The sequence below is a fragment of the Thermus brockianus genome, from assembly GCF_001880325.1.
In the GTDB taxonomy this organism is placed as follows: Bacteria; Deinococcota; Deinococci; order Deinococcales; family Thermaceae; genus Thermus; species Thermus brockianus.
Window position 1 is genome coordinate 281886 of record NZ_CP016313.1, and the last position, 57671, is coordinate 339556.

A 57671-nucleotide genomic window follows, 5' to 3' on the forward strand; every position below is an offset into this window, starting at 1 on the left:
CGAGGGAGGTTACTACTACGAGGTACGCCTCCTCCACATCATCATCGCCGTGAATCCCAAAAAGGTCCCCACACCCCCCACCACCTGGGCGGACCTTACCCGGCCGGCCTATAGGGACCTAGTGGTCATGGCGGATCCCCACTGGCCCGCCCCCGTGGCGTTAGGGCATCTCACGGAGCGCTACGGATTTCCCTTCTGGCAAGGGCTCAAGGCGAACGGCTTGGCCATAGAAGCCCCAAATCCCGTGCTTCAACAAAAGCTAGCCCGGGGTGAATACGGACTCGCCATCACAAACGATTACGGGGTCCAAAAGCTCCTGGCGGCGAGGGCTCCCCTAACCCTCGTATATCCCAAGGATGGAGCGGTTTACGCCCCTACCCCCGTGGGCATCCCCACGTGAAGCCCCAGACCAGACTTGGCAGAAAAATTTCTCCGCTTCCTCCTCTCGGAAGGCGGCCAGCGGATCTTTTCCGAAAGGGGTTACTACCCCGTCATCCCCGGTTCTCCCGTTCCAAAAGGAAGCCCCCAACGCCTGGCCAGCATCCGCGGGCCAGAGGCTAGCCGGGAGGTTCTAGAGCGCTTCAATGCCCTTTTTGGCCTGCGGAGATGACCTTCCTCCGGCGTCTCTATCCCCTCATCCCCTTCGCCCTCGCCCTCCTCGGTACCTCGCCCTTACTCGCCCTCCTCCCCCGAGGCCTCCCCCATCTCCTTCCCCCCAAAGACCTAGACGTGGTAGTCCTTAGCCTGGGACTCGCCGCGTCTGGAACCCTCCTAGCCCTTGGTTTGGGTCTCGCGCTGGCCTACCTGGCCTTGATGGGTGGCGTAAGCCGCCTCTGGGAAGGGGTGTTTCTCCTCTCCTATCTGGTCCCCCCGTTCGTCACCGGGATGGGCCTCCTCTTCACCCTTCAGGAGTTGGGACTAAAGGCGTATGGGGTGCCAGGCATCCTGCTCGCCTGGACGCTGCACTACGCGCCCTTGGCCTACCTCCTCCTCAAGCCCCAGGTCCAGGCCGCCCTACCCCTGCTGCAAGCGGCCAGGGTCCACGGGCTGAAGGGCTGGAAGCGCCTTTACGCCTTCCTACCTCCCCTCCTGCCCTCCCTCCTCGTGACGGGGGGCGCGCTCTACCTGGCCCTTCTGGGTAACTTCGGCGTGCCGGCAGTCCTAGGCTTGCCCGAGCGGGTCTACACCCTCCCCACCCTGGCCTATGCCCGGCTGACAAGCCCCTTGGCCCAGGACCCCATTGGGGAAGCCGCCGCCCTTGGGCTCTGGCTCGGGCTTCTGGCCCTCCCCGCCATCCTCCTTGCCCGCCCAGCCCTCCTAGAGGCCCACCCGGCCCTCCCCGAGGGGAGACGGGGGGGCTTCCGCCTCCTCTTCGCCACCTACAGCCTCTTTGCCCTCGGCCTTAGCCTCTTTGGCCTGCTGCGGGAAGCCCTCCTCAACCCCTACACCGGGGCTTGGGACCCCGCCTTTGCCCGCGCCTGGGAACTCCCCCTCGTCCGCCAGGGACTCCTCCACTCCCTGCTCCTCGCCCTGTTGACCACGGGAGTCCTCCTCGCCCTTGCCCTTGTTGTCCGTCCCTTTCCCCACACCATGAGAAGCCTGCGGCAAAGCCTAGACCTCGCCTACCTGCTTCCCGGCACCCTCCTCGGGATCGGGCTCATCCTCCTCCTGGCCCCCACACGCCTCTACGCCACCCCGGCCCTGCTCCTCCTCGCTTACCTTTGGAACTTCGCCAGCCTGGCCCTCCGGGCTGTGGAGGGCGGGGTAAAGGTGGAGGAGATGGTCCTCGCCGGGCGGGTGCACGGGCTCTCCCTACCAAAGGCTTGGGCTCGGGTGGGCTACCCCCTCCTGCTCCCCTCCGCCTTCGCCGGGGCCTTCCTCATCTTTCCCCTGGCCGTCTCCGAAATCACGCTCTCCTCCCTCCTCTATGCCCCGGGGGCGGAAACGGTGGGGGTGGCGGTACTCTCCGCCCTTAACGGCGGGCTCTACCGGGAAGCGGCGAGCCTAGGCCTCCTCCTCCTTGCCCTCGCCGCTTTAGGTCTTCTGGGGAGGCCGAGATGGTGAAGCTTGAGGGGGTGTACAAGCGCTTCCCCACGGGCGGGGGCGTGGAGGGAGTGGACCTCGAGGTGCGGGAAGGGGAGGTGTTCATACTCCTAGGGGCCTCGGGGAGCGGCAAGTCCACCCTCCTGAACTTGGCGGCGGGCCTCATCCCGCCGGACCGGGGACGCGTGTGGATTGGGGGAAGGGATGTGACCCGGCTGCCCCCAGAGGGGCGCCAACTGGCCTACGTGTTCCAGGACCAGGGGCTATGGCCCCACCTCACCGCCCTGGAACACCTCCTCCTGGTGATGCCCAAGCCAGATCCCAAGGAGGCCCTGGCCCTTCTTGAGCGGGTGGGCCTCTTGGAACACGCCCACAAACGGCCCCACCAGCTCTCGGGGGACAGCGGCAACGGGTAGCCCTGGCCCGGGCCCTCGCCCGCAAGCCTCGGGTTATCCTCCTGGACGAGCCCTACAGCGCCCTGGACCCGGTCCTTCGGGAGGGGCTACGCCTCGAGGTCCGCACCCTCCTCAAGGAGACGGGGATCACCGCCATCCACGTCACCCACGACCCGGAAGAGGCCATGCTCCTGGCTGACCGCGTAGGGGTGTTGGCCAGGGGCCGGCTCCTTCAGGTGGGCAGCCCCCAGGAGGTCTACCAGCACCCCAACTCCCTGGAGGCCTTCCTCGCCTTCGGACGGGCTAACCTCCTCACCACGGAAGGGGTGGTCCTCGCCTTCCGCCACGAATGGGTGCGCCCAGGTGGGGATTGGGAGGGTGTGGTGCTGGAACGCCGGGACCTGCGAGGGGAGGTCCTCTGCCGGGTGCGCCTGCCCGCGGGGGAGGCCTGGATCCGTTGGGAGGGAAACCCCGGGGAGCGGGTTAGGATGCGGATAGAACCCCTCCTGCGCTTCTCCCCCACAACCCCTCCCCACCCAGGGGGCTAGGCAAGGGAGGACTGGAGGTGTCCATGGTAGACCAAAACCAGCGGCAAAGGGCCTTCTTGGGCGAGTTGCTGGGCACCTTCCTCCTGGTGCTCCTCACCGTGGGCAGCGCCGCCAACGCCGTGCTGGGGCCCCGGCTGACCCCTGGGGCCTACGGGTACGATACCCTCGCCCTGGGCTCGGGGCTTGCCGTGTTGGTGGGCGTCTTGGTGAGCCGGGCGCTCTCCGGGGCCCACCTGAACCCGGCCGTGACCCTGGGCCTGGCCCTGGGGGGCTTCTTCCCTTGGCGCCTCGTGCCCCTTTACCTATTTGGGCAGTTTATGGGCGGGTTTTTGGGCGCCCTGGGGGCCTACCTGGCTTACCGGGAGGGCCTTTTAGCCCAAGGCCTGCCCAACGTCTTCAGCACGGGGCCAGGCTTCCTGCGCACCGCCCCCGAGGCCCTCTACGGCTTTTGGGGGCCCATGGTAGCGGAGGTGCTCGGCACCTTCGCCCTCATGGCGGTCATCCTCTTCGCCGGGCGGGACGGGAGGTTCCTTCCCCTCTGGCTCGCCCTCACCGTGGCGGCGGTGGGCTATGGGCTCGGGGGTCCCGGGGGCTTCGCCCTAAACCCCGCCCGGGACCTCTCCCCCAGGCTCCTCGCCTGGCTCCTCGGCGTGGAGGGGGCGGCAAGCCCCTACGCCTGGGTACCGGCCCTTGGGCCGGTCCTTGGGGCCGCCCTCGCCGTGGCGCTCCACCGCTTCCACCGGGCGTAAAGGCCCCTTGCGGCCCTAGGCCCTGGTGGGGTTTGGGGAACAGGCCAAGTAGCTGGGCAGGACCTCCTCCAGGGGCGTCAGGGTGGGCAGGAGGTCCTTTAGCGCCTGGGGCAGGGGTGCGGTGTTGCCCTCTTTGAGCATGAGGTACTGGTCGCGGGTGATGGGGGCGAAGGGCAAGGGGGAAAGGAGGGGCACCAGGAGGTCCATGAGGGGCAAGGGGATGGGCAGAAAGGGCTTTTTACGGCCTACCGTGGCCATGACGAGCTCCAAAAGCTCCCGGAAGGTGTACTCCTTGGGCCCCACCAGGTCAAAGGTGCCCAGGACGTTCCCCTCGAGGGCCCGGGCGAAAGCCTCCGCCACGTCCCCCACGTACACGGGGCGGAAGGGAAACCGCCCGTCCCCGATGAGGGGCACGAAGGGCAAGGGGGCGCACACGAGGCCCCGGAGGATCTTCCCGAAGAACTCGTCCCCCGGGCCGAAGATGAGGCTTGGGCGGAAGATGGTCCACTTGAGGCCGCTTCGCCGCACGAGCTCCTCCGCCTCCGCCTTGGTCTCGTAGTAGCGGCTCCCCGTGCCCCGCCGGGCCCCCAGGGCGGACATGTGGAGGAGCCGCTCCACACCGGCCTCGCGCAGGGCGGTAAGGAGGTTTTTCACCCCCTCCACGTGCACCGCCTGGAAGCTTTGGCCCCGCTCCCGGATGATGCCCGCCAGGTAGATGGCGGCCTCCACCCCCTTCAGGTCCGGCACCTCCCGGGTGATGTCCCCCTCCACGAAGGCTGCCCCCTGGGGGAGGTGGTGGCCGCTCCGGGCCAGGACGATGGGGGTGTGGCCACCCTCCAGGAGGCGGCGCACCAGGTACCGCCCCACGAAACCCGTACCGCCGACGACAAAAACCCGCACCTTAGGCCGCTTCCAAGGCGCCTTGGGCCTCGGCCTCGAGGGCCCCCAGGTCCAAGAGGTAAACCTTGCGGTAGGCGGTGGCGATCAGCCCTTCCCGGCGCATGTCGGAAAGGAGCTTGGACACCGATTCCCGGGTGGAGGCGGTGGCATCGGCGATCTCCTCGTGGGAGACGGTCACGTAGAGCCCTTCCTCATCCCGGAAGGAGGCGGGGGTGTCCGCCAGGAAGAGGAGGTAGCGGGCAATCCTGGCCCGAAGCTCCCCAGTCTGCAGGTGGGTCTCGTAGGCCAACACCCGCCGCATCTGCCGCGCCAGGTTGCGGGCCACCTGGTGGAGGGCCTGGTGGTCCATGGCCTTGGGGTCAAACCCCTGCACCACCGCCTCCGTCATGGCCTCGGCGGCGTAGCGGTGGCGCTTGCCCTCCAAGGCCTCCTCCCCGAAGTAGTCCCCGGGGAGCACGTGCCGAAGGGTCAGGGTACGCCCGTCGGGAAGGAGCTCCACGATGCGCACCAAGCCCGACTCCAGCCGGTAGAGGGTGTGGGCGGGGTCCCCCGCCAGGTAGATGACCTGCTTGCGTCCAATCCGCTTCATGCTGCCTCCTCCCAAAACACCTGGGGGAGTTTCCCCAGGTCTTCCACATAGAGCGCCCCAAGCCGCCTGGCCTCTTCCGCCGTGGCCCCGGCGCCGCCCAGGACCACCCGGGGGGCGAGGCCGTGCAGGGCCCCGTCGGGCAGGGCCTTTAGGCTTTCCGCCATGAGGACGGAGAGCACCACCCCTTGGGCCCCAAGCCCCTGGGCCAGGGCCTTGAGGTCGGGTAGAGGGGTATCGGGCCCCAGGTAGAGGGCGGGCAGGCCCTGGCGGCGGAGGTGGTAGGCGGCCAGCATGGCCCCGATCTCGTGCCGCTCCCCAGGGGGCGTGGTGACCAGGATGGGGGCGCCCCTGGGCTGGCCGGTGAGGTCCAAAAGCTCCTGGAGCCGCGCCCGGAGGAAGGTGGAGGCCAGGTGCTCCTGGGCCACGGACACCTCCCCCCGGTGCCAGGCCTCGCCCAACTCCCGTAGGACCGGCAGGACCACCTCCCGGGCCGCCCCTTCTGGCCCAAGGAGGCGCACCGCCCTCCGGAAAAGGCCCTCCGCCTGCGCCAGGTCAGCGGCGAGGAGAGCTCTTTTGGTCTCCTCGGCCAAGCCCTCCGCCTTGGGCGTTACCGAAAGCACCCGCCGGATGGCCGCCTGCGGGGTAGCTCCCTCCTCCAGGAGGCGGCGGACCCGCTTTAGGAGCTCCACCTCCTCTTCCCCGTAGAGGCGGTGCCCTCCGGGGGTGCGCTCGGGCCGGGGAAAGCCGTAGCGGCGCTCCCACTGGCGGAGGACGTGGGCCGAAAGGCCGGTGAGGGCCTCCACCTCGGCGATGGTGTACGCCCCGCTTCGGGTCATGCCCTTAGGGTAGCAGGGCGTCTAGCTTTTGTCAAGCATGTGTATAATGGCGGGGATGCCTTGCGGCGGGCCCTCCCCGGCACCCTTCCCCCAAGGCTCCCTGGGGCGGAAGGGCCTGAAGCCTCAAGGGAAAGGGCCCGCCCTCCCCCAGGAGTGTGGTAGGGACAAAAGTCTCCAATCCGCCTTAAACTAGGATGCAAAAGAGGGCAGTATGGAACCCGATTGGAAACGCCTGGGGAGCCTCGTCCGTATCCATTCCTCCACCTTTTACTTGGGAAGCCTCCTCTTCCCCCCGGTGGAGCGGAAGGGGGCCTGGGCCGTCTACACCGCCTGCCGCCTGGGGGACGAGGCGGTGGATGGCCCCGGGGGCGGGTGGGAGGCCCTTTCCGCCTGGTGGGATGGGGTGGAACGGGCCTACGAGGGGCGGCCCAAGGCGGCGTGGGAGGTGGGCCTCGCCTGGGCCCTGGAGCGGTGGGATATACCCTTTGAGGCTTTCCGCCATATGCGGGACGGCTTCCTCACGGACCTGGGCCCCGTACGCCTGAAAACGGAGGCGGAACTCCTCCGCTACTGCTACCAGGTGGGGGGCACCGTGGGGCGGATGATGGTGGCGGTGGCGGGAGGGGAAAGGACCGAGGAGGAGGCCATCGCCTTGGGGCAGGCCATGCAGCTCACCAACATCCTCCGGGACGTGGGGGAGGACCTCTTGCGGAACCGGATCTACCTGCCCGAGGCGCTTTTGGACCAGTATGGGGTGCGGGTGGAAGACCTCCACGCCGGAAGGGCCACGCCGGGCTACCGGGCCATCATGGCCCACCTCGAGGCCCGGGCCCGCTCCCTTTACCGGGAGGGGCTAAAGGGCATCCCCCGGCTCCGGGTGGGCAAGGCGGCCATCGCCCTCGCCGCCCTCCAGTACCAGGGGATTTTGGACAAGCTCAGGCTCATGGGCTACGAGAACCTGGGCCAGCGCGCCCACCTGAAGCCCTGGGAAAGGCTTTGGCTCATCCCCCGGGCCTACCGCCTGGCCCGGATGGCGGAGTGATGCGCCTCGTCTGGCACCGGGCGGACCTCCGCCTGCACGACCACCCGGCCCTCCTCGAGGCCCTCGGGCAGGGCCCCGTGGTGGGCCTGGTGGTCCTGGACCCCAACAACCTCAAGACCACTCCCCGGCGCCGGGCCTGGTTTTTGGAAAACGTCCGGGCCCTGCGGGAGGCCTACCGGAGGCGGGGCGGGGCCCTTTGGGTCCTGGAAGGCCTCCCCTGGGAGAAGGTGCCCGAGGCGGCGAGGGCGCTCCGGGTGCAGGCGGTCTACGCCCTAAGGAGCTACACCCCCTACGGCCGCTACCGGGACGAGCGGGTGCGGGAGGCCCTAGGCGTTCCCCTCCACCTCCTCCCCGCCCCCCACCTCATCCCCCCCGACCTCCCCCGGGCCTACCGGGTCTACACCCCTTTCCGGCGGAACTTCCAAGGGGTGGACCCTCCCCTGCCCGCCCCCGAGGCCCTGCCCAAGGCCCCGGAGGAGGGGGAAATCCCCAGAGAAACCCCCGACGTGCCCCTTCCCGAACCCGGGGAAGGGGCGGCCCTCGGCCGGCTCCAGGCCTTCTTGGAGGAGAAGCTCGGCCGCTACGCCGAGGCCCGGGACCGGCTGGACGGGGAGGGGGGCTCGAGGCTCTCCCCCTACTTCACCCTGGACGTCCTCTCCCCCCGCCTCGCCGCCTGGGAGGCCCTGAGGCGGGGAGGAAGGGGGGCGGAGAAGTGGGTAGATGAGCTCCTGTGGCGGGACTTCTCCTACCACCTCCTCTACCACTTCCCTGGAATGCGGGAAAGGGCCTTAGACCCCCGTTGGGAAGCCCTCCCCTGGAACGAGGACGAGGGGCTTTTCCGGGCCTGGCTGGAGGGAAAGACGGGCGTCCCCCTGGTGGACGCCGCCATGCGGGAACTCTGGGCCACGGGCTTCCTCTCCAACCGGGCCCGCATGTGCGTGGCCCAGTTCGCCGTCAAGTACCTCCTCCTCCCCTGGCGGAAGGCGGAGGCTGCCTTTAAGGCCCTCCTCCTGGACGGGGACACGCCGCAGAACCTCCAGGGCTGGCAGTGGGCCGGGGGGCTTGGGGTGGACGCCGCCCCCTACTTCCGGGTCTTCAACCTGGTGGAGCAGGGGAGGCGGCACGACCCCGAGGGCACCTGGCTCGCCCGCTTCGCCCCCGAGTACCCCTCCTACGAGCCCAAGGACCCCGTGGTGGACCTAGGGGAGGCGAGGCGCCGCTACCTCTCCTTGGCCCAGGCCCTGGCGAAAGGGTAGCCCAGAGGGGAGAAGGCCTGGCCTTCCCGGGTATCCTCTAACCATGACCGCCACCTTGGACCTGAAGGAGGCCCTCCCCGACCTAAGGCGCCTCCGGGACGATCCCCTGGAAACCCTCCTCGCCTGGGGGAGGCGGCACGCCCGCCTAAGGCTTCCCCTCCCCGGCATGCCCCTCCACCTGGTCTTTGACCCCACGGGGGTGGAGGCGGTCCTCCTGGGCCTGGAGAGCAAGGCCACCTTCCAGTACCGGGAGCTCGCCCGCCTCACGGGGCGGGGCCTCCTCACGGACTTCGGCCCTACCTGGAAGGAGGCCCGGAAGGCCCTCAAGGACCCCTTCCTCCCCAAGGCGGTCTGGGCCTACGCCCCCCTCTTCCAGGAGGAGGCGGAAGGGTTTTTCGCCTCCTGGCGGCCCGGGGAAGCGCGGGACCTGGCCCGGGAGATGCTCGCCCTCTCCTTGCGCTTCCTGGGACGGGCCCTTTGGGGCAAGCCGCTTCCCGAACCCTTGGCGGAGGTGGCCCTGAAGGCCTTGGAGCGGGTAGTGGGAAGGATGCGAAACCCCCTCACCCGGCTGGACCTCCTAGCGGAGGCCCGCTTCGTGAGGCTCCGGCAGGCCCTGGAGCGGGAGGCGGAAGCCCTGGTCCGGGTGCCCCCCCTCGCCCACCTGCCCCGGGAAAGGGCCCTGGCGGAGGCCAAGACCCTCCTCATCGCCGGGCACGAGACCACGGGAAGCGCCCTCACCTGGGCCCTCTACCTCCTCTCGCAAGACCCCTCGGACCAGGCCCGGGTGGCGGAGGACCCCGCCTTCGCCCGCTCCGCCTTCCAGGAGGCCCTAAGGCTCTACCCCCCCGCCTGGGTCCTCACCCGCAAGGCGGAAGCCCCTTTAGACCTCCTGGGGGAGAGGATAGAGGCGGGGACCACGGTGGTCCTCTCCCCCTACGTGACCCACCGCCTCCACTTCCCCGAGGGGGAGGCCTTCCGGCCTGGGCGCTTCCTGGAAACCCCGGGCACCCCAAGCGGCCGCTACTTCCCCTTCGGCTTCGGGCCTAGGCTCTGCCTCGGGCGGGACTTCGCCCTCCTGGAGGGGGAGGTGGCCCTAACGGCCTTCTTCCGCCGCTTCCGCCTGGAGCCCCTGCCTAAGCCCGAGGTCCACGCCGGGGTCACCCTCTGGCCCAAGGGGGGGCTTCCCGCCCGCCTGGAGGCGGCATGACCTACCTGGAGTTTCACCTCGCCTTCATCCTACCGCCCCTCCTTCTCCTCCTCCTCTTGGGCCGGCCCAGGCCGCCCAGGCTTTGGGCCTACCTCCTCCTGCCCCTCATCGCCCTCCTCTACACCACCCCTTGGGACAACTACCTGGTCTGGCGGGGGGTGTGGGGCTACCCCGAGGGGCGGGTCCTCCTCCGCCTGGGGTACGTGCCCCTCGAGGAGTACCTCTTCTTCGTCCTCCAACCCCTCCTCACGGGGGCCTTCCTCCTCCGCATCGCCGGGCCTCCCCCGCCCCCGGGGCCTGGGGTCTTCCGGGTGCTCGGGGGTGGGGGGTTCCTCCTCCTCACCGCCCTGGGCGTCCTCCTCCTCGCCCTTGGGGGGAAGGCCCTTTACCTGGGCCTCATCCTCGCCTACTTCGCCCCCGTCTTCCTCCTCCAGTGGGCCTTCGGGGGGACCTCCTTTGGGGGTGGCGGAGGGCCCTCCTCCTCGGGGTGGGGCTTCCCACCCTGTACCTGTGGCTCGCCGACCTCTACGCCATCCGGACGGGCATCTGGTGGATCGCCCCCGAGTACACCCTGGGGCCCAAGGCCTTGGGGCTACCCCTGGAGGAGATGGTCTTCTTCCTCGCCACCAACCTGGCGGTGGTGCAGGGCCTCCTCCTGGCCTGGCACCCCGAGGCCCTAAGGCGCCTACGGTGATGGACCCCGAGCGCCCCTTCGCCCGGCTCCTCAAGGCCTTCGTGGAAGGCCTCCTCCTCCTGAGCCTCAAGGGGAGCCTCCGGGGGGTGTACCTGAAAGGGCACCTCCCCCAGGGGCCCGTGGTCCTCGCCATGAACCACCATAGCTTCTTTGACGGGCATTTGGTCTGGCTCCTGGGAAGGCTCGCCGGGCGGCCCACAAGCCTCCTGGTGGCGGAGGAGAACCTGAAGGCCTTCCCCGTCCTGGCCCTGGCCGGGGCCCTCCCGGCGGGCCGGGTGCGGGAGGCCCTAAGGCGGCTTGGGCGGGGGGCGTGGGTGGGGGTCTTCCCCGAGGGGGAGATGCGCTACCCCGGGCCCTTGGGCCCCCTGCGGCGGGGGGCGGCCTGGCTTGGCCAAAGGGCCGGGGTGCCCCTCCTCCCTGTGGCCGCCCGGGTGGTCCTGAGGGGCTTTGAGCACCCCGAGGCCTTCCTCCTTGTGGGGAGCCCCTTGCCCCCGGAGGGGGACCTCCCGGGGGCCTTGGGGGAACTCCTGGCGGAGCTGGACGGGCTCCTCGCCGGGACCCACCCCCGGGCGGTGCCGGAGGGCTTCCGGGAGGTCTTGAGGGGGAGAAGGAGCCTGGAGGAACGGGTGCGCCCCTGGGTGGAGGCCCTGAGGCGATGAGGGGGGACTTCTTCTTCGGCGTCCTCCTCTTCCTCCTCCTGAGGTGGCTCGCCCTCCTCTACAACCTCCTCGCCTTCCCCCGCCTCTCCCCCAAGCCCACCCCCCCGAGGCCCCAGGCCTCCCTCCTGGTCCCGGCCCGGAACGAGGCGGAAAACCTGCGGCGCACCCTCCCTGCCCTCCTCCGGCAGGGGGCCCTCGAGGTCCTGGTCCTGGACGACGGCTCCGAGGACGGCACGGCGGAGGTGGCCGCCGCCCTGGGCGGGGGCCACCCGGGCTTCCGCCTCCTTCGGGGGAAGCCCCCTCCCCCGGGTTGGACGGGGAAGAACTGGGCCTGCTGGCAGCTGGCCCAGGCGGCGCGGGGGGAGGTCCTGGTCTTCACCGACGCCGACGTGCTCTGGCACGAGGGGGCCCTGGGGGGGCTCCTCGCCGCCCTGGAGGGGCGGGAGGCGGTCTCGGCCCTGCCCCGCCAGGAGGCCGGGGGAAATCCCCTGGTCCTCGCCACGGTGCCCTTCGTCATGGGGGGGCTCTTCTCCTTCCTGCCCCACCCCTGGCTCCTGGCCCTGCGGGTGGCGAACGGCCAGGTCCTGGCCTTCCGCCGGGAGGCCTACTTCGCCCTTGGGGGGCACGAAGGGGTGCGGGGCGAGGTCCTGGAGGACGTGGCCTTGGCGCTGAAGGCGAGGCACTACGGGCTTTTCCTGGGGGTGGAACTCTTCTCGGCCCGGATGTACCGGGGCTACGGGGAGGTGGTGGCGGGGTTTGGCAAGAACTTCCTGGAGATCCACCTGAAAAACCCCGCCGTCCTCCTGGGGTCGTGGTTCTACCACCTGGCCCTCTACACCCTCCCCTGGGCCTTCGGGCGCCCGGAGCTAGGCCTTTTGGGGCTTCTGGAAAGGGCCCTGGTCCAGGTGGCCACCAAGGGGGAATTCCTAGCCGGCCTCCTCACCCCCCTGGCGCCCCTCCTCCTCCTCCCCGCCTACCTCCGGGCCCTCCTTCCCGGGAAGCGCTGGAAGGGCCGGGCCTTGCCCTAGGGTGTAGCCTCTCCCGCAATCCTTCCCTTCCCCTGGGGTAAGCTCCTCCCATGCGCGCTGTGGTTATTGGAAGCGGGGTGGGGGGGCTCGCCTGCGCCATCCGCCTCGCCGCCATGGGACTAGAGGTGCTCGTTCTGGAAAAGCAGGACGGCCCCGGGGGAAGGGCCCGGGTGCACCGGGCGGAGGGCTTCACCTTTGACATGGGGCCCACGGTGATCACCGTGCCCCCTTTCCTGGAGGACCTCTTCGCCACAGGCCCCGGCAACCCCCGCCTTTACCCCGACTTCCCCGAGGAGGAGGGCCTAAGGGCAACGGAGCGCTACGTGAAGCTCGTCCCCTTGGACCCCTTCTACCGCATCCACTTCCCCGACGGGACCCACTTTGACTACAAGGACGACCGGGAGCACCTCCTTTCGGAGATCCGGCGCCTAGCCCCTGAGGACCTCGAGGGCTACCTCCGCTTTGAACAGGACGCCAAGGCCATCTTCCAGAGGGGCTTCCTGGAGCTCGGCTTCACCCACTTCGGAAGCCTCCTGGACCTCCTCCGGGTGGCCCCGGACCTCCTCCGGCTGGACGCCGTCCGCCCTCTCTTTTCCTTCGTGAAAAAGTATCTCCGGAACCCCAAGATGCGACGGGTCTTCTCCTTTGAGAGCCTCCTCATTGGGGGAAACCCCCTTTCGGTGCCCGCCATCTACGCCATGATCCATTTCGTGGAACGCACCTGGGGGGTCCACTTCGCCATGGGGGGAACGGGGGCCCTGGTGCGGGGGATGGTGCGGAAGCTGGAGGAGCTTGGGGGGAAGGTGCGCTACCAAGCCCCCGTGCGCCGCATCCTCACCCGGAAGGGCAAAGCTGTAGGGGTGGTCCTCGAAAGCGGGGAGCGGATAGACGCCGACCTGGTGGTCTCCAACGCCGACTACGTGCACACCTACGGGGAACTCTTGGCCTCCGAGGACAGGCGCCTCCACGGGGACTGGCGCCTAAAGCGCACCCGGCTTTCCATGAGCCTCTTCGTGGCCTACTTCGGCTTCCGCGCCCGGGGAGACGAGGGGGAAAGGCTCAAGCACCACAACGTCCTCCTAAGCGAGCGGTACGAGGGCCTTTTGCGGGACATCTTCCTCCGCAAGGTCCTCCCCGAGGACTTCGCCCACTACCTTCACCTCCCCACCCTCACCGACCCCTCCCTGGCCCCCCCAGGCCACCACGCCGCCTACACCCTGGTGCCCGTGCCCCACAATGGGAGCGGCCTGGACTGGCGGGAACTGGGCCCCAGCTACTTGGAAAAGGCCCTGCGCTACCTGGACGAGGCGGGCTTCCTCCCCGGGCTCATGGACCGCCTGGTCTACACCCACTACATCACGCCGGACTACTTCCAGTGGACCCTGAATAGCCACCTGGGCAACGCCTTCGGCCCCGAGCCCGTGCTCTGGCAGACGGCGAGCCTCCGGCCCCACAACCGCTCGGAGGATGTGAAGGGGCTTTACCTGGTGGGCCAGAGCTACCAGCCCGGGGCGGGCCTGCCCAGCGTCCTCATGTCCGCCAAGATGACGGCGAGGCTCATCGCCCACGACCTGGGGCTGGAAAGGGCCCCCAAAGGCCTCCTGGAGGCCCGGGTGTGAGCACCCTGGAGAGGAAGCGGAAGCACCTCCAGGCCTGCCTGGAAGGGGACGTGGCCTATCGGAGGACCACCACGGGCTTAGAGCGCTTCCGCCTCCGCTACCAGGCCTTGGCGGGGCTCGCCCTTTCCGAGGTGGACCTCACCACCCCCTTTCTCGGCAAGGTCTTGCAGGCTCCCTTCCTCATCGGGGCCATGACCGGAGGGGAGGAAAACGGGGAAAGGATCAATCTGGCCCTGGCGGAGGCGGCGGAGGCCCTGGGGGTGGGCATGATGCTAGGCTCGGGGCGCATCCTCCTGGAAAGGCCCGAGGCCCTGCCCAGCTTCCGCGTGCGTCGGGTGGCCCCCAAGGCCCTCCTTATCGCCAACCTGGGCCTGGCGCAACTCCGCCGCTACGGGCGGGACGATCTCATCCGCCTCGTGGAGCTGGTGGAGGCGGACGCCCTGGCCCTCCACGTGAACCCCCTCCAGGAGGCGGCGCAGAAGGGGGACACGGACTTTAGGGGCCTCCTGGAACGCCTGGCCGCCCTCCTCCCCCTACCCTTCCCCGTTCTCCTCAAAGAGGTAGGGCACGGGCTTTCCCGGGAGGCGGCCTTGGCCCTAAGGGGCCTCCCCCTGGCGGCGGTGGACGTGGCGGGGGCCGGGGGGACGAGCTGGGCCCGGGTGGAGGAGTGGGTACGCTTCGGCGAGGTGCGCCACCCCGAGCTTTGCGAGATCGGCATCCCCACGGCCCAGGCCATCCAGGAGGTGCGGGCGGTACTGCCGGAAATCCCCCTCATCGCCTCGGGCGGGGTCTACACGGGAACGGACGCCGTGAAGGCCCTGGCCCTGGGAGCGGACCTGGTGGCGGTGGCGAGGCCCCTCTTAAGGCCAGCCCTGGAGGGCGGGGAAAGGGTAGCCGCCTGGATTGCGGATTACCTGAGCGAGATGCGCATCGCCCTCTTCGCCATCGGGGCGAGGCGGCCTGGGGAAGCCAGGGAACGTATAGAACCCCTCTGAGGGCATTCTTGCGAGGGACAGGGAGCTTTCACCTGTCCTTTCACACCCTTTTCACATGGGGCCCTTACCCTTCCCAACGGGGTGGTATATGCGGCGACCCTGGTTCTGGCTCGGTTTCCTGGCCGTCCTAGTGGCCCTCGCCCAGGCGCTTAGCCTGGACCTGAGGCCCTACCTAGTACGGGTATTGGAAGGCAAGGAGGTCTACGAGGAAAACCCCGTGGCGGTGAAGCCCGGGGACGTGCTGGAGTGGCGCCTGGTGGCGGAAAACCGCTCCCAGGGTGCCTTGCGTCAGGTGGCCTTGGTGATCCCCGTCCCCAAGGAGACCCACTACCTGGACGGGAGCGCTAAGCCCCTGACCCTAAGCGGGTCCACCATCCGCCCGGAGTTCAGCTTTGACGGGGGGAGGACCTACGGCTTCCCGCCCCTGAAGAAGCGGGTCCGGGTGGTGGAAAACGGCAAGGAGGTGGAAAAGGAGGCGGAAGTGAAGCCCGAAGAGTACACCCACGTGCGGTGGCTCGTTCCGGAGCTGCCTAAAGGCGCTAAAGTCCAGGTTTCCATGCGCACCGTGGTCAAGTAGAGGAGGTTATGAGGATGAAGAGAGGGATGTATCTTCTAGCCGCCCTATTCATGGTCCTGGGCCTTGCCCTGGCCATGACCCCCGCCGGCACGGCCATCACCAACCAGGCCTCGGCTAGCTACATTGACTCGGCGGGGCAATCCAGGACCACCACGTCCAACCTGGTCACCACCATCGTCCAGCAGGTCTACGCCTTTACCATCACCCCAAACGGCAGTGAGACGAACCCTGGCCAAATCCGCTCCAACCTGCCCGGGGGACAGGTGCTCTTCCAGTACGTGGTCACCAACAACGGCAACGGCACGGACACCATCAACCTAAGCACCGCCCAAGGGACAGGGGACAACTTTGACCTGCAAAACGTCCGCATCTACTTGGACGCCAACTGCAACGGCAACGTGGATGCGGGCGAGGCCCAGGTGACGAACGTCACCCTGGCCATGGGGGCTCAGGCCTGCGTCATCGTGGCGGCCACCATCCCCACCACCGCCCAGAACGGGCAGTACGGCAACCTGAACCTGACCGGCTCGTCCGTAGGTAGTAACAACACCCTCACGGACACGGACAACTGGGCCCGGGCCACCGCCAGTACCGCCGCCGCCCTCACCGCCTTCAAGAGCGCCTCGCCCTCGGGCAACGTGGCCCCCGGCGCCACCGTCACCTACACCATCTCCGGTGCCAATACCGGTGGGAGCGCCGCTTACGGCGTGAGCGTGACGGTGGACAACCAAACCAAGACGGGCATCCTGGTGGAGGACACCATCCCAAGCGGGCTCACCGTGAGCCAGATGCCCACGGGAAGCGCCGGGGCGGGCACCGTGCGCTACGTCTACTACAACGGCACAAGCTGGGTCACGCTCACTTCCTCCCTGCTCCCCATCACCGGAGACGGCACCAAGAAGATCGGCATGCTCATTGAGGGTACCGGGGCCTTCTTCCCGCAAGGGGCGCAGTACAGCCTCAGCTTCACCGCCCAGGTTCCCCAAAACGCTCAAGCCGGCACGGGCTACGCCAACAGCGCCGTTGTCCGCTTCAACGACGGGACGCAGAACCGGGACGTCACCACCAACACCACCAACAACACCGTGGGGGCGAGCTACGACGTGAAGGTGGGTCCCTATGGCTATCCGGAGGGAAGCGCCACGGGCACTTACACGGTGGGTGCCTACACCATTACCCGCTCCGGTGATGCGCAAAGCGTTGCCCAGGTCTATAGCGGCACCAACGTCATCTTCCGCCACACCCTGAAGAATACGGGGAACACCCAGGATAGCTTCACCCTTAGCCTCACGGGTGCTCCCTCTGGCTGGGCGTGCCAGCTCGTGGCCGACGACCTCACCACCCCCATCAACGGCCCTGTGGGTCCGGCTGCGGCGGGCGGCACCTACGACTTCGCCCTCAAGTGCGCCATCCCCGCTAACTACACGGGCGGGCCGGTGAACCTCACGGTCACCGCCACCAGCGTGGGCGATAGCAGCAAGAAAGACACCACCACGGACGAGGTAACCAGCATCCTCTCTGGCTACGCTGTGGACCTGGCTGCTAGGGGTTACAGCGGGGACGGCAACGCCAACAACGACAACCCCGCCTCCCAAAGCGCCAACCCCGGTCAGACCGTGTACTTCCCCTTGGAGGTCTACAACGCCGGGGCTAACCCCGACGTCTACAACCTTACGGCCACGGTGCCCCAGGGGTGGAGCGTGGTCTTCTACCCCGATGCCAACTGCGATGGCGTGCCGGACGGGGCGCCCATCGCCAACACCAACCTGTTGAACCCCGGTCAAAAGCAGTGCGTGGTGGCGGCGGTGACGGTGCCGGCTCAAACTGCGCCTGGCAACAACCCCGTATCCTTCACCGCCACGAGCACCACCGTGTCTGGAGTGTCTGACACCGTCAGCAGCCAGGTGGCGGTGAACCTGGTGGCCCAGGTTACCCTGGACCCCGACCGCTCCGGCACCGTCACGAGCCCGGGCACCATCGTCTACACCCACACCCTCCTCAACAACTCCAACGCCCCCGCCTACTGCGACATCTCCGGCAACGGCGGCGCCCACGGCTGGACCTACCAGTACTCCACGGACGGTACCAGCTGGTACGCCAGCCTGGCGGACGTGTACGTGGCCCCGAATGGCCGCACCGCTACCCTTTACGTCCGGGTCACGGTGCCGGCGGGCGAGCCCGTGGGCCGGGTGGACGTGAACACGGTCAGGGCTAACTGCGACGTGACCACCGGCACGCCCGACAACACCTACGAGGCCACGGACACCGCCACCGAGACCACCACCGTCGTGGGTGGGGAGCTCAGGCTCACCAAGTCCGTGGACAAGACGAGCGCCTTCCCGGGGGATACCCTCACCTACACCATCGTGGCCGAGAACATCGGTACCGGGAACCTCACCAAGGTAATTGTCTCCGACCCCATCCCCGCCTACACCAGCTTCGTGAGCGTGTCGGCCACCGCCACGGGCTTCAGCGGCACCTACACCATCCTCTACTCCACGGACGGCTCCACCTGGAGCCCGACGGCGCCTACCAGCGCGCCCACGGGCGGTAGCGTCTACGTGGCCGTGGACACCAACGGGGACAACTCCATCACCGACCAAGACATCATGCCCCCGGGCGCCAGGATCACCATCACCCTGACGGTCCAGGTGCAGTAGGCCATCCCCCCGCCCCGGGGTTTCCCGGGGCGGGGCCCCCCTCGGGGGGAACGAACAAACGAGAGTTTGTTTTTAGAACCAACTTTGACACGGTTTTGACCAGGAAAGGAAAAAGTGGGAAACGAAGATGGGCGGTGACCGGGCAAGCAAAGGGTTCTGGGCCAGGTGGGGAGTGGGCCTCCTTTGGCTCCTCTCCCTGGCCTTGGCCCTAACCCCGGCCGGCACCGTCATCCGCAACCAGGCGGTGGCCTGGGCGGGGGAGGAGCGCTACCTTTCCAACGTGGTGGAGACGGTGGTGCGCCCCCTCTGCCTGCCCCAGCTCTCTCCGGATGGTACCCCGGCGAACCCTGGGCAGGTGGCGTCCATCAGCCCTGGGGGCTACGCCTACCTCCCCTACCTCCTCACCAACGGGGGGAACGACCGCTTTACCTTCCGCCTGGGCTACACCTTGGGCTCCCGGGACTTTGACCCGGTGGAGGTGGCCTTCTTCCCCGACCTAAACGGGGACGGCCTTCCCGAGGGGAACCCCATGGCGGAGGTTACCTTGGGCATGGGGGAAAGCCTTAGGCTGGTGGTCCGGGTGAAGGCCCCCCTGGCGGCAAGGGGAAGCCTCCTCCTCTCCCCCACCGCCCGCTGCCCCGATGGGGCGGAGGACCGGGAGAACTGGGCCCGCCTCGAGGCCCGCCAAGGCCCCGCCCTCTTCCTGGAGAAGACGATGCCCAGGACGGCCCTCCCCGGGGCGGAGGTCCAGGTGGTGCTCCGGGTGCGCAACCTCGGGGACGGCGAAGCCCTAGGGGTAGCGTTGCAGGACCTCCCCCTTCCCCTCCCCTTCGTCCCCGGTTCCGCCCAGGCCCCCAAGGGCCAGGTGGAGTACTCCGACGGCCAAGGGTGGACGGCCCAGGAGCCCCCTTCCGTCCGAGGGGTGCGCCTCCTCCTCCCCCGCCTCCTTCCCGGGGAGGAGGCTACCATAAGCTTCCGGCTTCGGGTGCCCCTCGGAACCCCCCCGGGCCTGGTGGAAAACAGGGCCTCCGCCACGGGGCCCGGGGGGCCCGCGGAAGGGCGGGCAACCCTAAGGGTCCTTCCCCTCTACGCCCACCACCTGGGCCCCGCTGGGAACCCCAGGGCCCTCCCCGGGGGAGAGGGCTTCCAGGACGACCGGCAGACGGGCAGGGCCCTGACGGGACAACCCCTCTGCTTCCTCCACACCCTGGAAAACGCTGGCACCGTGGAGGATAGCTACGCCCTCCGGGTGGAGGGGGTACCTGTGGGGGTAAGCCTCTGGCTGGAAGACCCCGCGGGCACCCCCCTCCCAAACCCCCTCCCCCTCGCCCCCGGGGAAAGGCGGGACCTCAAGGTTTGCTACCAGGCCCAGGGCCCCGGGGCCTTCACCGCCAAGGTGGTGGCCCGCTCCCTGGCCACGGGGGCGGAAAACGCCACGTGGGACGTCCTCGAGGCGGTGGGGGCGGAGGCCCTCACCCTCCTCAAGGAGGCAGACCCCCCCGCCGGCACCACCCTCCGCCCAGGCCAGGAGGTGGTCTACACCCTGAGGGTGCGCAACGCCTTTGGCCCCCTGGCCCAGGCCGTGGTGGAGGACGCCCTAGGCCCCCACCTGGAGTTTCTGGATGCCTCCCACGGCGGGGCTTACGACCCCCAGGGCCACAGGGTGGTCTGGACCTTGAACCCCTTGCCCCTTGGGGAAACCGTTTTCACCTTGCGGGTGCGCATCAAAGAGGGCACGCCCGACGACACCCTCTTGGAAAACGCCTTCTGGCTTAGGGCCAGGGAGGTGCCTAACCCCGTGGCCTCCAACCCCGTGCGCCACCCGGTCTTTGGGGTGAACCTCCTACTAAAGAAGGAGGTGAGCCCCAAGCAGGCGCGCATCGGGGACCTCCTCACCTACCGCCTCACCTTGGAAAACCCCGCTTCCGCACCCCTCACTGTGCGCCTCACGGACACCCCGCCCCCGGCACCCGGTACGAGCCCGGCACCGCCCGGCTTTGCCAGGGGGGCACGCCCCTTGGAGCCCCAGGTGGCGGAGGGGAAGCTGGTGTGGGAGGGCCTAAGCCTCCCCGCCAAAGGGAGGCTTTGCCTCACCTATGCCCTCCGCCTCCTGCCCGGCGCCTCTAAGGAGCTCATCAATACCGCCGAGGCCCTAGGGCTAAGCGGCCAAGGGGCGGTGGTGGCGAGCGGGCGCGCCCAGGCCCTCGCCCAGGTGGATCCCGGTCCCTTCGCCCTGGGCGGGGTCCTCCTGGGCCGGGTCTTCCTGGACCTGGACGGGGACGGGGTCTATAGCCCCGGGGACATCCCCCTTCCCGGGGCCCGGGTGCTCCTTGCCAACGGGCTCCAGGCCCTCACGGACCAGGAGGGGCGCTACGCTTTCCGCGACCTCTTGGGCCTCCACCAGGTGATGCTGGACCCCGCCTCCGCCCCCTTCCCGCCCAAAGCCCTGCCGGAAAACCTGGGAGAAGGCTACAGGAAGCGGGCCCTGGTGCAGGGGGCCACGGTGGTGGACTTTCCCTTGGTGCCCCCTAAAGGATGGGTGCGGGTGGAGCGGAGCACGGTCCTCCGCATGGGGCCCCTAATGGTGGAAAAAAAGCTTCTCAGCGTGGGGGAAAAGGTGTACGTGGAACTGCGGCTCCGAAGCGGGGAAACCCTTCCGGACTTCACCCTGACCGACCTCCTGCCCGCAGGCGGGGAGAAGACCTTCCACTTCCCCGAGTTCTCCGGGGAGGAAACCTTGGTCTACGAGGTGGGCGAGGCCCGCCTCACGGACCCCGAGGTGCGCTGGAGGTACCCATGAGGCGCTTACTTTCCGTCCTCCTCGCCCTACCCTTGGCCCTGGCCCAGGTGGAGCTCAAGGCCACCCTGGTGGGCACCGGCCTTTCCTGGGAAATGGACCGCCTCGAGGCCTGGCTCCTCCCCCAAAAGGAGGAGGGGCGGATTGTCCTCTTCTCCCCCGGCTTTGACCCTGAGGACTACCGGAGCGCCCTAAGGGGCAAAGAGGAGCTCGGGGACGAGCGCTACGATGGCGGCCAAGGGGAGCTAAAGGCGGTTTACGAACTCTACCGGGGCCAAACCCTCCTGAGGCGGGTGGAGTTTGGCCTGGAGCCCCACCGGGAAGTCCTCCTCTTCTCGGGCAGGCTGGAGAAGAACACCCCTTACCGCCTGGTGGCCCGCTTTGAGGGGTTGGGCAAGAACGCCTTCCTCCTGAAGGCGGAGGGCTTCGCCGTGCGGCTTGACCCCACGACCCTTACGGTGGAAGTACAGGACCAAGGGGCGGGCCTCACCCTTCGCCAACGCCCCGGTGAACGGGGCCGGTTCGTGGAGCTCTTCGCCCTCGAGGCCCCCCCCTCCCTCCTCCCCCTCCCCGTGCGCTTCTACGACGAGGACGGGCCGGAAGAGCTCCTGGCCCGGGTGGTCCTCCCCGATGGCCGCCTGGAGGAACGCCCCGTCTCGGGGGATAGGGCCTGGGCGGAGTACCCCGTGCGCCTTCCCGGCCTCACCCGCTTCCTCTTCGCCCAACCCCCCACCGCCAAGCAGTACTCCAACACCATCGCCATCCAGGTGAAGGCCTGCCTGGAGGTGGCCCAGGACCGCTTCCGGGCGGTTCCCCCTGGCCCTAGGCGGGTGGCCGTGGTGGATAGCGCCGGGAACCCCCTGGACCTGAAGCCCACCCTCACGGAGGACGGCCTGGCCTTCCTGGACCTACCCCAGGGCTACCGCCTCCTGGAGGTTAGGGCCCAGGGGGCGGTGGTGGTGGAGGGCGACAGGGTCCGCTTCGGCTGCCCTGGGGGCGAGGCGGCCTTCGTGGTGGCCCCGCCCGAGGCCAGGCTCAGGGTGCGCCTCCTCCTGGACCTGCCTGGGGGGGAACGCCCGGGAGAGGGGGTGCTCCGCCTCGGGGAGGAGCGCCGGAGGGTGGCGGGCGAGGCCCTCTTCCCCTTGCCGCCTGGCACCTACCCCCTGGCCCTCGAGGCGGAAGTGGCCTTGGCGGAAGGGCCTACTGAGGTGCGCCTCCTCCCGGGCGAGGAGCGGGAGGTGGTCTTCAGGTTGCGGCCAGAGGTGAACCTCACCCTCACCCCCGAAGCCCAGCGCCACCCGGAAGGGGAAACCGCCCGCCTTCTCCTCCGGGCCACCACCCCTTACCCCGGCCTCCTCCCGGCAGAGCTTTCCCTAGAGCTTCCCCCTGAGCTTGAGCCCCTCACCGCCACCCGCCTCACCGCCCCCCTAAGCAAGGACCGCCCCCTGGAGCTCGCCGTGGAGCTTAAGGGCCCGGCGGGGAGCTACCAGGTGAAGGGGCGCCTCCTTCCCTTTGGCCTGGAAAAGGGGGCCGAGGTGGCCTTCTTCCGCCCCGCCACCTTCACCCTCAAGAAGGAGGCCCTGACCCCAAGGGTGGCCCAGGGCGAGGAGGCCCGCTTCCGCCTCACCGTGGTGAACGAGGGGGACGAGGCGGGCCGGATAAGGCTACGGGACCTCGGGGGAGAGGGCCTGGTGGGCCCCGGCCTGGACCAGGAGGTCTACCTGGAACCCCGCCAAGGGAAGAGCTACGAGGTGGCCTTCCGGGTGGTGGGGCAAGGCCTCCTGGTGAACCGGGCGGAGCTTTTGCGGGGGGAGGAGGCCCTCGCCCGGGCGGAGGCAAAGGTGGAGGTCCTCCTCCCCAAGCCCGCCCTTGCCCGGGAAACCCCCCACCGGCGCTACCTGCCGGGCGAGGTAGTGGCCCACCGCCTGGTGGTGAAAAACGGAGGGGATGCCCCCTTGCACTACACCCTGGAGGACACCTGCCCGGACATCCTGGAACCCGCCACCGCCCGCTTTGAGGGGACGGTGCCCCCGGGCGGGGAAAGGGTCCACACCTACGAGGCCCGGGTGCGCTTTGGGGAGGAGCGGGAGGGCCTGTGCCAGGCCACCTTGCGGTACGAGGGAGGCGCCTTGCAAGCGGAAACCCCCGTGGCCCGGGTCCTCCTCGGGCTCAAGAAGGAGGCCCTGGCCCCCCGGGTCCTGGAGGGAACAGAGGCCACCTTCCTCCTCCGGGTGGAAAACCCCGCCGACCACCCCGTGCGCATCCGGCTCCTGGACACCCCGTCCAAGGGGCTTCCCATGGAGGGGCTGGACCTGGAGCTTCCCCTCGCCCCCGGGGAGGTGCGCACCTTTACCCTGAAGGCGGAGGGCGTCCCGCCCGGGGCCCACGTCAACCGGGCAAGCGCCTTCCTCGGGGAAACCCCGGCGGCCTTCCCGGCGGAGGCCACCCTGGTGGCCCTCCCCCTCCTCACCCCAGAAAGGCTTTCCGAGGTGCGCCTGCCCTTCCGGGTGGAGGGGGAGGGTGAGGGCCTTCTCCTCGCCTTCTCCCTGCCGGAAGGGGCCACCTACGTGCCGGGAAGCGCCCGCTTGGCGGAGGGGGAAAGGCTTCTTCCCCTCGAGGACCCCCTCCTCCTGGAGGGCCGCCTCCTCTGGCGCCTCCCCTTCCGGAAGGAGGGCGAGGTCCGCCTTACCCTCCGCCACGAGCGGGCCCTGCCCCCCTTGGCCGAGCCCAGCCTGGCCCTCCTCGCCGGGGGGCGGGAGGTGTACCTGAAGGGGAAGGTGACCCTGGAGGAGTACCGCAAGGCCAGGCCCTTCCAAGGGGAGCGCCAAGGGGTCATCCGGGAGCCCAAGGACGGCGAGGTCTTCCGGGACCGGGACGCCATCCGGGTGGTCCTGGAAGCCCCTTTGGGCCCCCTTACCCTTAAGGTGAACGGCAAGCCCATCGGCCCGGAGCGCCTAGGGAAGGCGGAGCTGGACGAGGGGCGGGGCTGGCAACGCCTGGAGTACTACGGGATACCCCTGGAGGTGGGCCGGAACCTCCTGGAGGTGGAAGGCGTGGCCCAGGACCGCCTCGAGGTCTTCCGCCCCGGGAACCCCACCCGGCTAAGGCTCTCCCTCCTAGAGGCCCAGGCGGATGGGCGCACGCCCCTAAAGGTCTTGGTGGAGGCCCTGGACGAGAACGGCCTGGCCTCTGGCTTTGGCCCCGTCACCGTGGAAACCGACCTGGAGCCCTTAAACCCCGACGCCTTCCCGGAGGTTTCCGGCTACCAAATCCTCCTCAAGGACGGCCGGGCCGAGCTCCTCATAAGGCCCCTCACCGCCCCCAAGGAGTTCCGGGTCAGGGCCCGCTTCAACCAGCTGGAGGCCGAGGCCCGCCTCTTCGCCGGGGAGCGCAAGGAAGCCCTTTGGCTTGCCCAGGGGAGCGTGGGGGTAGCCCTCGGGCCAAGCCTCGCCCGGCTCTCCCTGGAAGGCCTCCGCCTCTTCGGCCTCGCCCGGGCCTACGCCGAGGGCCCCCTTCTAGGGGGACAGGGGCAGCTCGCCCTGGACACGGCGGGCGGCCTTGGGGCGAAGCTCGCCCCGGACCGCTTCCCCATCACCGGGGCCGCCACCGAGGCCAAGCGCCCCCTGACCTCCGACGACCCCGTGGCCTTCCGCTACGACCAGCCGGAGTTCTCCGTAAGCTACGAGCGGGCTCCCCTGGGGGCGGGCCTCCCCGAGGCCACCGCCCTCCGCCTAAGCACCCGGGGTGAGGGGCGCCTCGAGGCCTTCCTCGCCCTCCTCCCCCGGGGCACGGTGGAGGAGGTAATCCGGCCCGACGGCACCTCCTTCTACCGCCTCAGCCGGAGGCCCAAGCCCGGCACCCTCACCCTCACCCTGGTGGAGGGGGCCAGGGAAACCCGCCTGGTGCCCGGCAAGGACTACGTGGTGGACGACCTGGGCAACCTCCAGCTCTCCCGCCCCCTCTTCCCCACCGCCCCGGACCTGAGCCCCGTCTACCTCCTGGCGGCCTACGCCCCCGAGGAGGCCCCCAGGGACCTCCTGGCCTACGGCCTTTCCGGGGTTTACGAGGCGGGGGGCCTGCGGTTTGGCCTCTCCGCCGCCCATCTGGGAGGCTGGCGTTTCGGGGCCGAGGTGGGCTACCAGGAGGGGGCAAACCGCCTGAGCCTGAAGGGGAGCTACCAAGAGGGCCGCTTCGGCCTCTCCTTCGGGGGCGACGCCCGGCTTGGGGCCTTCCGCCTCAGGGGGGACTTAAGGGCGGAGGACCTCTCCCAAGGGCTTTCCGCCCTCCAAGGGCAGGCCCGCCTGGCCTACGAGGAGGGCCCCTTGGGCGTGGCCCTGGAGCACGCCACCCCGGCCCAGACCGCCTTCCTCCTGGAATACCGCCCCAGGCCCTTCACCGTGGGGGCGGGCCTCGGCTACCTCTGGGGCGAAGGGAGCTGGGCCTTCCTGGGCCGGGCGGGGTACGAGGCGGGTGAGGCCCGGGCCCTCCTCACCCACGCCCAGCCCTTCAGCGTGGGCAAGGCCATCACCCGCCTGGACGCCGCCTGGCCCCTGGACCCGAACCTCCGCCTGGAAGGGGGCCTGGCCTACACCTGGGGCGAGGGGGTTTCGGGAACCCTGGGCCTCAGGCAACGCCTGGGGGACGCCAATCTGGCCCTCGCCTACGAGCTTCCCACGGCGAGCGGCGAGGGGAACCGGGCCCGGTTTGGCCTGGAAGCCCCCTTCCCCCTCACGGACCGCCTGAGCCTGAACCTCTCCACCGGCCTGGAGCGCCGCCTCGGGACCGGGGAGACCCTCACCGCCTTCGGCCTCGCCGCCCGCTACAAGGTGGCGGACCTCGTGGCCACCCTGGGGGTGGAAACCTCCCTGGGCCAGGAGACCAAACTGGTCCTCAAGGGCGGGGCCACGGGAAGCCTGGACGCGGAGAACACCCTCTCCGCCGACCTCGCCTACCAGGTCCTCCCCGAGCCCCGGGCCCGCTTCACCGTGGCCTACGCCCTCTTCGCCTCCCAGGTGAACCTCCTCACCTACCACCGCCTCGCCTGGGAAACCGAGCCCGTCCTCGAGGGCGAAACCCTCCTCGCCTACCACCAGCCGGGCTTCCAGCTCCGCCCCGGCTTCGCCTACCGGGTGAAGCCCCAAGACCCCGTGGCCAACACCTACCAAGTGGGCCTTGGCGGCAACCTCTACCCCACGGAGCGGTTCGGCCTAGGGGGTGCCCTCTACTACCTATTCCAGCCCGGAACGGGCGGAAACCGCTTTGCCTTTAGCGTGGAGGGAAGCTTTAGGGTGCTGGAAGGGCTTTGGCTCAACCTGGGCTACGGTTTCGGCGAAACCCTCTTCCAGCCCGAAGGCCTGTACCTACGCCTGGACTTCTTTGGAGGTAGCCGATGAGGACGCCGTGGGCTTTGCTCTTCCTCCTGAGCACCGCCTTTGGTCAAGTGGTGACGCCCTTGCAAGCGCGCTTTGGACCAGTAAACGACCGAGGGGATATCGTCCTAGTGGGAAATACCCTAATGTGCGCGGCGAGCCGTAGCGGATGCGACGTCACTGTCATGAACAACCCAAACGCGAACAACAACCGATCCATGACCTTCATCAACGCAGACCCTTCCGCTCCCAACTGGGGCACTGGCCGAGGGGGCTCCTCCGCCGCCACGCTCAGCCTTCCCACGGACGCCCAGGTGCTTTGGGCGGGTCTCTACTGGGGGGCACGCGCTGATCCTGGTGCCTCCGGAAGAAACCAAATCTACTTAAAACCCCCGGGCAGCACTTCGTACCAAACCGTTACAGGCCAGCTCCTTGGGACAATCACAGACCGGGGTACATCTACCACTAGACCTTACGCCGCCTTCGCCAACATCACCTCCATCGTGCAAGCCCGGGGAAGCGGCACCTACTGGGTCGGGGGCATCCTTGCCCAAACAGGAAACGACGGGCTAGGCTTTTACGCCGGCTGGGCCCTGGTGGTGGTCTACAGCGACCCCAATGCCACCTTTAAAAACCTGGTGGTCTACGACGGCTTAGCGAGCGTGAGCTTGGGGAACCCCGTAACCCTAACACCTAGCGGCTTCCTCACCCCGGCCACCGGGACCGTTACCGCCCGGGTGGGTGCCGTGGCCTTTGAGGGGGATGGGGGAGTACCCGGAGACCAGCTCCTCTTGAACGGCCAGGCCCTTTCCGACAGCCAGAACCCCATCGACAACTTCTTCAATAGCTCTATTTCCAACCTAGGCACACGCTTTACCCAAAAGACCCCGGATTACGTGAACCAAATGGCCGTGGACATAGACCGCCTGGACGCCACCGGCCGCATCCCCAACGGGGCCACCTCGGCTACCCTTACCTTCACCTCCACGGGGGACGTCAACGCCAGCGACACCTACTTCCCCGCCGTGCTCACCTTCGCCGTGGATATCTACTTCCCTGACTTGAAGACCACGTTTACCAAAACCGTAACCGACCTCAACGGGGGCCAGGTCCTCGTGGGGGACATCCTGGAATACGAGGTAAGCTTCCAAAACACCGGTCTGGATGGCGCCACCAACGTGGTCCTCACGGACCTCATCCCCACCGGCACCCAGTATGTTCCCGGAAGCCTGCAAGTCGTCCAAAACGCTGCCGGAGCCCCCACGGGCACCTTTTCCGACACTCCGGGTGACGACATCGCCGAGTACGACACTACCAACAACCGGGTGGTCTTCCGGCTGGGAACCGGGGCCACGGCCACCCAGGGGGGCCTCATCCTCCCAGGGCAAGGGGCGCGGGTGCGGTTTAGGGTCCGGATCCTTCCTAGCGCCGCCAACCAGAACGTGGTCAACACTGCTTCGGTTTCCTATAACGGCCAGACTTTAGGAAACCAGTATAGGGACACCGCCACCGCCGCCGCCTCCGTAACCGTGGTGGGCTTCACCCTCTCGGGCCAGGTCTACCATGACCGGGAACCCAACGGCCTCAAAGGCCCGGCCGAGGACTGGGCGGACGGCGCCACGGTCTACGTCAAGCTCTTCTCGGGGACGGGCCTGGTGGCCTTCGCCCAGGTGGACCCGGGAAGCGGCGCCTTTAGCCTCCAAGGGGTGGCCCCAGGGAGCTACACCCTGGTCCTGGACACCAACAACACCGGAAGCGATACCACCCCCACACCCCCTACGGGCTGGCTCTTCATTAACCCGGCCGCGGGAAGCCTAGCGGTGAACGTGAGCAGCGACATCCAGGGCCTCCTCTTCGGCCTCTTCCGCGGCGGGGTGGTGGAGGGCCGGGTCTTCCTGGACGACGGCCTCGGGAACGGGACCGCCAACGACGCCCTGCAGAACGGGGGCGAAAGGGGCGTGGGGAGCGTGGAGGTGCGGGCCACGGACGGGAGCAACACCCGCACCACCCTAACGGACGGTAACGGCTACTACCGGCTTTATATCCCCGCAAGCTGGGGAACCGTCACCCTCTCCCACCCCCTTCGGCCGGCCACGGGCTGGAACGACGGGAGCACCGCGCAAAGGGTGGCTAGCTGGCAAGACGCCACGGGCGCCCTCTCCTCTGGGGGAAGGGTGGCCCTGGGGAGCGCCCTAGGCCTTGCCGGCTCCGGCCTCACCCGCAACTTCGGGGTGGTGCGGGATAGCCGCTTCTACCCGGACCAGTCGGGCCAGACCAGTTCCCCCGGCACCCACACCTTCGCCCACACCTACGCCCCGGGTACCTTGGGGACGGTGACGCTCAGCACCGGCAGCGCCCCCCGCTACGCCTACCAGGTACGCCTGGATGCCGACTGCGACGGGGTCTATGGCCCCGGGGAGGACTGGCAGCCCTTGCCCTACACCTTTGGCGTGGGCCCCGCCTGGCCCCGGGAGGTTGACGGGAGCCTGAAGGGGTGCACCATCGAGGTGCGGGCCCTCGTCCCCGCCGGGGAGCCAGCGGGGGCGGTGGACATCCTCCTCCTGCGCGCCGGCCTCACCTGGGGCAACAACGCCGCCGTGGTGGAGCCTGATGGGGTCACGGACACCTTGCAGGTGACGGGGGGCGAGGTACGGCTCACCAAACGGGTGCGGAACGTGACGCAAAACGGCTCCTTCGGGGGCGCCGCCCAAGGTAGGCCCGGCGAGCATCTGGAGTACTGCATCGCCTACCAGAACCTGGGCACGGCGCCGGTTTCCGCCTTCACCCTAAGCGACCCCGTGCCCTTCTTCACCGACCCCCTCACCGCGGTGCCGGACTACAACAACCGGGCCATCCGCTGGACCCACGGGACCACCACCCTCCACCTCACGGCCCAAACGGGCGACGACGCCGGGGAGATCCAAGGGGGCCTGGTGCGGGTGGTGGTGGGCACGGTGAATCCGGGAGAGGCGGGGGAGGTCTGTTACCGGGTGCGGATCCGCTAGGAGCTCGCCAGGCTCATGAGGGGCTCGGGGTAAGGGGCAAAGAGGGCCTGGTCCAGGAGGTACCCCTCCTCCCAACGCAAGGCCCAGGACCGGAGAAGGGCGAGGGGGGCCTCGAGGGGCACCCGCTCCTCCCGGAAGCCCGCAAGGAGCTCCAGGAAGTGGGCCTTCTCCTTGGGGGCTAGGCCCTTCTTGAAGTACCCGAAGGCGTGGAGGAGGGTGTCCGCCATGGGCCCAAGGCGGAAGGGAAGCCTCGTGGCCCTTAGGAAGCCCTCCTCGTAGACCCGGCGCACCTCGGGGAAAGGCCTTCCCTTGGCCTCGGCGAGAAGCCGGCCTAGTTGGCGCGCCTCCCCTTGGTGGTAGGCGAGGAGGAGGAGCTTGTAGCGGGCGTGGAAGGCCATAAGGCCCCCCAGGTCCTCCACCCGGCGTAGCCTCGCCAGGGCGAAGATGCGGGTGAAGAAGTGGGCGCGGATGCGGGCGCTGGAAAGCCGGCCCTCGTCCTCCTTGGGCAGGAGGGGGAAGGCCCTTTCCACCGCCTCGGCAAAAAGCCCTGGCCCCCGGCCCACCACCCCGCCCGCATCGGCCCGGGCGTAGACCTTGGCGTCCTTCAGGGCGCAGGTAGGGGAGCGGTTCTTGAGGATAAACCCCTCCACCGGGCCCAAGCCCGCAAGAAAGCCCTCGCTAAAGGAACGCATCCTCTCGGTCAGGTCCTCCCCCGTACTGGGCTGGACCATCCGGGGGCCATCCTCTCCCCGCACCAGGCGCACCGTGGGCCTCGGCACCCCGAGGCCTATTTCCACCTCGGGGCAGACGGGGACGAAGTCCACGTGCTCCCTCAGGGCCGCCACCACCTTGTCCGGGATGAGTTCCCCCGAGTAGCGCACGGCGGCGAAGCCCAAACAGGCGCTTATTGCGAGGCGGGGTCTAGGCCAAAAGGCTTCCACCTCCCGATGCTAGCCGCCCCGCCACCCCCTCCCTGTGGGCGGGCCAACAAAAGCCCCGCCCCCTAGGGGGCGGGGCCCTCCGGGCTCGCCTTAGTCAAACCTATTCTGCTGGAGGAGGCTCGCCGTCGCTTGCACCGAGGGGATGGCCCCTGCCACCTTGCGGAGGGCGGCCCGGGTGCCCTTGTACCAGGGGATGGTGGTCTTGGGGTCGGTGTAGCCGGAAACCAGGGAGTTGGAGGTGCCCCGCCAGTGGTACATGACGAGGAAGAGCATCCCCGGCTTCACCGCGTCGGTGACGTAGACCAAGAAGGTGCCGTTCCCCTCCTCGTTGTAGACCTCCACCAGGTCCCCGGACTGAAGGCCCAGGCGCTTGGCGTCCTCGGGGTTCACCTCCACGTAAGGGAGGGGCAGGGCCATGGCCTTCTCGGGCAGCCGGCGGTCGTGGTAGGCGGTCTGCCAGATGGTCTGGGCCCGGCCGGTGGTGAGCCAGAAGGGGTACTGCCTGGCCTTCTCCCCTTCCAGGTACTTGGCCACCTCCTGCGGGTAGCCCTCCCAGTCGTCCGTGCCGTACCACTTGAACTTGCCGTCGGGCGTACCGAACTTGTGGGTGTAACGGCGCACCGTGCCCACCAGTTGCCCGGTCTTGGGGTCGCGGCGCACGGGGGTTTGGATGCCCTTTTGGCCCAGCTGCTTGAGGAGGGCGTAGGTCACCCCCTTGTAGTTCTCCGCCTCCAGCTTTGCCTCGTCCTCCTCGCTCACGCGGTTGTCGCCGAACTCCTCGGCCCCCGCCAGGAAGACGTCCTCGTCCGTCCGCCAGTTCTTGCCGAACTCAAACTTGAGGGCCTCCTGGACCTTGCCCTCGGCCCGGTACAGTTCGGCGATGCGCAGGCCCACCCATTTGAAGATCTCCCAGTCGGGCTTGGCCTCCCCGGGCGGGTCCATGAACTTCTCGTAGAGGCGGAGGAGGCGGCTATTGCAGTTGATGGAGGTGTCGTTGGCCTCGCCCCAGCCGGCGGCGGGCAGGATGAGGTGGGCGTCCCGGGCGGTTTCCGTCATGTAGATGTCCTGGACGACCATGAAGAGGGCGTCGGGATCCTTGTAAAGAACGTCCAGGATCTTCTGCACCCTTTCCCCGATGGTGCCGGGCTCCCCGCCCTCGCCCAAGGCGCGGGTGAGCTTCTCCGTACGCTCATGGATGCGCTTGCGGAAGACCTGGTTGTTGGGGGTGGAGAGGTAGGGATCGTTGGCGATCACCCAGTAGAACTTGCCCTTCCCATCGGTGAGGAACTTGTCCACGTTAACCGGGGGGCCGCCGCGGTAGATGGAGCCGGGCGTGGGGGCGGGCGGACGGACATAGCCTTCCTGGTGCCCACCCTGACGGCCGCAGCCGGTGCCGGGGCGGCCGATGTTGTGGGTGAGGACGGCGAGCTGCACGATGGCCGCCACCTGGTCGTAGTTCTTCATGTTCCAGATGATGCCCTTCTCGTAGATGGTGAGGGTACGGCGCTTGAACCGGCCCGCCTTAGGCTTGGCGATCCAGTCGGCGGCCTTCTCAATCTGGGCCCGGGGCACACCCGTGATGCGCTCCACCTCCCGCATGAACTCGGCGTAGGGTACCCCGAGCTTGAGGCTCTTTTGCTTGTACTCCTCAAAGAGGGCCATGTCCGTGCGGGCCTGGAGGTAGGCCATATCGTAATAGCCCCGCTCCCAGACCACGCGGGCGATGGCGTTGGCCAGGATGTAGTCCGTGCCCAGGTTGGGCTGGAGGAGCATTACCCGGTCGGGGGCCACCTGGGCCGCCAGGGTGTACGAGCTCGTCTTCCTCGGGTCAATGACGATCATGTACCCGGGCTCGGCGGGCTCCCCCCGTTCAAAGGCCGCCTGCTTCTCCGCCACCGTGGCCCCTTGCAGGTTGGGAAGCATGTGCTCCACATAGAAGACGGTGGCCGTCTCGTAGGAGTTGGCGCCCCAGAGGACGATGGTGTCGGCCAGGCGCGCGTCCTCGTAGGTGTAGTTGAGCTCGTGAACGCCCCGCTCCCGGCTACCCCAGACCTCGGAGTTGTAGGCCGGGCGGTTGTGGATGGCGATGTGCTTCACGGAGAGGGCGGCGAAGAAGAGCTTGCCGGCAGCGTAGTTGTCCTCAAAGCCCTGGCCCGAGCCCCCGTGGTCGTAGCACTTTACGGCGATGTTGTCGTCGTTGCCATCCCGGTCACGGATGCCCTTGATGACCCCGGCCATGAGGGTGAGGGCGTCCTGCCAGGTGATGGCCTGGAACTGGTCCCCCACCCGGAGGAGGGGGTAGGTGAGGCGGTCCTGGGTGCCCCGGTCCAGGCTCCACACCGTGAGGGCGTTGGTGCCGCCCCGGATGGAGTAGTCGCCCCGGTTAATGGGGCTATCCTTGGCCGGGACGATGACCACGTGGTACTGGCGGCCGTCCTTGCCCACCGTGATGGCGTGCATGGTTTCGGTGTAGCTTTGACCAGCGAGCGGCGCCTGCGGGCTCGTGAGATCCAGGCCAAAGGCGTTCTGGTTAGGCTTCGGGCCACCCTGCTCGCCCACGGGCCAGACGTACACCTTGTAGCCGCACCCTACATTGCAGTACTGGCAGACCTGGTTGTAGACCTTTGCGTTCTTGGGGGGAATGGGAAGCTGGTCCCTACGGGGAATGAGCGCCATAGGCTACCTCCTATACGTTCTTCACCCGGCCCCAGATGAGGCCCTGCACCGCCACGGCGTAGATGTCGCCCTTGCCGTCCACCCGCAACGGGATTTGGGGCAACCAGGAGCTGGCCAGGCCTTGGTAGGTCTGGCCGGCCTTGGCGGGGTCAAACATGGAGTAGTGGCACCGGCAGATAAAGCGGCCCTTCTCGTACTGCACGGGGCAACCCATGTGGGTGCAGAGGGCGGAGAAGGCCACGATGTCCCGGTCCTTCCCCACCCCGCCCAAAGCCGGGCGGCCCAGCTTCACGAGGATGGCGGGGGCCGAGGCGTCGGGGTAGTTGAAGGTGATGGGCTGCCCCGTCCGCACCTGGGCAACGTTGGCCACCTTCACCGCCGGGTAGGTGAGGCTTGGGGCGTACCAAAGCTGGGCCTTGCCGCCCGCGGCGAAGAGGGCGCTGGCCGCCGCCGTGAGTTGGACGAAGCGCCTACGGCTTAACGTTCGTGTCATACCGATTCCCTCCTCTCTTGCCTTTTTCGTTTGAACAGTATCAAACGCAAGGGACATTTGTCAATAGGTGGAGCCCATTCCATAAATACCCCGCACGGGTATTCACGGGCACCGCCCATAAGCGATGGGTGCTCTAGATTCCATACCGCTTATGCGTGGGCAAAACCCTGCTACACTATGGGCAGTATGCGTAAGGCGGACCTCTTGGAGAGCCGCTTAACGGCCCTGGCCCACCCGGCGCGGGTGGCCATGGTGCGCCTGCTCGCCGAGCTTCCCGACGAGCACACCGCCCGGGACCCCCGGTGTGGCACCGCCTTCGGCGTCTGCTTCTGCCACCTGAAGGAGAAGACGGGCCTTTCCGGGCCCACGGTGAGCCACCACCTGAAGATCCTGCGGGAAGCGGGTCTGGTGGAGGGGGTACGGGTGGGCCGTTGGACCTACTTCCGCCTGCGGCCGGGGGCCCTCGAGGGCCTCGCCCAGGAACTCCTGGCCCTGGCGCGCCAGGCGCAACGGACGCTGGAGCGGGCGGTGTAGGGGGCGTAACTGCTCCCCCCAGCCCCCCTCGCCAAACAGGACCGGGAAGGCCTAGGGGTTTTCCCCCCGAAGGGGGTTAAAGGCCACCACCCAGCCTGGCCGGCCCCGGCCCACATTGAAGGCGCCAAGGAAGGCCAGCCCTCCCAGGGCGAGGCCCAACACGGCGAGCAGGAGGCCGGCCACCAGGGCGGGGACTGGGAGGGAAGCCTCCCCAGAGTCCCCCGCCGTAGCCCAGGCCTGGCCGAGGGCCCATAGCAAGACCCCAAACCCCGCCGCCGCGACGCCAAACCCGGCCCAGATCCAGGCCCAGGCCCGACGGTAGCGCCGCCGGGCCTCCTCCCAGGCCTCGAGGGCCTCCGCGGGAGGGTAGAGGAGGCCGTTGAGCCAGGCGGGGCCGGTGGCCGTGGTGAGGTAGCGGGAAAGCCCCTGGTGCTCCCGCCAGGAAAGGCCCAGGTGCCCAAGGAGCCGGTCCCACCCCGGAAGGTCCAGGGGCAAGGGCACCTCCCCGGTGCGGAAGCGGAGGCGGAACCGGGGCCCGGCCTGCCAAGGAGGGGCCAGGTGGACCTTAAAGCGCTGGATGGCCTCGGGGCGCTCCTCCAGCCAGGTCCAAGGGCCCTGGGGCCCCTCGAGGCCCAAAAAATCCCCCTTGGGGTAGAACACCCCACCCACCCGCACCCCGTCCGGCAAAAGCTCCACCCGGAGGCCCAGCCGCCTTAGGGGCTCCCACCCGGTGCGGAGGAGGTAGAGGCCCCCAAGCCCCGCGCCAAGGAGGGCGAAGAGGGCGAGGATGCCCCCGCCCCCAAGCCCCGCCCAAAGGAGGAGGGCGAGGCCCAGGGAACCGCCCAGGAGGCGCAGGAGCGCCGCCCGGCGTTGCCAAGGCTGGTGGGCGAGGAGTGGGGGTCTAGCCTCCTGGCCCATGGCCCCTACCGCCCCCAGGTGTTGGGGAGGCCGGAAAGGCTTTGCTCCAACTGCCGCCAGCCTCCCTGGCGCAGGGCTTCCTCCAGCCGGCTTCCCCGCTCCACCGCCCCCACCAGGCCGCCGAAAACGGGGTCCCGCCAGAAAGTCCCCGTGCGGAAGGATTCCTTGTAGACCTTGAACACCTCCCCGGTACTCGGGTCCCGCACGTAGGTCTGGTCCGAGAGGAGGTTGGTCCAGCTGCGCCGCATCCAGGCGTTGAACTCTTCCCCCTGGCGCACCACTTCCAAGACGCGCCGGGTTTCCTCCTCGCTCGCCCGGCGGGCCCTAAGCGCCTCGAGCCAAGGCCACTCCGGATGGGCCCGGATCCCAAGCAGAACGCCGTTGAACACGGGAAGGCTCTGGGCCAGGGCGGAAGGGGTTCCCTCCCGCACGAGGACCTCCAGCCGAACCTGGCACAGCCCGCTCGCCGCCACCCAGTCCGCCTGCTGGCTCGCTAGGACATCGCCCCTGAAGTAGGCCTGGCGGGAAAGCCCCCCTGACCGCGCCTCCAGGGTGTGGTCCCACCTGGCCCGGACCCACTGGCCCCCGCGGGGCATCTGCATCAAATAGCTGTCCATCTGCGCCTCCTCCGCCGCCCTAAGCTCCTCGAGGCGGCGGGCGATGCGGTTGGTGGCGGCGGGGGAAGGCTCCAGCTTGGCCACCTGCCATTCCTGGCCGCGCTCCTGGCTCCAGAGCTGCACCAAGAGTTGCGCCACCTCCTCGGGCGTCGTGGGGCAGAGGAAGCCGGGAAGGATACGCTTTTGCCCGTTCCAGCCCAAAATCGTGGAGGCGTTACCCCCTAGGCCCGTCTGCAGGCCAGACGCCACCAGGAAAAGCACATCCATCCGTTGCGAGACCCCCGGGCGATCCAGTGTAAAGGCGAGCTGGCGGACAGAAGGCCCATCGCCGGTGGGAACCAGGGCCCCACGAAAGGCATAGCCCTGAGGGACCTTTAGGGCAAAGGCTTCCATGCCCAGAAGGGGGTCGTATACCCTTTGCACCCCGTAGGCCACGCGGGCATTTACCGGAAGAAACTCCAGGGAGCGCAGAACCTGGAAGGCACGGCCCCGCACCGTGGCGCTGGCGTCCGTGGGAAGGAAAACGCTCACGGCCAGGACCTGCCGGTCCCCGCGCAGGAGGAGATGGGCTGCCTCGTAGGTTAGGCCGGCGAAAAAGGGGTCTTGGAACGCCCTTAGGGCTAGGCTAGGGGCCAGGCGGTAGGGGTAGACGAGGCCCTGGGCCGCCAGGAGAAGCCCCCCGGGCACGGTCTTGAAAAAGAGGGCAGGCCGACCCCGGGCCATGGCCTGCGCCTCCTGCACCAGGGGGGTCACGGCCTCCCGGGGGGCCTTCAAGGGCATGCCCCGGACGAGGAGGAAGGCCTCGAGGTCCCCCACCACCAGGCCGTAGTCCCGCACGCTCACGCTGTAGCCCGGGGGAAGGAACAGGGAAAACCCGTGCAGGGCATCCCGGATGATCTCACCCCCTGACCCCGCGCCAGGCCTCCCCAAAGGCCTAAAAGGAGAAGCGGCCCAATGACCCTCAAGCTAAGCAAACCTTTCCACCAAAGGAAGCGCGCCGCTAGGCGGCTATACTGGCGAGCGAGGCGCTTCATCTTCCCTCCTCCTTCCCATCGCCCCCCATGTGGGCAGCAAACTCCTGCCAGCTTTCCCGGAACACGAGCAGGAACGCCACGATGGCCCTGTCCGTCACGCCCCCTTCCAAGAGGAGGTCCGCCTCCAACACGGGATAAAAACCCTCGTCCAGGTAGGCCCGGCTGAAGCGATACTCCCGGTTCCACGCCAAGACCTTGGCGATGTGGTCCAGGGAAGGGCCCTCGGGTAGGTCGGCTTGGAGCCTGAGAGCACCTGAGAGGGAGTGGGCCCGGGTGGCAAGACGGGCGCGGGGAAGGGACCTGGCAAAGGGGAGGGCGTCGGCGATGAGGTGGGAAAAGGGCCCGGTGCTGGGAACCTCTGCCCCTGATCCCCCAGGAGCTGGACCTGCCCAAGGAGTTGCCGGAAGAGGGGTTGTACCTGGGCAAAGGCCTGGGCAGGGGTGGTGAGCTGCAGGCCAAAGGCCCGCCCTCCCTCCACGGTGTAGACGGCGAGGTCCACGTACGCCTGCCCCTGGTAGCGAATCTCGGCATACACCCCCAGGGCAGGCCGGCCTCCTAGGGTGAGGCCCGTGAGGGGTTGCCGTTGGGCCTGAAGGCCCTGGGGGGAAAGCACCCGGTCCTGCTGGGCCGGGCCCGCCCCCACCAAGGCCGTCATCCAGGCATACCGAGGCATCTCCTCCCTACGGGCGCACCGTGCCGGAAAGGCGTAACCGCAAAACCTCGGTCCGGTAGCGGATGGTGGCCTCCTGGCTGCTGGTGGCATCCCCGCTGATCCGGGCGCTCACGTAGAAGCGGCCGCTCGCCACCGCCTGGAGCTGCCCTGCGCTTAGGCTAGCCTCCCCGGAAACGCAGACTGGGCCAGCGTTAAGCCCCGCCACCCCCCCGATGCCCTGGGCGACCAAGTTCGCTGGGTCCAAGAGGCCCGCCTCGTCACCCGCCAGGTATGCGGCGTAGGTCAAGGAGCCGCTAAAGCTTGCGCCCGGCGTTTCCGAGGTGAAGCAGACCCTGTACTCCAAGCTCGCTCCCGAGAGGCTAACCCGGCTATCCGGGGTGTAGGAAACGGGCACAGGCCCAAGCGTCTTGGGGTTAGGGTCTATACCCCCAGCCCTCACCTGAAAAGTGCCCTCCACGAAGTCAGCGGGCAAATCCCGCTCCAGCAAGTCCAGCGTATAGTTGAAAGGAAAGCTGCAGGCGGCAAGCGCCAGGCCTAAGAACCACAACCTCTTCATCGCCACAACACCTCCTTTCACCCCTCACGCTAGTCCCCAGGCCTTACAAAACCCTTAAACGCCCCCAGACCCCACCCCCTTCCGGGCCTCCGCCAAAGGGTTGTACCGGCCCGCCCACCCCTGAAGGCCACCCAGGCCGAAAAGCCGGTGCCACGTGGGAAGCCAAACCAGGAGGAAGAGGAGAAACCCCAAAAGCGCCATGTACCCCCCGATGGCGCTACCGCTTGCAACCAGCACCACCCCTAAGGCCAAGAGGCCGCTTACCCACCAAAGCCGCCCCACCTCCCGGCGGTAGCGGGCGCGGTCCCTTTCCCAAACCTCCCAGACCTCCTCTGGGGGGTAAAGGAGGCCATTCAGCCAGCCGATGCCCCGAGCCTCGCCCAGGTAGGTGGCAAGCCCGGGGTGCTCGGTCCAGTCCCACCCCAGGTGCCCAAGGAGCCGGTCCCACCCCGGGAGGTCCAGGGGGAGGGGAAGCTTCTCCCCAAAGTCCAGCCGGAAGGGATGGAGAGGGCCCCAGGGTTTGGTGGGGGCCAAAGGGCCCTCGAGGCCCCGCAAGGCCGCCTTGGGGTAGTACCGCCCGGCGTAGCGGACCCCTTCGGGCTCCAGGACCACCTTTAGGCCCGCCCGAAGCAGGGGAGCGAGCCCCGTGCGGTAGAGGTAAAGGGGAGCGAGGAGGAAAACCCCCACCCCCACAGCCCAGGCCCAGGCCTCCCCTTCCCGCACAAGAAGCCAGACAAGCCAAAGCGCCCCGAGGAAGGCCCCACCCCCGAGGAGGAGCCGGAGGAGGGCCGCCCGGGTTTGCCAGGGATGGTAGCGGAGCGTCTCCATTTGGACCACCTACCCCTTGCAGACCCCGTACATCCGGAGATCCAGGGATGGGCTTCCCCTCCCAGCCTTCAACAAGCGGCAAGACGGGGGTGCAACCGAGGTTGAGAAGGGCCCCAGGACCCCAGGGTCCTCAACTCCCATCCTCCTCAAGGGAACTTACATCTCCCTTAAACGCCCCGCACCCCAAGCTTTTTCGCCTCGGGGCCCTAGCGGCCCATGACCGCCTGCCCCTCGGCCAAGCCGCGCGAACCCCTCGTTCCTAGAGGGGTGGGGGCGACGAGGGGCCGAAAGGTGGGCAAACCGAGGCCACCTAAGAGCGGTTTTCCCGGGGCCTCGCCCCCCTACACCCGGAAGACCTTGGGCGGCAGAAAGGCCTTCAGGGCTAGCCCCCCGGGCCTCGCCTCCCCTTCCAGCCAGGCCACCCCGCCCTTCTTGAAGGCCAGGCGTTCCGAAACGGCTTCCTCCACAGAAGCCCCCAGAAGGTCCCCAAGGAGGAGTTGGACCAGAAGCGCAGACAGAAAAGGCTCATGCCCCACCAGGGCCACCCTCCCCTCCCGGGGCAACGCCTCCAGGAGCGCCTGGCCAGGAGGGCCTAAGAGGTGCGGCGTGAGGCGCACTTCCCCACCTAAGCCTTCGGCGAGGAGGCTTGCGGTTTCCAGCGCCCGGCGCTTGGGGCTCGTGAGGATCAGGTCCAAGGAAACCCCGAGGGCCTTCAGGCCCCGGACCACCTGGCGAAAGCGCCGCACCCCCTTGGGGGCGAGGGGCCGCTCGTCATCGGCCCCCTCCCCTTCCCCCTGGGGCGGCAAGGCCAGGGCGTGGCGGACCAGGAAGAGTTCCATGCTTCAGTCTACCCGGGCGGGCGCTGGGCATCGTGGCGGCCGCCCCAAAGGACCTTTTCCCCTTCGGGGAGAAGGAGAAAGCTATTGCGGTCGTCCCGCACCTGGCGCTTGAGCACTTTAAGCACCTTCCGCCTGGCCTCCTTGGAGAGCACCGGAAAGAGGAGCTCAAACCGGTTTTGGAAGTTCCGGGGCATGGCGTCGGCGCTGGTGAGGTAGACCTTCCAGGCACCCCCCGCCCGGAAGGCGGCCACCCGGGCATGCTCCAGGTAGCGGCCCACCAGGCTTTTGGCCTGGAAGCGGGGGTGGAGGAGGGTCAGGGTGCTCCGCACCAAGAGGTCCACCCGGGCCCCCGCCTCCGCCGCTTCCACCAGGGCGGAAAGCACCTCGGGGTCGGTAAGGTGGTTGAACTTGAGGATGACCCGGCCCTTGGGATGGGCCTCCGCCAGGATGGACTCCACCAAGAGCGCCCGGATGGCCTCCCCCGTGCGCAGGAGGGCGAGGTCGGGGAAACTCCCCTGTCGCACGGCGCGGAAGAAGGCGTGGACATCCCGCACCACCTCCTCCCGGGCGGTGAAGAGGGAAAAGTCCGTGTAGAGCCGCCCGTTTTGCGGGTTGTAGTTCCCGGTCCCGAGATGGGCAAAGCCCCCTTCCCGGGTCAAGAGAAGCAGGGCCTTGGCGTGGACCTTGCGCTCGGACAGGGGAAGCACCTCCACCCCCGCCCTCAGGAAACGCAGGTACCAGCGGAGGTTCTGCAACTCGTCAAACCGGGCCCGGCCCTCCAGGAGCACATGCACCCGCTTTCCCCGCCGGGCCGCTTCCAGGAGCGCCTCCGCCAAGGGGTTTTCCTCCCCGATGCGGTAAAGGGTGGCGTAGACCTCCTCCACCTCGGGGCGCAGGGCCGCCTCGGCGAACCGCTCCACAGCCCCGTAGTCCTCAAAGGGGTGGTAAAGGAGGAGGTCCTCCTCCCGCAAGCGTCCCAGGGGGTTTTTGAGGAAGCCCTCCGGGCGGACCGGCTTAAGGGGAGGGAAGCGCCACCCCGAAGGCCCCGCCTCCACCAGGGCCTCCACCAGGGTGAGGTTCAGGGGTGGGGGAAGCCGGAACACCTCCTCGGGCAAAAGGTCCAGGCCCCGGCGTAGCCCCTCGAGCCAGGCCTCTGGGAAGCCCTCCTCGGCCACCAAGAGGGTGGGCACCCCCTCCTGCCGCCCCTCGAGGGCCTGCGCCAGCTCGTCCCAGTCCGCCCGGGCCCGTTCGCTTTCCAAAAGGCGCAGGACCCGGAACTCGTAGAGGGGCGCCTCCTCGGGCAGGAAGAGGTCGCTCCGCGCCCGCACCAAGGCCCCAAGCCGCACAAAGGTGCCCTCCCTCCCCGGCACCGGGAGGAGGCGGGGCAGGTCCTGGGGCAGCCGCACCAGATGCTTGGGCGAGGCGAAATACAGGGCCCCGTGGGAAAGGTCGCCCACCGCCTCCCAGGGGATGAGGTCGGTTCGGGGGGCCACCACCTCGGCCAAAAAGACGCGGAAGTACATCCAGTCCAGCTCGTCCAACGCCTCCGCCGACAGGACCTGGAGGACGGGGGCCGCCTCCTGGAGGAGGGCGTGGTAGCGCTCCGCCGCATAAAGGCATTGGGCCTGCGCCTCTTCCAAGAGGGCCCGGTGCGCCGCATCCCCCCGCCCCTTCAGAAAGATTTTGGCGATGCGGGCGGCGAAGAACTCGTCCAGGTTGCGGTTCCAGATGGCGAGGAAGCGAAGCCTCTCCAAAAGGGGAAAGTCGGGCCGCTCGCTTTGCCTGAGGACCCTGCGGTTAAACTGGAGCCAGCTGGCTTCGGGGAGGAGGCGCATTTGCTACAGATTACGCCAGCTTCACGTCAGGAGGCGGTCAAGGAGCGTTCCTTGGCGGTCTTGGACCTGGGCTCGGGCACCTTTCGCCTGGTGGTCTACCGCTATTGCCCGGGGGCGTACTACCTCTTGGCGGACGAGCTCCGGGAGGCGGTGGCCTTGGGGGAGGGGCTCGCGGGGGGGCGCATCGTGGATGAGGCCCTAGCCCGGGGCCGGAAGGCCCTCCGGGCCTTCGCCGACTTCCTCCGGGCCTCCCCCATGGACGAGGTGGTGGTCCTGGCCACGAGCGCCATCCGGGACGCCGAGAACGGGCACCTGGTTCTGGAGGAGGCCTGGCGGTTGGGCCTTCCGGCCCAGGTGGTGCCGGGGGAAGAGGAGGCCCGCCTGGGGGTCTTGGCGGTGGCGAACGGCCTTTTCCTCGAGGACGCCCTGGTGGTGGACCAAGGGGGAGGAAGCGCCCAGGTTTCCCGCATGGAAGGCCGCCGCTTCCGCCAGGGGAAGGCCTTGCCCTTCGGGGCTCTCCGGCTCACGGAGACCTTCCTCCAGGGCGACCCGCCAAGCCCCAAGGAGGTGCGGGCCTTGGAGAAGGCGGTGGCCAAGGCGCTTCGGGGCTTGGGGCTATCGGGGGGTTTACCCCTCGTGGGCCTGGGCGGCAACCTCCGGGCCATCGCCCGCCTCCACGCCAAGGGGCGGGACTACCCCTGGGAGCACCTCCACGGCTACTTCCTGCCCCGAGAAGGGGTGGAGGAGCTCTACGAGCGGGTCCTGCGCCTTCCCCTAAAGGAGCGGGCCGAGCTTCCCGGCCTCCAGCCCGACCGGGCCCGCACCCTGCCCGCCTCCTTGGCCTTCCTCCGGGCGCTCCTGGCCCAGTTCCAGGCCCCGGGGCTTTGGGTAAGCGGGATGGGCATCCGGGAAGGGGCCTTCTTCAGCCGGTTCCTGCCGCCACCCCACCTCCTGCCCGACCCCCGGGCCTTCGCCGTGGAAAGCCTCTTCCAACGCTACCCCTTCTCCGAAGCCCACCGGGACCGGGTGAAGGCCCTGGCCCTGGACATCTTCGCCGGGCTTGCCCCCCTCCATCGCCTGGGAGAGGAGGAAAAGCGCCTCCTTTTGGAAGCCGCCCACCTGCACGATATCGGCATGCACCTGGGCTACCACGACCACCACAAGCACGGGGCCTACCTGGTCTTCTCCGAGCCCCTTTTGGGCTTCCGCCACCGGGAGCAGGCCCTCCTGGGCCTCTTGGTGCGCTACCACCGCCGGGGCGACCCTTCCCCGGGGGCGCTCAAGCCCCTCTTGGAGCGGGGGGACGCCAAGCGCCTCCTAAGGCTTGCCGCCCTCCTGCGCCTCGCCGAGATGCTGGAGCGCACCCGCTCGGGCCGGGTGCGGGGGCTGAGGGTGGAGCTTGGGGAAAGGGTGCGCCTTCTTCTGGAGGCGGCGGAGGACCCTTGGGTGGAGCGGGTGGAGGCGGAAAAGCAAGCCGGGCTTTTCCAGAAGGCCTTTGGGCTGGGCCTCGAGGTGGTGTGGGCGGGGCCCTAGCCCGGGCCTGGGCTCGCAGGCTTCCTTCGGGGGTTCTGGTCGGCAAGTTTTCACCCCCCACATCCCCTCTTTTCTCTAAACTAGACCCGTGGACCCCAGCACCCTCCTCCACAGCGTGCGTCCCGGGCTTCGCCTAAAGGGCTTGGTCCTGGGGGAGAGCGTGCGCGTGGAGCACGTGCGCCCCCTCGAGGGCGCCCTCCACATCACGTACCGCAACGCCCAAGGCGAGCTCGGGGAAGCCCTCCTCTACCCCGAGGACCTTGCCCGGTTGGAGGTGGAGGAGGCGCCCCGCTTCCCCCTAAACGCCCCCGGGGACCTTTTCCGCCTGGCGGCGGAGGCCAAGCGCATCCGCCTCGCCTACCTCTTTGATCCCTTCATGGCGGTCCACGCCTCCTTGGTGGAACCCCTACCCCACCAGATAGAGGCCGTTTACGGCCACATGCTCCCCAAGAATCCCCTTCGCTTTCTCCTCGCCGACGACCCAGGGGCAGGCAAGACCATCATGACGGGGCTCTTCATGCGGGAACTGGCCCTGAGGGGGGCGTTGGAGCGGGCTTTGGTGGTGGCCCCCGGAGCCTTGGTCCTCCAGTGGCAGGAGGAGCTTTGGGAGAAGTTTCGCCTTCCCTTTGAGGTCCTCTCCCGCTCGCGCCTGGAAACCGCTCGCCAAAACCCTTTCCAAGAGCACGGCTACTGGATTGCCCGCCTGGACCAGCTGGCCCGTTTTCCCGAGGTGGCCGACAAGGCCCTCGAGGTGGACTGGGACCTGGTGGTGGTGGACGAGGCCCACAAGATGGCGGCCACCTACTACGGCCAGGAGATTAAGGCCACCCGCCGCTACCGCTTGGGCCAGCGCCTTTCCGAGAAGGCCCGTCACTTCCTCCTCCTCACCGCCACCCCGCACCGGGGAAAGGAGGAGGACTTCCGGCTTTTCCTCTCCCTCCTGGACCCCGACCGCTTTAGAGGTAAGCCTCGGCCCAATAGCCCCGCCTTGAACACCGAAGGGCTCTGGCTCAGGCGGCAGAAAGAGGACCTGGTCCGCTTTGACGGCACCCCCCTCTTCCCCGAACGGCGGGCCTACACCGTGGGCTACGCCCTTTCTCCCGAAGAAATGGACCTCTACGAGGCGGTGACCGCTTACGTGCGGGAGGAGATGAACCGGGCCGAAGCCCTGGAGGAAGGGCAACGCCGCACCGTGGGCTTCGCCCTCACCCTGCTCCAACGTCGGCTAGCCAGCAGCCCCCTGGCCATCGCCCGCTCGCTAGAAAGGCGCCGGAAACGCCTCGAGGCCCGCCGGGAAGAGGTGAAGCAGGGCCTCGCCCTGCGGTTTCCCATCCTGGAAGAGGAGGACCTGGACGAGCTGGAGGAGTTCCCCAGCGAGGAGCTGGAAGGGGCACCCGAGGTCCTGGACCAGGCCACCGCCGCCCGCACCCTGGCCGAGCTGGAAACGGAAATCGCCACCCTCAAGCGCCTGGAAGCGAAGGCCCAGGCCCTTCTCAAGAAGGAACAGGACCGCAAGTGGCAAGAGCTCAGGAGCCTCCTGGAAACCGACCTCATCCGGGGGCACAAGCTCATCCTCTTCACCGAGCATAAGGACACCCTGGACTACCTGGAAAAACGGCTCGCCCGCTACCTGGGCCGCCCCGAGGCCCTCGTGAGCATCCACGGGGGGCTTTCCAGGGAGGAGCGCCGCCTACGGCAGGCCCGCTTCACCCAGGACCGGGAAACCCTCATCCTCATCGCCACCGACGCTGCTGGGGAAGGGGTGAACCTGCAACAGGCCCACCTCCTCATCAACTACGACCTGCCCTGGAACCCCGCTCGCCTGGAACAACGCTTTGGCCGCATCCACCGCATAGGCCAGACCGAGGTGTGCCACATGTGGAACCTGGTGGCGGCAAACACCCGGGAAGGCGAGGTCTACCTACGCCTCCTGCGCAAACTGGAGGAGGCGAGCACGGCCTTGGGGGGCAAGGTCTTTGATGTCCTGGGCAAGCTCTTCCAGGAAAAGCCCCTTTGGGAACTCCTCCTGGAGGCCATCCGCTACGGGGAGGACCCGGAGGTGCGGGCCCGCCTTTTCCAAAAAGTGGAAGGGGCCGTGGACCTCAAACGGCTGGAAGCCCTCCTCCAAAACGCCTTGGCCTCCGAGGTCTTGGACCCCAAGCGCCTGACGGAACTCAGGCTGGCGATGGAGCGGGCCGAGGCCAGAAAGCTTCAGCCTCACTACCTCTCCAGCTTCTTCCAGGAGGCCCTCACCCGCTTGGGGGGCACCGTCCACCGCCGGGAGGGAGGGCGGATGGAGGTGAGCTTCGTCCCCCCTCGGGTACGCCAGGCGCGGCCCGGGGTCTTGCGAAGCTACACCCGGGTGACCTTTCACAAGGACCAGGTGGCCCTCCCGGGTAAACCCGTGGCCGACTTCCTGATGCCGGGCCACCCCCTCCTCGAGGCCCTCCTGGACACCGCCTTGGCCGAGTGGGGCGAATACCTGGACAGGGGAACCGTCCTGGTGGACGAAAACGCCACCGCTCCCCGGATTATCCTGGCCCTGGAGCACGAGGTGCAGGACGCCAAGGGGCCCGTTTCCCGCCGCTTCCTCTACGTGGGCCTGACCCCGGAGGGCGAGGTGCGGGAGGAAGGCCCCGCCCCCTATCTGGACCTGCGCCCCGCCACCGAAGAGGAAAGGAGGATGGCCCTGGCCCTTTTGGAAGGGCTCAACCTCCCCCACCTCCTGGCGAAGGCGGAAGCCTACGCCGCAGCCCACCTGGCCCGCAAACACCTGGAAGAAGTCCGCCGTTTCCGCCAGGTGGAGGTGGACCGCACGCTAAAGGCGGTGAAGGACAGGCTCTTGTCGGAAATTTACCACTGGGACCAGCAGGCCCATAAGCAAAACAAGCTGGCCCGAGAGGGAAAGGCCGGGGCTGCCGGCCGGGCGGAAGCCTTCAAGCGCATTGCAGATGAACTGCGGGAGCGCCTGCGCCGCCGGGAGGAGGAGCTTGAGCAGGCCCGCCACCTGCGCTCCCTGCCCCCTCGGCTCTCCCAGGCCATCCTGGTGGTGCCGCCCCTCTCCCAGGCCCTAAAGGCCCCCGAAGAGGACGTCCGCCAACGCCTGGAACGCATCGCCGTGGAGGCGGTGCTTTGGGCGGAGCGGCGCATGGGCCACGAGCCAGAGGAGATGTCTCCGGGCTACCCGGGCTATGACATAGAGTCCCGTACCCCCGAAGGGCAACTACGGCTCCTCGAGGTCAAGGCCAAGGGACCCGGTTCCGAGGTGGTCACCCTTTCCCGCACCCAAATCCTTACCGCCCTCAACAAGCGGGAAAACTGGTACCTGGTGGTGGTGGAAACGGACGGGGAGAGGGCCTTGCGCATCCACTACATTCCCCCCTTCATGGGCGAGCCCGACTTCGCCGCCACCAATGTGTCCTACGACCTCAAGCAGGTCCTGGCCCGGGCGGTGCGGGTGGTAGAGGCGGGGAAATGATACGCTCGTATAACAAGCTCCAAGCTTGTTATACAAAGAGGGGGGTCTAGTATCATAAGACCCATGCGCCCCGAAGCCTTTTCGCCAAGATCCCCGGGCAGGCTCGTTTCCATTGGTCAAGGCGCCTATGCCTTCGTCCCTGACCCCTTGCCACCTCCATTGGAGTGGACACCCCCTTTAGTACGTCTCCTGGACGAGGCTAGGGGCAACCTTGGTGAGCTTGCGGGCTTACTGCACACGTTACCTAACCCTTACCTTTTCATTCGGCCTTTCATCCGCAAGGAAGCCGTACTCTCATCTCGGATTGAGGGCACCCAGGCGAGCCTAGTAGACGTTTACGCCATGGAGGCCCAGGCCCCCCTTTTCCCCAACCCAAATCTACGCGAGGATGCCCAAGAGGTCCTCAACTACATTCGTGCCCTAGAACGAGGGAGGGCGCTCCTAAAGGAACTTCCCCTTTCCCTGCGCCTCCTCAAGGAGATGCACGCCGTTCTCCTACAAGGGGTGCGGGGCCAAAACCGGGCGCCAGGTGAGTTTCGGCGGGCGCAAAATTGGATTGGCCCGCCAGGGTGTACCCTGGCTGAAGCTCGTTACGTGCCCCCCCCTCCAGGCCCCATGCTGGAAGCCCTAGATGCCCTGGAGCGTTTCTGGCATAGTGACCATGGGCTACCCCCTTTGGTAGAGATAGCCCTTGTACACTACCAGTTTGAAGCCATACACCCCTTTTTGGACGGCAACGGCCGCATTGGCCGCCTCCTGATTACCCTGATGCTCTTGGAGCGTAATCTTTTGCCTGAGCCGGCCCTGTACCTCTCCGCATATTTTGAGCGCTATAGGAGCCAGTACTACGATCTCCTTCTACGCGTCAGCCAAACAGGAGACTGGTTGTCTTGGATTGTCTTCTTCCTCCAAGGTGTAAAAACCGAGGCGAAGGACGCTGCCCAAAAGGCCCAGCGACTCACGGCGCTACGCCAAAGCTGGCGCCAAATCTATCAGAGCCAGGGCGGAAGCGCACACCTCCTGGCTTTGATAGACCTTCTCTTTGAACAGCCGGTGCTCACAGCGCCCATCGTGCAGAAACATCTAGGGGTAACGCACGCTTGGGCCATGCGTCTGCTAAGAAGGCTTGTGGAAGATGGTATCCTCTCGCCCATCGGGCAGGCCCGGCGCAATCGTCTGTATGGCGCTCGGGAAATCCTGCAGGCCCTAGAGGAGCCCAGCCATGCCGAAGAAGCTCATTGAGGTTGCCCTACCCCTCGAGGCCATCAACCGGGAGGCGAGCCGGGAAAAGTCCATCCGCCACGGCCACCCCTCCACCCTGCACCTTTGGTGGGCTAGGCGGCCCCTGGCCGCTGCCCGGGCTGTCCTCTTCGCCAGCCTGGTGGACGACCCTGGGACCTACCTTCCCCCCGAGGAGGCCCAGCGGGAACGGGAAAGGCTTTTTGACCTGCTGGAGCGCCTGGTCAACTGGGACAACGTCAAAAATCCCCAAGAGGCCCTGAACCCGGGCCAGGGCGTCATCGCCGAGGCCCAGTACGAAATCGCCAAGAGCCTGGCCCGAAGCCTGAACCAACATCCCCCCGCCTCCAAGGAAGACCGCCCCGCCATAGAAGCCCTCCTGCGCCAAGCCCCGCCCGTGCTAGACCCCTTCGCCGGGGGTGGCACCATCCCGCTAGAGGCCCAGCGCCTGGGCCTTTCCGCCCACGCCGGCGACCTGAACCCGGTGGCCGTCCTCCTCAACAAGGCCCTTTTGGAAATCCCGGCCCGGTTTGCGGGTCTGCCCCCCATGAACCCCGAGTACCGGAAGGAGGCCACGGCCAGCGACCGCTTCTTTGGCGCCCAGGGCCTCGCTTGGGATGTGCGCCATTACGGGGCCTGGATGCGCGAGGAGGCCAAGAGGCGCATCGGGCACCTCTACCCCGAGGTGGAGGGCAAGCCGGTTATCGCCTGGATTTGGGCCCGGACCGTGACCTGCCCCAACCCCGGGTGCCGGGCGGAAGCCCCCTTGGCCCGCTCCTTTTGGCTTTCCAAGAAGAAGGGCAAGGAAGCCTTCGTAGTCCCCGAGCGGGCACCGGAGGGCATTCGCTTCCGTGTGGAGCGCACGGGGAAACCCCCCGTGGAGGGCACCATAAGCCGAAAGGGAGGGGTTTGCCTGGTCTGCGGAAGCCCCATCCCCCTAGAGCACGTGCGCCAGGAGGGGAAAGCGGGGCGCCTTGGAGCACGGCTCATGGCCATCGTGGCCGAGGGGCAAGGGGGCCGGAGCTACCACTCCCCACTGCCCGAGCACGAGGAGGTAGCGAAAAAGGCAAAGCCCGCTTGGGCACCCGAGTTTCCATTAACTCCGAATAGTCGTCATATGACCCCTGCTGTGTACGGAATGACGTCATTTTCGCAGCTCTTCACCCCCCGCCAGCTGGTGGCCCTCACCACCTTCGCCGAACTTATAGCCGCGGCGAGGGAAAGGGCCTACCAGGACGCCCTAAAGGCGGGCCTACCCGACGACGGCGTACCCCTAGCCCAAGGTGGGCGGGGTGCCAGGGCGTACACAGACGCCATAGGGGTTTATCTAGCTCTGGCTGTAGACCGCTTAGCTGAAAGCTCAAATGTTCTATCAAGATGGCAAAGCGCCGGCGACAAAGTCGCCGGCGCTTTCAGCCGTCAAGCTTTACCAATGCTATGGGACTTTGCCGAAATAAACCCCTTTTCAAGTTCCACCCGCAACTTTTTGGATGCGGTGGAATGGGTCGCGGAGTGTCTGGAAGCTCTTCCCGCCCACCCCCCTGGCCAGGCCCGGCAGGTGAACGCCACGGACTCGGTCAACGGCGTTCCCTCCTCACCCCTCATCTCCACGGACCCCCCTTACTACGACAACGTCCCTTACGCCGATCTTTCCGACTTCTTCTACGTTTGGCTTCGCAAGACCCTGAAGGACACCTACCCGGATCTCTTCCGCACCCTCCTGGTGCCCAAGGAGGAAGAGCTTATCGCCGACCCCTACCGCCACGGGGGCAAGGAGGCCGCCAAGCGCCGCTTTGAGGAGGGTATGCGCCAGGTCTTCCGCAATCTCCGCACCAAGGCCCACCCCGACTACCCCCTAAGCCTCTACTACGCCTTCAAGCAACAGGAAGTGGAGGAAGAGGAGGAGGAAACGGAGGATACTCCCCAGGTGGCCTCCACCGGCTGGGAAAGCTTCCTACAAGGCCTGGTGGACGAGGGCTTCCAGATAACCGCCACCTGGCCCATGCGCACGGAACGGGCCAACCGCCCCCGGGGCCAGGGGTCTAACGCTTTGGCCTCCTCCATCGTGTTGGTTTGCCGCCCACGCCCCGAAGGGGCTCCCAAGGCCACCCGGCAGGACTTCCTCCGGGCCTTGCGCCAAGAGCTTCCCGCCGCCCTAAAAGAGCTCACCCAAGGGAGCATTCCCCCTGTGGACCTGGCCCAAAGCGCCATCGGGCCGGGCATGGCCGTCTTCAGCCGCTACGCCGCCGTTTTGGAGCCGGATGGCCGCCCCCTTTCCGTGCGGGAAGCCCTGGCCCTCATAAACCAGGTCCTGGACGAGTTCCTGGCCGAGGAAGAAGCGGAGCTGGACCCCGATACCCGCTTCGCCATCGCCTGGTACGAGCAGTACGGCTACGAGGAAGGCCCCTACGGGGACGCCGAAACCCTAGCCAAGGCCAAGAACGTGGCCGTGGCGGGCCTGATGGAGGGGGGCATCCTCCTAGCTAGGGGGGGCAAGGTGCGCCTTTTCCGCCCCGAGGAGTACCCCGAGGACTGGAACCCCAGCGCCGACAAGCGCCCCTCCGCCTGGGAGGCGGCCCACCACCTCATTCGCCTCTTGGCTAAGGCCGGGGAAAGCGCCGCCGCAAGCCTCCTCGCCCAGCTTCCCGGCCACCTGGCCGAGGGGGCGAGGGCCCTCGCCTACCGGCTTTACCAGATTGCCGAACGCAAAGGCCGTGCGGAAGACGCCCTGAACTTCAACCTGCTGGCGGGAAGCTACGGACACCTGGCGCTGGAGGCCGCAAAGCGTAAGGGGGTCCAGGAAAGACTTTTTGGCTAGAGGAGCCGAGGATGGCACGGAGGTTAGCCTTGACTAACTATCTTGGGGGTAATAACATGGGGGTGTGAGGTGGGGCGATACCAGGTGGTCTTCTACCAAGACCCCAAAGGGCGCGAACCTTTTCGCGAGTGGCTTGAGGAACTGAAGCGCTTTCGCTCCCACCTCCACCCGCTAGCCATGCGCCTTCTTAGCGAGCTTCAGGAGCTTGGTACCGACGAGATGCGGCCACCAAGGGTCAAATCCTTCCGCCGTGAGGGCGTGCTGATTCACGAGCTTCGCAAACGCACCCAGGAAGGCGCCATGCGCATTTTCTTCGGCTAGGCTCCACCTTTTTGGTCGTGGCCGGAGAACTCAAAAATGAGAACCGGCCCGACGAAAGACTTTTGGATCTTGTTGTCCAGGCCTACAGGGAAGAGGTGAACTAAATATGCCTAGGGGCACGAACTTTGCAGATTACTTCAGGGATTCCATGCAGGACCCTGAGGAGCGGCGGCTCTACCGGGAGGTTTTGGAAGAGGAACTGCCTGAGCTTTTGGTCCACTTGCGGGAGAAGCGGGGGCTCACACAAGAGAAGCTAGCCAAGCGCCTTGGGGTGTCCCGCAGCCGCGTGAGCCAGCTGGAGACTACCGGGGGGCTTTCCCTCACCTTGGAAACCCTGGCCCGGTACGCCCTGGCTTTGGGCCTTTCCTTGCGGCTTGAGTTTGCGGACGAGAACGGAGAGGTTCTCGCCCGCTACAGCCTCTCCCCGGATGAGCCTTTGGAGTCCACCGCCGCAGGTTGGACCAACGTGGACATCAGCCCCCTTTCCCTTTCCTGGGACGAAACGCCCATCAGGACCTGCGCCGCTTAAGCTATGGCTAACAAATCGGAAACCATCCGAAACCTCTACCAACAAGGGAAGAGCGTTTCGGAAATCGCCAAGGAGCTGGGGCTTACCTATCAACGGGTCTATAGCACCCTGCGCAGAGCAGGGCTTCTCCAGGTCAAGAGCCCCCCATCCGAAGGGAAGGCAGACCCCAAGGCCTATAGCCGCTTTATTGAGGGGCTAGAAATCCTATCCGTGGAGCTCCTAGAGGTCCAAGCTAAGCTGGAACGCCCTCCGCAGAAAGGCGCACCTCTGCAACCCGTTTTCGGCCGTTCCGAGCCCTTCGGGCCGGAGAAAATAAAGGACGGGTTTAGGGCCGGTTTGGAGCTCCAGCTGGACTTTCAGGACTCCCTTGGCACCTTTGGCTTTCTCAGGCTCCGCGTGGCGGCCAGCTACCAAAGCGGCGTGTTCCCCGATGCCTCTTTCTTCCAAACGTTTAGCCAACGGAACCTGCCCGTAAACCTCTGGCCGTACCTGCGCTTTTACGTGGACTTCCTAACCAGTCAGATGGGCCTCCCACGCCTCGTGCTTCCTGCACTTAAGTTTTGAGACAAGGTCGTTTGGCCAGGGGCGCCTCCTCCTGGCCGATATGCTTTTACTATGGCGCTCAGCAACCGCGAAATCGTAGGGCGGGGGCTGGACCTCCTCAAGGCTGGCCTCAGGCCCTTTGTGGAGCGGGAGTACCGCCGGGTGTACGGGGACGACTGGGCCAAGGAGATGGCCGAGGTCTTGCGGGGGGACCGCTACTCCCTCCAAGACCCCGACGCCCAAGCCCTCCTCAAGCTCATGGACCACCGCTGGACCGAGGTCTTTGACGAGAAGCTTGGCCGCTGGGGCCGGACCTTGGTCAAGGAGCTCATAGAGGTGCGCAACCGCTGGGGCCACCAGAACGCCTTTAGCCTCGAGGACGCCCACCGGGCCCTGGACTCCATCACCCGCCTTCTGGAGATGATCGCCGCCGACGAAGCCCGGGAAACCGATCGCATGGCCCGCGAGCTCCTCAGGCGGCGCTACGAGGAGGACGCCCGGCGGGAAGCGGAACGGCGGGCCAGCGAACCCATCCAGGTTCTGGCCCATAGAGGCCTTCCCCCCTGGCGGGAGGTGGTTACCCCCCACCCCGACGTGGCCTCGGGCCGCTATAGCGAAGCGGAGTTCGCCGCCGACCTAGCCCAGGTGCACAAGGGCGAGGCCGGGCCCGAGTACGGCGACCCCGAGGAGTTCTTCCGCCGCACCTACCTGACCAAAGGGTTATCCCGCCTTCTCCAAAGCGCCCTCAAGCGGCTTTCCGGCGCAGGGGGCGACCCGGTGGTGGAACTCCAAACCGCCTTCGGGGGCGGCAAGACCCACTCCATGCTGGCCCTTTACCACCTCTTCGGTGGAAGGGTGAACCCGAAGGAGGTGCCGGGGTTGGAAGACCTCCTGGCCGAGGCGGACATCGCCCAGGTGCCTGTGGCCCGCCGGGCCGTCTTCGTGGGCACCGCCTTTAGCCCCGCCCGCACCCACCCCAAGCCCGAGGGGCTGGAGGTGCGCACCCTTTGGGGAGAAATCGCCTACCAGCTCGGGGGCGTGGAGGGCTACCGCATGGTGGAGGAGGAGGACCGGAAGGGGGTAGCCCCGGGTTCGGACGTCCTAAAAGCGCTCTTTGACCGCTACGCCCCGGCCCTCATCCTCATTGACGAGTGGGTGGCCTTTCTCCGCAACCTCTACGGGGAAACGGACCTGCCCGCCGGCACCTTTGACCAAAACCTCACCTTCGCCCAGGCCCTCACGGAAGCCGCTAAGCGAAGCCCCCGCACCCTGGTGGTGGCCTCCCTGCCCGCTTCCGACATGGAGGTGGGGGGAAGCGGAGGGCGGGAAGCCCTTATTCGCCTGCAAAACGTGGTGGGAAGGCTGGAGTCGGTTTGGCAGCCCGCCACCCAGGACGAAGCCTACGAGATCGTCCGCCGCCGCCTCTTCCTTCCCCTTTCGGAGGAGGGCTACCGCCAGCGGGACGCCGTGGTGCGGGAGTTCATGCGCTACTACCAGGAAAACAAGGGCGAGTTCCCCAGCGAGGTCCTGGATCCCAACTACGAGCGCCGGATGAAGGCGGCCTATCCCATCCACCCCGAGCTCTTTGACCGCCTCTACGAGGACTGGTCCACCCTCGAGGGCTTCCAACGCACCCGGGGGGTCCTCCGCCTCATGGCCTTCGTGGTCCACACCCTCTGGACCCGAGGCGACCCCTCCCTCCTCATCCTCCCCGGCAACCTGCCCCTGGACGCCGGGGGGCCCCGGTACGAGCTGGTCCGCCACCTCTCCCGCTACCAGGAAGGCTTTGACCAGGTGGTGGACGCCGACATAGATGGCCCCAACGCCAAAGCCCTGATCTTGGAGCGGGAGCGCCCTGCCCTGGCCCGCCACCACGCCGCCCGCAGGGTAGCCCGGGCGGTCTTCCTCGCCACCGCCCCCGCCGCCGCAAGCCCCGGCCAGGCCCACCGCCCCAAGGGCGTGCAGGGGGTGCGGGTAAAGCTAGGGGTAGCCCAGCCCGGCGAAAGCCCCTCCCTCTTCACCGATGCCCTAAAGGCCCTTTCGGACCGCCTCACCTACTTCCACGCCGAGGGGGACCGCTACTGGTTTGAAACCCGCCCAAGCCTGAACCGCCTGGCCCAAGACCGGATGGCCTCCCTGGAAGAGCACGAGGCGATGGCGGAAATCGTGGCCCGGCTTCAGGCCTGGGCCAGGACCCGTCCCCCCCTCTTCGCAGCCGTCCACGCCGCCCCCTCGGGAAGCGGGGACGTGCCCGACGAGCCCGCTTTGCGCCTGGTGGTCCTGCCCCCCACCGCTCCCTACAGCAAGGAGAACTCCGAGGCGGAGCGGCTCGCCCGGGAAATCCTGGAGCGCCGGGGCCAGGCCCAAAGGCTTTACCGGAACACCCTCCTCTTCCTCGCCCCCGATGCCACCGCGGTACCAGACCTGATGGAGGCGAGCCGCCGCTACCTGGCCTGGCGGTCCATCCTCGAGGACAGGGAGCGGCTTAACCTGGGCCAGGCGGACGTGCGCCAGGTGGAAGCCCGGGTCAAGGAGGCCAGCGAAACGCTAGACCTGCGCCTAGAGGAGGCCTACCGCCACCTCCTGGCCTTCCACCAACCCGACCCCAAGGCCCCCCAACTGGAGATGAGCGCCATCCGCCTTCTGGGTAGCGGCAAACCCCTGGAACGGGCGGCGGCCAAGGCGAAGAACGAAGGCTTGGTCTACACGGAATGGCATCCCTCGTTCCTGGAAGAAACACTGAAAAACTACGGCTTTTTCGCCGCCAGAGGCCAGGAACTACCCTTAGGGTGGCTTTGGGAAGCCTTCGCCACCTACCCCTACCTGCCCAAGCTCAAGGATGAAGCGGTCCTCCTGGGTGCCGTGGAAAAAGGTGTTCGGGAGGGGCTTTTCGGCTACACCGAAAGGCCTGGGGAGGGGGCCAGGGTTTTCCTTCGGGAACCCGTCACGCCTAACCTCTCCGGGTATCTTCTGGAGCGAGAGCGGGCCGAGGGCTTGCGGAAAAAGGCAGAAGAGCCAGAGGAGAAGGCACCAAAGGACCCTGCGGAGGGAGGGCGAGACGATATAAAAGGCCCCCCTACAGCTCCTAGTGGGGAACCCCCCTTCCCCTTTCCCGGGCCCAAACCCCGCCGCTACTACCTCAAAAAGGAAGTGCGCCCCGCCAACCTGGTAAGGGACGCGAGCCTCTTGGCCGAAGAGATTGTCCGCCACCTGGCGGGGGAGCCCGGGGTGCGGGTGAGGGTGGTCCTCGAGGTGGAGGCGGAGGCCGAGGAGGGCTTCTCCACTGAGCTTCACCGGGTTTTGCGGGAGAATAGCCCGCACATCGCCGACGAATACAGCCTGGAGGCCTAAGCCCAGCCCTCCCCCGGGGCACCGCCCGCACGGGCGCATTCCAGAAGCCGCTCCGCCCCCTCGGGCCTCGCCGGGAGGTAAAGGTGGACGAAGCTCGCCAAAACCCTCCCGTCCGCATACCCCTCCACCTCCTCCCCGCCCACCCGGCGCCAAGCGGGGCTTGGGGACTGGGGGAGGCGGGCGTAGTGGAACTCGTGGCCCTTGTAGACCTCGCCCCTTCGGGCCAAGGGGTTATCCTGGAGGGCCTCCACCTCCCGGTAGCCCAGGACGGGCCTTTCCGCCATCCGGGCCTCCCCCGGGACCAGGCCCACCATGGGGTAGAAGGCCTCCCCCACCCAAAGCCCCTGGGAGAGGTACATATACCCCCCGCACTCCGCCACCACGGGCCCGGGAAAACGGCGGATGGCCTCCCGCATGGCCCTGTTGGCGGAAAGCCGCTCGGCGAAGAGCTCCGGGTAGCCGCCCCCTAGGAGGAGGGCCTCCGCCTCGGGGAGGGCTTCGTCCTCCAGGGGGCTAAAGGGGACGAGCTCGGCCCCCAGGGCCTCCAAAAGCTCCAGGGCCTCCGGATAGTAGAAGCGGAAGGCCCGGTCCCAGGCGTAGGCCAGGCGCACCCGGGGCGGGCGCCTTTCCGGGAGGAAGGAGGGGGCCTCGGGGAGGGGCGGGGCGGCCCCGGCGAGGCGGAGGGTGGCCTCGAGGTCCACCCGGAAGGCCCGCCGCAGGGCCTCCAGGGGCGGGGCCACCTCCCCGGCGAGGACCAGGCCCAGGTGCCTTTCGGGCAGGGCCAAGGCGGGGTCCTGGGGGAGCCAGCCCAAGAGGGGGAGGCCCAAGGGGGCGAGGGCCTCCTTGAGGAGCTCCGCATGGCGCTCGGAGCCCACCCGGTTGGCGAAGACCCCCACGAGGGGCACCTCCGGGTCGTGGTCGCGGAAGCCCCGCACCAGGGCGGCGATGGAGCCCGCCATCCCCTTGGCGTCCACCACCAAGGCCACGGGCAGGCGCAAAAGCCGGGCCACCTGGGCCGTGGACCCCACCCGGCCCACGGGGTCCTTGCCGTCAAAGAGCCCCATCACCCCCTCCACCAAGGCGAAGTCCGCCCCCCTCGCCCCGTGGCGGAAGAGGGCGAGAAGGCCCCCCTCGTCCAGGAAGAAGCCGTCCAGGTTGTAGGGCCTCCTTCCGGTGGCCGCCTCCAGGTGGGTGGGGTCAATGTAGTCGGGGCCCACCTTGAAGGCCTGGACCCTCAGGCCCCGCTCCCTCAGGGCCAGGGCCAGGGCGAGGGAGAGGGTGGTCTTGCCCGCCCCCGAGTGGGGCGCCGCCAGGAGGAGGCGCATCAGTGCTCCATCCCCCTTTGCGCCGGCACGCCCTGGTCAAAGGCGTGCTTCACCTTGCGCATCTCCGTCACCGTGTCCGCCTGGGCCAGAAGCGCCTCGGGCGCCCCTCTGCCCGTGACCACCACGTGCACGTGGGGCGGACGGGCCTTGAGGGTTTCCAGGAACTCCTCCAGGTCTATCCACCCGTAGCGCAAGGGGTAGGTGGCCTCGTCCAGGATCACGAGGTCGTACTCCCCCGAGAGGAGGGCCTCCTTGGCCCTTTGCCAGCCCTCCCGGGCAAGCCCGGCCGAGGCCTCCAGGTCCCGGCTTTTCCACGTGAAACCATCCCCCAACCCCTCAATGGGGATGCCAAGGCGGGCCAAGGCCCGGTGTTCCCCAAAGCGGGCGGTGGCGTGCTTGATGAATTGGAAGACCCGCACCCTAAGGCCCCGACCGTGGGCCCTCAGGGCGAGGCCGAAGGCGGCGGTGCTTTTCCCCTTGCCGTCCCCGGTGTAGACGAGGAGGAGGCCCCTCCGCTCCCCTTGGGGCTTGGCGTAGGGTTTCACCCGACGAGGCCCTTCCATAGAGCATAGGTTAGCAGGGCGGCCAGCTCCCCCAGGGCGATGGCCGCCCCCAGGATGTCCCCGTTGAGCCCCCCAAGCCGGGAAAGGGCCAGCCTCGCCACCCCAAAGGCGGCGAGGAAGGCCGACAGAGCGGGCAAGGGGAAGAGGAGGGGGAAAGGCAGGGCGAGGAGGAGGGCTACCCCCCACGCCCCCCCCGCACCATGGCCGCCATCCCCGGGCCCAGGAGGGGGTAAAGGTGGAGGAAAGGCAAGGGGGCGAAGCGGGCGAACCCGGGAAAGAGGAGGAGGAAAAGGGGCTCCGGGGCCAGGGCCAGGGCTTGCCAGAGGAGGAGGAGGTAAAGCCCGCCCACGCCGAAGGCGAAGGGCCCCAGGTGGGGGTCCTTGAGGATGCGAAGCCTTTCCTCCCGGGACCGGTAACCCAATAGGGCGTCGGCGGCGTCCAAAAGCCCGTCCAGGTGCAAGAAGCCCGTGAGCCCAAGGAGGAGGGCCACCTGGAGGGCCGCCTGGAGGCCCGGGGGGAGGGGGAGAAGGGCGAGGAGGGCGAGGAGAGCCCCCAGGGCGTAGCCCACCAGGGGGAAGAAGGCCAGGGCCCGGCGGAAGTCCCGAGACTCCAGGGCTAAGGGAACAGGAAAGACGGTGAGCAGGGCGAAGGCGGCCCCGAGGGCCCGAAGCACCTACCCACCCCGGGAGACCCCCGCCTCGGCGAAGGTGGCCATGTGCAGGATGCGGGCGGCGGCGCGGAGAAGGGGCATGGCGAGCACCGCCCCCGTCCCCTCCCCCAGGGCCAGGTCCAGGTCCAAGAGGGGCCGGAGGCCCAGGGCCTCCAGGAGGTAGCGGTGCCCGGGCTCCCGGGAAAGGTGGCCGGCGAAGAAATGGTCCCGTATCCCCGGCTCCAGCTTCCAGGCCAGAAGGGCCCCGGCGGTCACGGGAAACCCGTCCAGGACCAGGGGGACCCCCTGGGCGTACCCTTCCAGGTACACCCCGGCGATGGCGATGAGCTCAAGCCCCCCAAGCTCCGCCGCCACCCCCAAGGGGTCCATCCCCGGCCGCAGGCGGGCAA

42 protein-coding genes and 3 pseudogenes (2 of these 45 cut by a window edge) are annotated in these 57671 nt (G+C 67.9%); 28 read left to right on the forward strand and 17 right to left on the reverse strand.

Annotation, left to right across the window (positions count from 1 at the left end):
* The 6 genes and pseudogenes from A0O31_RS12310 to A0O31_RS12325 form a co-directional block, all read left to right on the forward strand.
* On the forward strand, positions 1-400 hold the 3' portion of the coding sequence (locus A0O31_RS12310) for an extracellular solute-binding protein (RefSeq protein ID WP_237259063.1). Its footprint begins 350 nt before the window's first position; only the last 400 of its 750 coding nucleotides appear in the window; the start codon falls outside the window, past its left edge; the stop codon is at positions 398-400.
* Between the two features lie 15 nt (positions 401-415).
* Positions 416-610, forward strand: a complete 195-nt coding sequence (locus A0O31_RS13345) for a hypothetical protein (RefSeq protein ID WP_237259064.1) — start codon at positions 416-418, stop codon at positions 608-610.
* Entirely contained in the window at positions 607-2064 is a 1458-nt protein-coding gene (locus tag A0O31_RS12315; protein ID WP_071678226.1) for an ABC transporter permease family protein, read from the forward strand. The genes A0O31_RS13345 and A0O31_RS12315 overlap by 4 nt, the downstream gene beginning before the upstream one ends.
* Positions 2058-2455: pseudogene (locus A0O31_RS13350) on the forward strand (ATP-binding cassette domain-containing protein); the annotation flags it as partial. The gene A0O31_RS12315 and the pseudogene A0O31_RS13350, both read left to right, overlap by 7 nt.
* 168 nt (positions 2456-2623) lie before the next feature.
* Positions 2624-2986, forward strand: coding sequence for an ATP-binding cassette domain-containing protein (locus A0O31_RS13355; protein WP_237259084.1), 363 nt, complete (start codon positions 2624-2626; stop codon positions 2984-2986).
* Positions 2987-3009: 23 nt separating this feature from the next.
* Complete coding sequence (locus tag A0O31_RS12325) at positions 3010-3735, forward strand: MIP/aquaporin family protein (RefSeq protein WP_071678227.1); 726 nt, start codon at positions 3010-3012, stop codon at positions 3733-3735.
* A 15-nt stretch (positions 3736-3750) separates the two neighbouring features.
* Here the strand turns inward: A0O31_RS12325 and A0O31_RS12330 are convergent, their stop codons facing one another.
* The 3 genes from A0O31_RS12330 to carH are packed head-to-tail and all read right to left on the reverse strand — an operon-like array spanning position 3751 to position 6060.
* Positions 3751-4635 carry a complex I NDUFA9 subunit family protein gene (locus tag A0O31_RS12330; RefSeq protein ID WP_071678228.1) on the reverse strand — a complete coding sequence of 295 codons (885 nt, stop codon included), beginning with the start codon at positions 4633-4635 and terminating at the stop codon, positions 3751-3753.
* Position 4636: 1 nt separating this feature from the next.
* The gene (gene ldrP / locus A0O31_RS12335; protein WP_054391849.1) at positions 4637-5224 is read right to left on the reverse strand and encodes a transcriptional regulator LdrP; all 588 of its coding nucleotides are present in this window, start codon (positions 5222-5224) and stop codon (positions 4637-4639) included.
* Positions 5221-6060, reverse strand: a complete 840-nt coding sequence (gene carH / locus A0O31_RS12340; RefSeq protein ID WP_071678229.1) for an HTH-type transcriptional repressor CarH — start codon at positions 6058-6060, stop codon at positions 5221-5223. Before carH ends, ldrP begins: the two co-directional genes overlap by 4 nt.
* 211 nt (positions 6061-6271) lie before the next feature.
* On the opposite strand from carH, the gene A0O31_RS12345 reads away from it, so the two are divergent.
* The 13 genes and pseudogenes from A0O31_RS12345 to A0O31_RS12405 all read left to right on the forward strand — a co-directional run bounded on the left by A0O31_RS12345 (position 6272) and on the right by A0O31_RS12405 (position 28968).
* Positions 6272-7102, forward strand: coding sequence for a phytoene/squalene synthase family protein (locus A0O31_RS12345; protein ID WP_071678230.1), 831 nt, complete (start codon positions 6272-6274; stop codon positions 7100-7102).
* Positions 7102-8358, forward strand: coding sequence for a deoxyribodipyrimidine photo-lyase (phr, locus tag A0O31_RS12350; protein ID WP_071678231.1), 1257 nt, complete (start codon positions 7102-7104; stop codon positions 8356-8358). Before A0O31_RS12345 ends, phr begins: the two co-directional genes overlap by 1 nt.
* Positions 8359-8401: 43 nt before the next feature.
* Positions 8402-9565, forward strand: coding sequence for a cytochrome P450 (locus A0O31_RS12355; RefSeq protein WP_071678232.1), 1164 nt, complete (start codon positions 8402-8404; stop codon positions 9563-9565).
* Positions 9562-10259, forward strand: a pseudogene (locus A0O31_RS13590) (lycopene cyclase domain-containing protein). Before A0O31_RS12355 ends, A0O31_RS13590 begins: the two are co-directional and overlap by 4 nt.
* Positions 10259-10918, forward strand: a complete 660-nt coding sequence (locus A0O31_RS12365; RefSeq protein ID WP_054392159.1) for a lysophospholipid acyltransferase family protein — start codon at positions 10259-10261, stop codon at positions 10916-10918. Before A0O31_RS13590 ends, A0O31_RS12365 begins: the two are co-directional and overlap by 1 nt.
* Positions 10915-11946, forward strand: a complete 1032-nt coding sequence (locus A0O31_RS12370) for a glycosyltransferase family 2 protein (RefSeq protein WP_071678233.1) — start codon at positions 10915-10917, stop codon at positions 11944-11946. The genes A0O31_RS12365 and A0O31_RS12370 overlap by 4 nt, the downstream gene beginning before the upstream one ends.
* A 50-nt stretch (positions 11947-11996) precedes the next feature.
* On the forward strand, positions 11997-13565 hold the full coding sequence (crtI, locus tag A0O31_RS12375) for a phytoene desaturase family protein (protein ID WP_071678234.1): 1569 nt from the start codon (positions 11997-11999) through the stop codon (positions 13563-13565).
* Positions 13562-14560, forward strand: coding sequence for a type 2 isopentenyl-diphosphate Delta-isomerase (gene fni, locus A0O31_RS12380; RefSeq protein WP_071678235.1), 999 nt, complete (start codon positions 13562-13564; stop codon positions 14558-14560). The genes crtI and fni overlap by 4 nt, the downstream gene beginning before the upstream one ends.
* Positions 14561-14648: 88 nt before the next feature.
* On the forward strand, positions 14649-15137 hold the full coding sequence (locus A0O31_RS12385) for a hypothetical protein (protein ID WP_071678236.1): 489 nt from the start codon (positions 14649-14651) through the stop codon (positions 15135-15137).
* Positions 15138-15151: 14 nt separating this feature from the next.
* Positions 15152-17797, forward strand: coding sequence for a DUF11 domain-containing protein (locus A0O31_RS12390; protein WP_071678284.1), 2646 nt, complete (start codon positions 15152-15154; stop codon positions 17795-17797).
* A 172-nt stretch (positions 17798-17969) separates the two neighbouring features.
* Complete coding sequence (locus A0O31_RS13520; protein ID WP_261340709.1) at positions 17970-20597, forward strand: hypothetical protein; 2628 nt, start codon at positions 17970-17972, stop codon at positions 20595-20597.
* Entirely contained in the window at positions 20594-25987 is a 5394-nt protein-coding gene (locus tag A0O31_RS13525; protein ID WP_071678238.1) for a hypothetical protein, read from the forward strand. Before A0O31_RS13520 ends, A0O31_RS13525 begins: the two co-directional genes overlap by 4 nt.
* Positions 25988-26466: 479 nt before the next feature.
* Positions 26467-28968: a hypothetical protein gene (locus A0O31_RS12405; protein ID WP_237259066.1), complete on the forward strand. Its 2502-nt coding sequence runs from the start codon at positions 26467-26469 to the stop codon at positions 28966-28968.
* Here the strand turns inward: A0O31_RS12405 and A0O31_RS12410 are convergent.
* The 3 genes from A0O31_RS12410 to A0O31_RS12420 form a co-directional block, all read right to left on the reverse strand.
* Entirely contained in the window at positions 28965-29909 is a 945-nt protein-coding gene (locus A0O31_RS12410; RefSeq protein WP_071678240.1) for a DUF1722 domain-containing protein, read from the reverse strand. The genes A0O31_RS12405 and A0O31_RS12410 overlap by 4 nt on opposite strands.
* Before the next feature lie 90 nt (positions 29910-29999).
* Entirely contained in the window at positions 30000-32585 is a 2586-nt protein-coding gene (locus A0O31_RS12415) for an arsenate reductase (azurin) large subunit (RefSeq protein WP_071678241.1), read from the reverse strand.
* A gap of 10 nt (positions 32586-32595) precedes the next feature.
* Entirely contained in the window at positions 32596-33078 is a 483-nt protein-coding gene (locus A0O31_RS12420) for an arsenate reductase (azurin) small subunit (protein ID WP_071678242.1), read from the reverse strand.
* Positions 33079-33264: 186 nt separating this feature from the next.
* Here A0O31_RS12420 and A0O31_RS12425 point away from each other — a divergent pair, with 186 nt between their 5' ends.
* On the forward strand, positions 33265-33612 hold the full coding sequence (locus A0O31_RS12425; RefSeq protein WP_071678243.1) for an ArsR/SmtB family transcription factor: 348 nt from the start codon (positions 33265-33267) through the stop codon (positions 33610-33612).
* A 51-nt stretch (positions 33613-33663) separates the two neighbouring features.
* On the opposite strand, the gene A0O31_RS12430 is transcribed toward A0O31_RS12425, so the two are convergent.
* From A0O31_RS12430 to A0O31_RS12460, 7 genes are all read right to left on the reverse strand, one after another.
* Complete coding sequence (locus A0O31_RS12430) at positions 33664-34530, reverse strand: hypothetical protein (RefSeq protein ID WP_071678244.1); 867 nt, start codon at positions 34528-34530, stop codon at positions 33664-33666.
* Between the two features lie 5 nt (positions 34531-34535).
* On the reverse strand, positions 34536-36077 hold the full coding sequence (locus A0O31_RS12435; RefSeq protein WP_071678245.1) for a hypothetical protein: 1542 nt from the start codon (positions 36075-36077) through the stop codon (positions 34536-34538).
* A 100-nt stretch (positions 36078-36177) separates the two neighbouring features.
* The gene (locus tag A0O31_RS13380; protein WP_071678246.1) at positions 36178-36372 is read right to left on the reverse strand and encodes a YbjN domain-containing protein; all 195 of its coding nucleotides are present in this window, start codon (positions 36370-36372) and stop codon (positions 36178-36180) included.
* A 489-nt stretch (positions 36373-36861) separates the two neighbouring features.
* Positions 36862-37410, reverse strand: a complete 549-nt coding sequence (locus tag A0O31_RS12445; RefSeq protein ID WP_071678285.1) for a hypothetical protein — start codon at positions 37408-37410, stop codon at positions 36862-36864.
* Between the two features lie 54 nt (positions 37411-37464).
* Complete coding sequence (locus tag A0O31_RS12450; RefSeq protein ID WP_071678247.1) at positions 37465-38238, reverse strand: hypothetical protein; 774 nt, start codon at positions 38236-38238, stop codon at positions 37465-37467.
* 341 nt (positions 38239-38579) lie between these two features.
* Positions 38580-39077 carry a SixA phosphatase family protein gene (locus A0O31_RS12455; RefSeq protein ID WP_071678248.1) on the reverse strand — a complete coding sequence of 166 codons (498 nt, stop codon included), beginning with the start codon at positions 39075-39077 and terminating at the stop codon, positions 38580-38582.
* A gap of 8 nt (positions 39078-39085) precedes the next feature.
* Positions 39086-40912, reverse strand: a complete 1827-nt coding sequence (locus A0O31_RS12460) for a polyphosphate kinase (RefSeq protein ID WP_071678249.1) — start codon at positions 40910-40912, stop codon at positions 39086-39088.
* Here A0O31_RS12460 and A0O31_RS12465 point away from each other — a divergent pair, their 5' ends adjacent.
* From A0O31_RS12465 to A0O31_RS12500, 8 genes are all read left to right on the forward strand, one after another.
* On the forward strand, positions 40913-42445 hold the full coding sequence (locus A0O31_RS12465; RefSeq protein WP_071678250.1) for a Ppx/GppA family phosphatase: 1533 nt from the start codon (positions 40913-40915) through the stop codon (positions 42443-42445).
* 88 nt (positions 42446-42533) lie between these two features.
* Positions 42534-45923: a helicase-related protein gene (locus tag A0O31_RS12470; RefSeq protein ID WP_084720353.1), complete on the forward strand. Its 3390-nt coding sequence runs from the start codon at positions 42534-42536 to the stop codon at positions 45921-45923.
* Between the two features lie 63 nt (positions 45924-45986).
* On the forward strand, positions 45987-47165 hold the full coding sequence (locus A0O31_RS12475) for a Fic family protein (RefSeq protein WP_071678251.1): 1179 nt from the start codon (positions 45987-45989) through the stop codon (positions 47163-47165).
* Positions 47146-49980 carry a DUF1156 domain-containing protein gene (locus A0O31_RS12480; protein WP_071678252.1) on the forward strand — a complete coding sequence of 945 codons (2835 nt, stop codon included), beginning with the start codon at positions 47146-47148 and terminating at the stop codon, positions 49978-49980. Before A0O31_RS12475 ends, A0O31_RS12480 begins: the two co-directional genes overlap by 20 nt.
* A 69-nt stretch (positions 49981-50049) precedes the next feature.
* A complete protein-coding gene (locus A0O31_RS12485) occupies positions 50050-50301 on the forward strand; it encodes a hypothetical protein (protein ID WP_071678253.1) in 252 nt (83 codons plus the stop codon).
* A 106-nt stretch (positions 50302-50407) separates the two neighbouring features.
* The gene (locus tag A0O31_RS12490; RefSeq protein WP_071678254.1) at positions 50408-50830 is read left to right on the forward strand and encodes a helix-turn-helix domain-containing protein; all 423 of its coding nucleotides are present in this window, start codon (positions 50408-50410) and stop codon (positions 50828-50830) included.
* 3 nt (positions 50831-50833) lie between these two features.
* Positions 50834-51394 (forward strand): sigma-70 RNA polymerase sigma factor region 4 domain-containing protein, encoded by a 561-nt coding sequence (locus tag A0O31_RS12495; RefSeq protein ID WP_071678255.1) that lies wholly within the window; start codon positions 50834-50836, stop codon positions 51392-51394.
* 51 nt (positions 51395-51445) lie between these two features.
* Entirely contained in the window at positions 51446-54724 is a 3279-nt protein-coding gene (locus A0O31_RS12500; protein ID WP_071678256.1) for a DUF499 domain-containing protein, read from the forward strand.
* Here the strand turns inward: A0O31_RS12500 and A0O31_RS12505 are convergent.
* The 4 genes and pseudogenes from A0O31_RS12505 to cobT form a co-directional block, all read right to left on the reverse strand.
* The gene (locus A0O31_RS12505) at positions 54721-56049 is read right to left on the reverse strand and encodes a cobyrinic acid a,c-diamide synthase CobB (protein WP_071678257.1); all 1329 of its coding nucleotides are present in this window, start codon (positions 56047-56049) and stop codon (positions 54721-54723) included. The genes A0O31_RS12500 and A0O31_RS12505 overlap by 4 nt on opposite strands.
* The gene (cobO, locus tag A0O31_RS12510; protein WP_071678258.1) at positions 56049-56612 is read right to left on the reverse strand and encodes a cob(I)yrinic acid a,c-diamide adenosyltransferase; all 564 of its coding nucleotides are present in this window, start codon (positions 56610-56612) and stop codon (positions 56049-56051) included. Before cobO ends, A0O31_RS12505 begins: the two co-directional genes overlap by 1 nt.
* Positions 56591-57285, reverse strand: a pseudogene (locus A0O31_RS12515) (adenosylcobinamide-GDP ribazoletransferase). Before A0O31_RS12515 ends, cobO begins: the two are co-directional and overlap by 22 nt.
* A protein-coding gene (gene cobT, locus A0O31_RS12520) for a nicotinate-nucleotide--dimethylbenzimidazole phosphoribosyltransferase (protein WP_071678259.1) crosses the window boundary here: on the reverse strand, positions 57286-57671 show its end. The gene runs 625 nt beyond the window's last position; the window shows 386 of its 1011 coding nt (coding positions 626-1011); the start codon falls outside the window, past its right edge; the stop codon is at positions 57286-57288.

Bases quoted from the DNA above. Each gene is read 5' to 3' on its own strand.
- A0O31_RS12315 (WP_071678226.1), top strand. From the start codon at position 607: ATGACCTTCCTCCGGCGTCTCTATCCCCTCATCCCCTTCGCCCTCGCC.
- A0O31_RS13355 (WP_237259084.1), top strand. From the start codon at position 2,624: ATGCTCCTGGCTGACCGCGTAGGGGTGTTGGCCAGGGGCCGGCTCCTT.
- A0O31_RS12325 (WP_071678227.1), top strand. From the start codon at position 3,010: ATGGTAGACCAAAACCAGCGGCAAAGGGCCTTCTTGGGCGAGTTGCTG.
- ldrP (WP_054391849.1), bottom strand. From the start codon at position 5,224: ATGAAGCGGATTGGACGCAAGCAGGTCATCTACCTGGCGGGGGACCCC.
- carH (WP_071678229.1), bottom strand. From the start codon at position 6,060: ATGACCCGAAGCGGGGCGTACACCATCGCCGAGGTGGAGGCCCTCACC.
- A0O31_RS12345 (WP_071678230.1), top strand. From the start codon at position 6,272: ATGGAACCCGATTGGAAACGCCTGGGGAGCCTCGTCCGTATCCATTCC.
- phr (WP_071678231.1), top strand. From the start codon at position 7,102: ATGCGCCTCGTCTGGCACCGGGCGGACCTCCGCCTGCACGACCACCCG.
- A0O31_RS12355 (WP_071678232.1), top strand. From the start codon at position 8,402: ATGACCGCCACCTTGGACCTGAAGGAGGCCCTCCCCGACCTAAGGCGC.
- A0O31_RS12365 (WP_054392159.1), top strand. From the start codon at position 10,259: ATGGACCCCGAGCGCCCCTTCGCCCGGCTCCTCAAGGCCTTCGTGGAA.
- A0O31_RS12370 (WP_071678233.1), top strand. From the start codon at position 10,915: ATGAGGGGGGACTTCTTCTTCGGCGTCCTCCTCTTCCTCCTCCTGAGG.
- crtI (WP_071678234.1), top strand. From the start codon at position 11,997: ATGCGCGCTGTGGTTATTGGAAGCGGGGTGGGGGGGCTCGCCTGCGCC.
- A0O31_RS12385 (WP_071678236.1), top strand. From the start codon at position 14,649: ATGCGGCGACCCTGGTTCTGGCTCGGTTTCCTGGCCGTCCTAGTGGCC.
- A0O31_RS12390 (WP_071678284.1), top strand. From the start codon at position 15,152: ATGAAGAGAGGGATGTATCTTCTAGCCGCCCTATTCATGGTCCTGGGC.
- A0O31_RS13525 (WP_071678238.1), top strand. From the start codon at position 20,594: ATGAGGCGCTTACTTTCCGTCCTCCTCGCCCTACCCTTGGCCCTGGCC.
- A0O31_RS12415 (WP_071678241.1), bottom strand. From the start codon at position 32,585: ATGGCGCTCATTCCCCGTAGGGACCAGCTTCCCATTCCCCCCAAGAAC.
- A0O31_RS12420 (WP_071678242.1), bottom strand. From the start codon at position 33,078: ATGACACGAACGTTAAGCCGTAGGCGCTTCGTCCAACTCACGGCGGCG.
- A0O31_RS12425 (WP_071678243.1), top strand. From the start codon at position 33,265: ATGCGTAAGGCGGACCTCTTGGAGAGCCGCTTAACGGCCCTGGCCCAC.
- A0O31_RS12430 (WP_071678244.1), bottom strand. From the start codon at position 34,530: ATGGGCCAGGAGGCTAGACCCCCACTCCTCGCCCACCAGCCTTGGCAA.
- A0O31_RS12445 (WP_071678285.1), bottom strand. From the start codon at position 37,410: ATGAAGAGGTTGTGGTTCTTAGGCCTGGCGCTTGCCGCCTGCAGCTTT.
- A0O31_RS12450 (WP_071678247.1), bottom strand. From the start codon at position 38,238: ATGGAGACGCTCCGCTACCATCCCTGGCAAACCCGGGCGGCCCTCCTC.
- A0O31_RS12455 (WP_071678248.1), bottom strand. From the start codon at position 39,077: ATGGAACTCTTCCTGGTCCGCCACGCCCTGGCCTTGCCGCCCCAGGGG.
- A0O31_RS12460 (WP_071678249.1), bottom strand. From the start codon at position 40,912: ATGCGCCTCCTCCCCGAAGCCAGCTGGCTCCAGTTTAACCGCAGGGTC.
- A0O31_RS12475 (WP_071678251.1), top strand. From the start codon at position 45,987: ATGCGCCCCGAAGCCTTTTCGCCAAGATCCCCGGGCAGGCTCGTTTCC.
- A0O31_RS12480 (WP_071678252.1), top strand. From the start codon at position 47,146: ATGCCGAAGAAGCTCATTGAGGTTGCCCTACCCCTCGAGGCCATCAAC.
- A0O31_RS12490 (WP_071678254.1), top strand. From the start codon at position 50,408: ATGCCTAGGGGCACGAACTTTGCAGATTACTTCAGGGATTCCATGCAG.
- A0O31_RS12495 (WP_071678255.1), top strand. From the start codon at position 50,834: ATGGCTAACAAATCGGAAACCATCCGAAACCTCTACCAACAAGGGAAG.
- A0O31_RS12500 (WP_071678256.1), top strand. From the start codon at position 51,446: ATGGCGCTCAGCAACCGCGAAATCGTAGGGCGGGGGCTGGACCTCCTC.
- A0O31_RS12505 (WP_071678257.1), bottom strand. From the start codon at position 56,049: ATGCGCCTCCTCCTGGCGGCGCCCCACTCGGGGGCGGGCAAGACCACC.
- cobO (WP_071678258.1), bottom strand. From the start codon at position 56,612: ATGGAAGGGCCTCGTCGGGTGAAACCCTACGCCAAGCCCCAAGGGGAG.